Below are 57,671 nucleotides of genomic sequence, written 5' to 3' on the forward strand. Positions count from 1 at the left end.
GAGATAAAAATATCTCTTGTTTGATTTTGCGAACAAAATCGTTTTACTCACTCGTTGTTCAGTTTTCAAAGATCAAACATTTCTCTTTCGCCGCGTTTTTCAGCAGCTATAAGATCATATCATGTTCGTTTCAAAAATGCAAGGGTTATTTTTTTCTTTTTTTCGAAGATCGTTTCACCCAAGCTTTTCGCTTTTGAAACTGCTGTTTTGTTGTCAGCTCAAATAATATATCATAAAGCCAAGCAACTTAGCAAGCACTTTTTTTGTTTTTTTATTTTAGAATAAATCCGTTCATCTTTCAGCTCATTTAAATCAGTCGAGGGGCTAGTTGCCCCTTCATTAGCTGATGACTCCCTCTGGCTCGAATACCTCTGCAGGCCAGTGCAGTTCCACACCTTGGCGAAGAAGAACATTTTGAAAACATCCAAGATGCTCTGCTGATCGGCTCACTTCAATGGGATATACTTCGTTGGAGACACAGTAAGCCGCCAGGCTTCCCGCTGATTCTCCTATATTCCATTCTGTAGGATGCAATCGATAGCAGCCATTGGCTATTTGGGTCATCCCTATATTTTTGCAGGCAGGAAGTAAATTGCGCACTCTCACCGGAATAAGTGAGCCCAATGGAATTTCATAGGGATAGTTAGGGATGTAGAATGTTCGCTGAGATACCGTAGTTGGATGAAGATCCAAATGATAGCTACCTACACCTACACTGTCTGTATATCGCTTTGGCCCCTCTTCCCCCCGAAGCTCACGACTTACATCAAACTCAGATATCATATACTTGGCCTGAATTCGGCGTGACTCGCGAATATAAGCCGTTTTAGCCAGACCGTCAGATGTGCCGAGAATATCACCCCGTGGTCGAATTCCCGGATAGCCGAACCCTCCATCTAATCGGGGCGCTTCGGTTTGAAGCCAATATATTAATGAACGAGTCAACTCACGCGCTCCTTCTCGATGTTTTGCCTGCTCCTGAGCGGTGACACCGATCAATGGCCCTAGGTAATAATCATTTTGCGCCCAGTTTAAAAGAGTTACCTCACCATCATTTAGCGGTTCGCTCCATATCGAGGAATCTACAATACGACGATAATCCCATAAGGATACAATGCCCTGATCGTTAGGAAACAATGTGAACTGTTTTAGTTTACTGGTATCATCCGCGTCAGTAGCAAACCAGCTCAAAATCGGAAAACGGGAAAAGGAAGGAATATAATTTCTCCAGAAATCATATTGTTGCGGGCGCTCTATAATGAAGCTTTCCTGGGGAATATAGTCTACGGCAGCCACATGTGTGATAGATTGCATATCAAAAGGGTTAGCACACTCCAGTGCATGAGGTTCACCCGTAGCAGCCCGCGACTCCGCTCCACTCGTATGCTCCACGCCCGCCATTGGAAGGAGATCACCACACTCTGTCGCATCCAGATAAAACGTTCCGTGCAGCACTCTAAATCCACACTTATGATCAGAGCTATTCGAGGTACGGACAGTTACAGAAGTAATACAGTCCCCATCCGTCTGAACCGCAATAGGCACGGTGTGATAGTATACATGAACGCGCCCCGTATTCAAATAGGGAGCGAGCATATCTTCAAGCACCCGCAGAGCTACCCGTGGTTCATGGGCCAGACGGCTTACCCAACCATTCCCAGGGTTGAGAATGGGATTATTCCGTGCTTCTTCGGTTAACGGATAGTTCTGACGGTAATAGTCACGCACACGATTACGGAACTCACGGTATGTTGCTGTGCATCCAAATTGTTCGATCCATCGATGCTCATCTGGGGGAACCGCCTGTGAAGTTAACTGCCCCCCTAACCAGTCCGTCTCCTCTGTCACGATGACTCTCATGCCAGCCTTCGCCGCCGCGAGAGCTGCCGATGTCCCCCCCAGACCCCCGCCAATCACAACAATGTCGGTATCAAGCCGTTTTTGCGTCATGGTTCGTTCCCCTTTCATTCTTGTACTAGGACCCGGTCATTTCGAATGCAAGCCGTGCAGCGCCGATGATTCCAGCGCGATTGCCCAACAATGCCCGACTTACTTCCGTTTGAACTCCAAGTTGGTGCAGATGCTTTTCCAGCATGGGCCACCAGACCTCTCCCGCGTCCGCTACTCCTCCGCCTACAATGATCGCCTCAGGATCAAGAGGCACCGAGATATTAGATAGAAGCACAGCTAAATCTGCGGTGTAATCATCCAGCACCTGGATTGCTTCCTGGTTACCGTGAGCGGCCTCTTTCACAATCTCGTTCCCTGAGCGGTACAATTTACCGACGTGTTCCCTACCTCGACGTAACAAGGCGCTCCCCGATACATATTGCTCGGCGCACCCTTTTTTTCCACAATTGCAGGGGTGTCCCCCCGGGAATAGAATACTGTGCCCCCAATCACCGCCACTCCAATGAGTCCCTCTGCACAAGTGGCCATTTTCCATATATGCACCTCCGACACCTGTTCCCAACGTGAGCATCACCAAGCGTCGCTTGCCCTTCCCCGCTCCCTGCCACGCTTCTCCAAGTAAAGCGGCGTTCGCATCATTATCAGCAACCGCTCGTAAAGCCAGTTTTTCTCTAGCCCACGTTACCAAGGATGTACCTTGCCAGCCAGGTAGGTTATCTGTGGCATACACAACTTCGCCGCTCTCCACATTTACTCGGCCAGCAGTAGCAATGCCTAGAGCGCCTACATCTATATGGGCACCGATGCTGGTATCTCCAAAAGAACGCAACAATCCGAGCACAGATTCTGACACCCGCGACAACACCCATTCACGTCCACGGGAAGCGTCCGTATCCAGCCGGATTTCATCAAGCACCGATCCGTCCGGTGCCACTATGGCGGCCTTCACCGATGTGCCCCCAATGTCGATTCCAATGACTCTGTTCACAGCAGCTGCCACCACACCAACCTCCTTGTTGCCCCACATAAAAGCTTACTAGCTCTTTGTACAAACCTTCTATTAGTAGCAATACATGAATAGCCATTCATATGCACCACAAACACAAGTCATTGAACTGTCAGAGCGCACAGTTTTCAATTCACAACTGAAAAATCTCAATAGCTTCGTTCAATAACGGCCCTCGCTGTTTTTTCCTTCATCTGTTTGGTGTGACTCGTGTGCTTGCGAGCAAGCCCTTCGCAGATGAGGTCAATCACGAATAGCTGTGAAATTTTAGCGCCGATTGAACCACCTTCTATCGGCGCTTCCTTGCCTGCGGTCAGCAATACGATATCAGCAATGGAGGTAATGGGTGATTTCGCATAATTCGTAATTGCGATAACAGTTGCACCGTTTTGCTTGGCTTTGTGCAGCATATCGTTCGTATCCAGCGTACTTCCTGATACACTGATGCCGATAGCGACATCACCCGGGTTCATGGATACCGCCATCATCGACTGAATATGTCCGTCTGCCACAGCCTCGGCGCGGCGCCCAATCCGTAAGAAACGATTTTTAGCATCCTGCGCGGAAATTCCCGAAGCGCCTACGCCGAAAAATTGAACATAGCCCGCTTGATCGAGACACGCAATCGCACGACCAAGCTCTGAATGGTCCAGCAGTCCCATACTGGAGTGCAAAATATCGAGCATGTTGTGATACACCGTACGCGTAATATCTTGTTCGTCATCTGGGTCGATGTTCTCCTCGCCCATATCGGTTTTACGATAAGTCTGGTTTTGTGCCAGGGACAGTCGGAAATCCTGATAACCTTTGAAACCAATTTTCCGACAAAAGCGCATCACCGTCGTTTCGCCTGTACCTGCAAAATCCGCCAGCTCCGTCACGGAGAAATATATGATATCTGCGGGATGCTCCAGTACGCATAAGGCGACTTTCTGCTCCGATTTCGTTAATGAAGGATAATACGTGTTAATTCGGTCGTTCATCTCCATAGATGCATTTCACTGCCTTCCTTGCGGCATCGGCAAACCGCTGCGTAATCAATTGGGGTCTGGTAATCGCCGAGCCTACAACCACTGCATGTGCTCCCATTCGGAATGCTTCCTCAACCTGCGCTGGATCATAGATTTTGCCCTCTGCAATTAAAGGAACAGGAACCAGTTCCGACGCTCTCCGAACCAGCTCCAGATCAGGACCCTCAATCTGAGTAGAGTACGGCGTATACCCGGATAACGTGGTGGATACGCAGTCTGCGCCAAGGGAGGCCGCATGAAGCGCCTCCTCCAGTGTCGATATGTCTGCCATGGAAGTGACTCCCTGCTCATGGGCATAATCTAGGAGCCTCTTCAGCTTACATCCCGCTGGGCGCGGTCGTAATGTGGCATCCAGCGCAATGATATCCGCCCCTGCCTCCACCAGTTCCTCCATTTCACGAAGGGTGGGCGTAATGTAAATATCAGAATCATCATAATCCCGCTTAATCAAGCCAATCACTGGTAGAGAAATCGCCTGTTTAATCGCACGTACATCCGATGCGCCATTGGCGCGAATCGCTACAGCTCCACCTTGCTGTGCGGCATGCGCCATTTTGACCATAGAATCTGCTCCATGTAACGGTTCTCCTGGTAGCGCCTGACAGGATACGATCAGTCCGTGCTGAACTTTGGATAATACACCTTCCATTCCCATAGGAATCACCCTCTCTTCTCGGCATGATGCCGTACGGTTAATCCGACTTCAAAGGTGCGGTTCCACGGCATGTAGCAATCTATAATTTCCACGCGGCCTTCCGGCCCGTTCACATATTCATTGAGTGCCTGCTCCAGCCGTCCGCGAATAACCGCAGCTACCGAGCCTCTCGGTCCATCGAGCATAAACTTGGTAAAACCCATCTGCTCCACAATCCCGTTATTCATAGCCGTACGTACCACAGCGCAATAACAGGCATCCTCCGCGTAGCGCAGCGACAGAAAATCCAAATGTTCCTCCGTAGAGCCATAGTGGGTATACAGCATGGACTGAGCAATGACGGTGCCCAGCGTGTTAGAACTGGTATTCCAGCCTGCATAACCTGCCAGCTTAAAAAGCAGTCCTTTTTGCTTTAATAGTCTAAGTAGCTTGAGATCTGCGCCGTTGGCGTAGCCCACATCAGCAACTGCAACATTTTGACCTGCATATTGCAGCATATAAGAACCGTACTCAACCAGCTCTACTACATTCCGATGTACATCATATCCGGTCATTGCACGCTGCTGGGATGAAGCCTCTGCCATCGTGTCACCGGGTGTGTTAGCCAACAAAATCAAATCAGCCTCTGTTGCTGAGGAAGCTATCAGCCCACCTGCCGCCATAATCTGATATTTTAAGGTTTCGTAAAAATAGCGATCTTCAAAAAGCGGAACTACGAATGCCCCCTGCAAAGCAGACAATCGGGGATACACCAGTGGGACTACATTATTCATCTTGTTAACCCAACGAGCCAGCAACGTACAACCCACTTCATCTGCCCCCGGGTACATGTATACATTCAAATCCAGGCCAAGCTCAGAAATACGACTTCTTAGCCGCTGCTGATCCTTGGCGGTATAGCCGTAGGGAGCCGAATCATCCTGTGGGATGATCATAAAATCAATGATACCTTCTGCTACGAGATCCAGTGCAACTTCATTAGCCTCCAAATTCACATGGCGACGCCCCAGGTAATCATCCAGTATTTCCATTGGCAAACGCTCGTTTATATCAGCTAATTCGAGCAACTCTTCTGCGGTAGCGATCCCCAGCTCCTGACGATGCTCAATGAAGCCCTTTCGGAATATCTCACGACCCCAATCGGCATAGTAATCCGGTTCTTCATCAGCCAAAGAGTATTGCGGACAACGCATAATTAGTTGAAATGCATACAGAGTCAGTTGCGGATATAGTTGCTTTAGCCTGCGAAGCCGATTCACTCTATCTCTGACCTGCTCGCTCGACATACCGTGTAGTCGAGAAGGTACGATTCCTCCGTACAGCAACGTATCCATCGCAACAATAGCTCCATCAGCAGTAGCCGCGCGTTCTTCAAGCCATGCCCATAGTCTGGTCGTATCGCCAGGGGTTTTCTTTTGTCCCATCCATTCTAATGGGGGTAGCTCCATTTCCAAGTCTGTACCCTGTGCCAGTAAATAAGGAAATTGATAATTACAGGGCCGCTCATCCAGCGGTATAAAAAGTAATCGGGTGCTTGACTTCACCGTACGTTCCACCTCTCCTGAAAATTACCGTTATCCTAACGGCAAATGATTATTTTCAGGGCAGCTATGCTGCCTTGGTTTCATAATCCATCGCAACACTCACAAGATCAGTCGATATTTGCCTTGTTCGTCCTGATCGACATAACCCCACTGCGCGGCAGCACGGATCGCCGGATTGCTACCCAGCCGAGCCTCCGCTTCTAAGCAAGCAGTGATACCGCGTCGCAGTTCTCCTGCGATTTCGTCCGTCTGAGGCGACGGATCTTGCCCGTCAACTACTTCGCTCGGCGTGCTGCTCTCCCCGGACTGTGCATCGTCCTGTCGCTCGCTGCTGAGCGCGGCTTGACGCAACACCTGCCATAGGCCCGCGTCCAGCTCGGCACGTTCCAGCCACGGTGCGGCCTGGGACACGAACCCTGCCGCCGGATCATCAGCAGGCACGTTCCGTAGGACGCTCACGGTCTGAAGCAGCCGCTCAAAGTACATATCCAGCGCAGGGATATCGCGCATTTGCAAAGCAAGATCCACGTCCTCATACGCGCTGCCGCCCAGTCGGCTGTTCCTGTTTTGACGACAGAAAAACATCAGTTCATCCGCACGCTCTCCCGCTAACTCCCGCGCAGCCCATTGCCAAGATAGCTCAGGCATATACCGTTCACTGTTCCACATATAGTGGGACATCGTAATGAGCGTCACTTTGGAGCATTCCCACTGATTCATCGGGTTGGCCACCATACCGGTATGTCCACAGTCTGGTAGCCCGGAATACCGTCCGCGCAGCGGATCAAGGAATAACCGATCATGGTCACAATCATTCACCGGGATGTTATCCCACAGCCACAGCTCATGTCCGAAGAACGCATGATTATCGGCGGCGTGCTCGCGACTAATCTGTGGGGCAAAAACAAAGTACCCCGTCCAGAACACCTTAATCTCCGGATGCAGCCGCTCGCGGAAGTCCTTTTTGTATTCGGTATCCCAATACGACCAATATTCCGAAGGACAGACTGTCAGTGTAAACTCAGGCAGCCGTTCAGCCAGCCATGTGTGAACCTTGTTCGTCAAAAAGACATGAGCGTGACCCGAGCGGCCCAGCAAATGTCGATTTTCCCCTTTGAGTACATAATCAATATCATCCATTAATACAGAAAAATGACGTACGCCAATCGCAATCACGTCCGCTAGCTTTTCCGTCAATTTAAGGAAATCTTCATCGCTGCCAAAGCTTAGGTCGTTCCCTGGACTGATACAGTAATGAAAATCAATCTCATGCCGTTCGCAGGCTTCCTTTAATTCGCGGATCTGGTCAAACGTATCCTCAGGGTACGACTCTCTCCATAGCTCACGATGATATGGATCATCCTTGGGGGCATACATGAACGTGTTCATCCGATGCGCAGCCATAAAACGGACAGCATCCATCCGATCCACGAAACTCCACGGTTTCCCATAGAAGCCCTCAATAATTCCTCTGACCGGGAATGAAGGCTCATCCCGAATAGACATCACCGGCAGAGTACATCGCTCCTGTTCCACTTGAAGCAGGAGATGCAGGGCATCCATGCCGTATTTGAGCCCTCTTTTATTGGAAGCATGGATTTCAATCCGCCCGTCCTTCTGAATGTCCAACCGATATCCGTCTGCAGCAAGCGTTCCGTCATATTCGAGCACCAACTGCACGCTTCCCCGTGTTTCAGTCGGTACACCCGGTCCTGGAGGCACAATAAGCTTGATCGGTCCCTCGGGGTCCAGCACACCTTCATACTCCTGATTCATTGCAAAGCGAGAGGACAGTTCACAGATCAGACGCGGTTCGGAGATAACCAGCCTTTCCCCGCTGTCATACACATCACGAAAATAATATTGTATCTCCTGCGGTGATAACCCTACACCCGAATGAGGCCCCATTCCTTTGGACAATTTCATCGCAATCATCTCCTTCCATTCACAGGCTCTTCGTAGCCATGACTACTGGCTTATCCTTTTACCGCTCCCGCCAAACCTTCCATATAGTAGCGCTGTGTAAACAGGAACAATATAATGATCGGCAGTACCGAAATCATTGTGCCTGCAGCAATCCAACCGAAGTTATAGGCAAATTGACCGTTGAGATACGTGAGCGCAGCTGCCAGCGGATATAGCTCCGTATCGTTTAAAATAACGATAGGCCACAGAAAGCTGTTCCAGAACGACATCGCCTCCAACAGAGAAATTACAGCGAGCGCCGGCTTGACCAGCGGAAGCACCAGCTGCCACCAAATTCGAAACTCCGAAGCGCCGTCCATTTTACCGGAATCACGCACATCGGTGGGAATATGAATAAACGTCTGTCGCATTAGAAAAATGTTGAACACGGAGACTGCCCCGGGCAACACCACACCCAAATATGTATTGCCCAGATGGAGCCCTTGAATGGTCAGATAATGCACAATAAATGCGGTGTAGGAAGGAATAATCATCGTGGCAATCAGCAGCGTAAACACCAGATTTTTACCCTTAAAACGAAATACAGCCAAGGGATATCCCGTCAGACTGGCGAGTACCACATTGAGCACAACGCCCAACACCGTAATGATGACCGTATTCAGCATATACTTTGGAAAATTCATGAACTGCCACACCTGAACATAGTTGTCGAAATCGATAAAGGTCGGAAAAATAGCGGGCGGCGTTGAAAAAATGTTACGACCTGGCATGAGGGATACGCTGAGCAGCCATAGGAACGGTCCCATTAAAAAGAGGGCGAGTAGCACTAGAAGCACGTAGATGACCGTCATTCTCAGCATTCGAGCAAGACTGCGCATGATGCGGCTGCTTTCCTTTTTAGGAAGAGATGAGCGTAGCATTTTGTCATCCTTTAGATTCATCAATAGGGATTGACACCGCCTTTCCTATTGAATCGGAATACGATAATACTAAGTACGGCAATCATTGCACCGACAATTAAGCCAAGCGCAGAAGCATATCCAAAATTGAACTGCTCCATGCCCTTTTGAAAAATATACAAGCTGGATGTCAACGTGGCCGTTCCCGGTCCACCCTTGGTTAGTACGTATACTTCATCAAATACACGAATAGCTGACATGAGTGATATAAGGGTACAGAACAGAACGTAAGGTCTTAGCAGTGGAAGAGTAATATGAACAATCAGACGCCATCGGCTTGCTCCGTCGACTCTAGCGGCTTCGTACAGATCTTGAGGAATATTTTGTAATCCAGCCAGATAGAGCATCATATAATACCCGAGTCCCTTCCACATTGTGATGAACATCAGTACATACAAGGCCAAGTTGCTGTCCGATAACCAGTGTATGTCTTTGCTAATCAAGCCGACCTGCATGAGCAAGTAGTTCACTACGCTGTTATTGCCCAATAGCCAGCTCCAAATTAAGGCTACAGCTACCATCGAAGTCACAACAGGGATGTAGTAGGACGTACGAAATATTTTAATTCCCGGGATACGGCTGTTCACAAGCACGGCCATCAGGATGGAGAAAATTTGGAGAAAGGGGACAATGAGCACGTACAACAATGAGTTCCAAATTGAAATAAGAAAGTTACGGTCCTTAAACGCCGCTTCAAAATTATCCAAGCCGACAAAATGGGTATCTGATATGACAGAGTAGTCTGTCAATGCCAGCGGGATGCTGTAAATAATAGGCCAAAATACAAAGACGGCAAGCAATAACAGTCCTGGCGTCATAAAGGCCCAGGCCGTAAAGGACTCCGACCTTAACCATTTGATCATGCTGCATCACCACCTGATTTTGATAAATGAACAGGGGAGTATTCATTTACTCCCCTGTCAAGCCTATTGCTTTAAAATATCGTTCACTTCCTGCTCCAGGGCAGTAAGCGTCTGCTTCGTATCCGTGCCGTTCAATACAATATTTTGCAAAGCTCGCGCGATGGCACTGTTCACATCTTTGGCATTAGGCACACCGACCATATAATCTGTCGCCTTATCCAAGCTTTGCGCGGATACTACCTTGGCTTGTGCTTCTAATGATTTGTCAGACTGAGTAAAATATGGATCTTTAATGGAGTCTTTCGTGGAAGGTAGTGTATTCGCCGCTTTAGAAAAAGCTGTTTGACTCTCTGCGTTTGTCAAGAAAACAGCAAATTTCACTGCTTCGTCCACATGTGCAGACTTAGCAGGTACGACCAGGTCCATGGAGTTGGAGAGCCGCACATCAGCTTTACCGGTTGGGACAGGAACAGCAATTGTGTTCTTATAAACATCCGGCGCTGCCGTTTTGATAAAATTGATGAACGTTGGGCCTGCCAGCTCGAAGGCAACCTGCTCGCCGGCATAATATTTCACTTGTTGTGAGAAGTCAGCGTCTTCCTTGAGCACAACGCCATCTTCCATCTGTTTTTTTAGATTATTAATCATGGTGACTGCTTCTGGTGTATTGAACGCCGCTGCTGTCTTTTCTTTATTTAGAATGGGAATGCCGTCCACAGCGAAAAGTTTGGATACAAGCTGCTGCGCATAGCCTGCTTTGCCAATTTTTCTATTGATCTGACGGCCCCACTCAGACAATTCCTCCCGGGTTTTGGGCGGATGAGCAGGGTCCAATCCGGCGGCTTTGACCAGCTTTGTATTCATGTAAAGCACTTCTGTACCGGTATACCAGGGTAGCGCATAAGCTTTACCGTTAATGACTGTGGAATTATAAATACCCTCGAAATAAGCAGCTTTTTCCTCGGGCGACAAATGCTCATTCATATCAACAACAGCACCCTTGGAGCCCATTTGGCTAGCAAATTCTGTATTGAGATTGACTACATCCGGACTGCTGTTACTAGCGATACTTGTCAACAGCTTGTTGGTTACCGCATCATAAGGGTAATCCTTCCAGTCAATTTTGACATTGGGGTTCTTCTGCTCATAATCGGCAATCACCCGATTGAAATACGGGGTAAATGTAGGTTGTAGTGCAATGGTCCAAAATTGCAGTGTTACTTTCCCTCCGTCAACCTTTTCCGACTTTGATCCTCCACCACCGCAGCTGCTCAGCAGTACAACCAGCGCCAGCATAGATACAAGCAACCGTAACCTGCCTTTCGCTTTCTTTGTCACATGGTGACCCCCTTGTTCTTAGTTGATTAAGGCAAATTATAGCAGAAATACCGCTAAAGAAGGAACGTTTTTTCAATAAAATAAATTTAGAAGGAATAATTTTTCTTTTATTGGATACAAAAAAGACGCCTCTTCAGCAGAGACGCCATTTTCCTAAATCAACCCGCAAAGGGTTCACATCTATTAATAGTATGGGGCCATGAAAACGTACACCAGTACCCCAGTCAAGCTCACATATAGCCAAATTGGCATCGTCCAGCGCGCAATCTTACGATGTTTTGCTACCTGCATCGTCCATCCCCATACAACTGTGAACAGTGCTAGCGGTACAATAATCGCAGCCAGTATGCTATGCGAAATCAACAGCGTAAAGTAGATCGGCCGAAGGATACCCACCCCACCATATTTTGCAGTTTCCGGCGAAATGTAGTGAAAGGTCAGGTAGGAAAATAAAAATAAAACGGTACTGGCGAAGGCCAGCAAAACAAAGGTTTTATGAAGCTTAATGTTCTTTTTGAAAATAGCAACCAGTGCAGCCACCAGAAAAATAAACGTGAAGCTGTTAAAAATCGCATTCAGCCTTGGGAAAATAGTGAGATCAAAACTCACACTACCCTGGTATCCGATCGGCGAAAAGAACAGCAGCAAAATAATCACGTTGGCTATAATGGAAACGGTGATAATCAAGGCTGTAAAATTACGATTGCTCGTTGGAACGTACTGCTTGTCCTCACTCGCTTTATTCATCATGAGCGTCTCCTTCGTTAAATTCAGGTTTTCGTTACTGTTGTAGTCATAACCATAATATATTATATAGAACTCATGGACAGCCTGTGAAGTGACAACAGTATGAACAATTTCACAGCCATCTGTCAGAAAATATGCTTCAACATTTGAAAATAGCCCTTTACTTCCCTATATCAACGGTAGAATGCATTGATTTTACAAGCTTTATGCACACATAAAAAACACCGGGAAGGTCTGATTACCCGCTCCGGTGTTGTGTCGGTTATGCAATTAAGCAGCCTTGATGATCCATATTCATTGCTGCCATACGTCACTGTATTCCTGATGGCGCTTGAACAGAGCAAGCGCGTACGAGCAAGCAGGGATAACCTTTTTATGCTGATTCCTTGCCATATCAACCACTCGGTCGATGAGCTCCTTGCCGATTTTTTGACCCCGTAACTGCTCGGATACAAATGTATGGTCAATGACCAATGAGTGGTCATCTATGGATTTATAGCCTACTTCTGCAACTACCTGTCCATCATCCACCATGACTACTGCATGGTCCTCCTCGCGAATTTGTCTCATGAAACCAATCTCCTTTCTGACTGAAGAAAATCCCGTTACAACTCCATGCTAACGTATTACTGCAATCACTTCATGCCGACGCTAGATATCCTTATCATTCCCCTATTTAAGAATCAGCGAAACATCACATACGAGGATTTTGCAAAAATCCCATAAGCGACTTCCAATGAACAAGATATAGATCGAAATGGTTTAGTTCGTCTATATCTTGCCTTCGGAGCGACTGGAATCGAATTTTTCAAAATCCTGACACATAAAATAGGATCTATCGTCGACACTATATTTATTCCAATTAAGGCAAGGGAGGTGCTGCGTTGCGTACGGAATTAAAACCTGTCATCCCGTTTGAGCCAGAACTGAGCGAAAAAGTACCTGTAGATACGGGCCTTTGGCGTTATGAAATAAAATGGGACGGTACGAGAATTTTGACGTATCACGACCAGGGCAGCACACGCCTGTTTAACCGCAAGCAGCATGAACGAACGCTTTTATACCCGGAGCTTGCTTTCTTCCCCTCCTACTGTAAGGCTGATTCGGTCATATTGGACGGGGAAATGATCGCACTCGGTGCCGACGGTAAGCCATCGTTCCATGAAATTATGCGACGGGATCTGATTCGTCGGACGGATCGAGTTCAGTCAGCCTATGAAGCTGTACCCGCTACTTACATGTTGTTTGATATTGTTTATCTGAACGGGGAGTGGGTTCATCTTAAACCGTTACAGGAAAGGCTTGAACTGCTGCATCAGATCATCATACCGAATGAACGGATTCAACTGGCTCCCGCTCATCCTGATGGACAAGCTCTATTTCAGGTCATGTGCAGCCAAGGAATGGAAGGCATTGTGTGTAAAAAGCTAGATAGTCCGTACACATTGGGCGGAAAGGACGGACGATGGCTCAAGGTCAAAAATTATGGCGATATCATTGCCGTTATCGGTGGCTATACCCTAAACGGAGGCATTATCAATGCTGTGTTGCTGGGCCAATATGATAAACAAGGAATGCTGCGCTATATCGGGCATGTGGGGACGGGTAAGCTGACTCGGGAAGATTGGCGTCAGCTTACCGAGCGCCTGCTACCACATACCATATCGGAGCGACCTTTTAGCAATAAACCGGATCGGCATCAAGACGCATTTTGGGTGAAACCCATGTATACCGCCAAGGTTCAATATAGTGAATGGCGGTGGCAAGAAGGACGTACCCTGCGTCAGCCCTCCATACAAGCCTTTGTGAATCAGGGCCCCGATCAGTGTATCGGCCCCTGGATGTGACGTTTTACAGATATATTTTCAAAAAAATGCGGAACAAAGTTTGTATAAATCATTGCAACCAGTGGTTAATTAAATTACAGTTAACTAATTAACTACATCGAGGTGGATCGCATGTTCTTTTTTTTGGACTCCGAAATTCGTCAACTGGCCTATAATCTCTTTCCAGGTGGCAATAAACCGATTGGTGTTTTGGTAGATTTATTTTCCATAACGTATGAAATACGTAAAAACATGGAAAAACGTTCGCGTGAATTTGGTCTGTCCTACGGGCAATATATCGCGCTTTGTGTACTTTCAGCGCAAAGAGATGAAATGTCATCTCCTTCTGCTTTGGCTGAAAAGATGGGGGTAAGCCGGGCAGCAATCAGTTCTATGGTTATTTCTCTCGAACAAGAGGGATTCATTAATAAATATGACGATCCCAATGACAAGCGGGGAGTGTTCGTGTCCCTGAACGATAAAGGAAGAAGTAAAATTCAACAGATGGACCCCTTTTTCGTAGGGCTGGCTTCACGTCTGATGTCAGACTTTAGTGAGTCGGAAATCTGTCAGTTCCAAACCTATTTGTCACGCGTACGTTCTGCGTTTGAAGATGTCAAAGGTTCGCGTCTAACCGACTCCAGAGAGGAGAGAGAAAAATGGTGCGAAGACTGAGACAAAAACTGTTCGTCAAACTTGCCCGCATATCGGCTGGCAGAATGGTAGCTGCGTCCGATTTCAAACCTTCGCATTCTCCCAAAGTACATCGGAAAGAAAGGATCATTCCCACCTCTGTTGGTGACTCCAGGGTGATTGTATATGAACCTTCTCACCGGTCTGCTGATCCACTCCCTGTATTTGTAAATTTCCATGGCAGCGGCTTTGTAATGGGCAGCGCCGAAATGGATGATCCCTGGTGTCCGGTCATTACTGAACGTGCGAATTGCGTTGTCGTTAATGTCGATTATCGCTTGGCCCCGGAGTATAAATTCCCTATCCCGCTACAGGAAAGCTATGATGTAACCCAATGGTTGTACGAGCATCCTGATGTGCTCAACGTAGATCCTCAACGCATTGCGGTCGGGGGACACAGTGCAGGTGGTAATCTAGCGGCAGCGCTGTGTCTTATGGCCCGGGATCGCAAGGAATTTCCGATTATATATCAGGTACTGGATTACCCACCATTAGATATTGCTACAGATCCCAAATTGAAGCCCCAATTCGAGAAAGCCATTCCGCCACGAGTAGCAAAGATCTTTAATGAAAGCTACCTGCACTCACCAGAGGAGGCGCGGAATCCGTTAGTTTCCCCCATTTTTGCAGAATCACTACATAATCTCCCTCCTGCTCTGATCATAACCGCGGAGTTGGACTCCTTGGCTGACGAAGCCGAGTTGTACGCCAAACGGCTGATTGAAGCAGATGTGTCCGTGACGTATAAAAAATACATGGGTGCCGCACATGCATTTACCCATAGCGGCGATCTCGCTGTAGCTGAAAACGCCTGGCACCTGATGAGCGATCAGTTGAAATTGGCATTTGAATTCCGCATCGGAGACGTCCTGGCAGAACTGAAGAAATAAAAATAAGCCTCCTGCTTCCACTGCCATTATGCAGGGGTTCAGGAGGCTTATTATTTATCCTTACAAACTGTTAAAAGCGTCAGTCAATACAGGCACAATTTGCGATTTTCGCGATACAACGCCTTTTAGAACAGCCTTGTTGTCATCCAACTGTACATTATAGGCTTTCTCAACCGCTTGTGCTTGGCTTCCCAGGGCAATACCAATGGAATCACTGTTCACAATGTCTGTTACAACGAACAGGAACAGATCGAGATTTTTGGCCTCAATGGTTTGGGATAATGCAACTTCTAGGTCAGCTTGACGCGATAGCACATCGTTGACGTCTACCGCGTTCACTTGAGCAATTTCCACTTTGCGACCATTCATCTGAAATTCTTTGGCATCCAGACTCACTAACTGTTCAATGGTGTGACCACTCAAATCAGCCCCCGCTTTAAGCAAGTCAAATCCGTAACGATCTGCATCCACACCAGCAATTTCAGCCAGTTCACGAGCAGCAGCTACGTCTTGATCCGTGCAGGTTGGGGATTTGAACAACAGGGAATCGGAAATAATCGCGGACAACATTAGACCTGCGATTTCTTTCGGAATCGCTACACCATTTTCCTTGTAGAGCTTGTTCAAAATGGTGGCTGTGCAACCCACTGGCTCAGCGCGGAAGTATAACGGCTGGCTTGTTTCAAAGTTAGCGATCCGGTGATGGTCGATGACTTCAGTTACACGTACTTTGTCAATATCAGCGGCGCTTTGCTGGCGCTCATTATGATCGACCAGAATGACGTTGTCCGTTTCAGCAGCAACCTGCTCAACTAGACGTGGCGCGCTCACTTTGAAATAATCCAGTGCATACTGCGTTTCCCCGTTCACCTCGCCCAGACGAACCGGCTCTACGTCCGCACCCAGTTTGGTTTTTAAGTCTGCATAAGCAATAGCTGAGCAAATGGTATCCGTATCCGGATTTTTATGCCCAAAAATCAATGTTTTTGCCAACATAATCGACTCCTTTGCCTTAGGCATTTTACATGATTGTGAAACCTCAACAATTCCAATGCAGATTATATCATTAAATCTCGCATTCTCCCATTCCCCTTCGATTGTTTTCAAAAATAATCTAGTAAATTCATAACATTTCCATGGAATCTATATGTGATGTTACCCTTATTTTTTCTAAAAATATAAAAAACATATAGTAATATATCCCACCAATATGGTAAGATATGCCTCAAAACTGGCAAGTTAGTCACCAGTGGTCAATTCTATTATTTTAGATATTAAGGGAGGCGTGAGAACAACGGCAGTGGCTTCAAATCCTAGTATGTAGACATATCATATTTTGATTGAAAAGAGGGAAATCTTTGAAAAAGCCGATCATTTTGCAAAAAATACCTGTCGTATCACTCGCTCTTGCCTTGACGGTAAGCTTGTCTCTGCCGTCTGTCAGTTCTGCTGCTACCGCAGATCTGCAAATCAACTCATTTTTGGAAGCTCAGCAAGCATTGACTATTGAGGCGGCTCCGGCCTTCATTTCGCCAGAGCTAAGCACAGATTCTTCCCGCCAGGTCAGAGTTATCGTACAGCTTGATGGTGAGCCCCTAGCCGTGGACAAATATGCGGCACGTTCAGGCGTCCAAGCTTTCACAGCTCAATCTGAGCAAAAAGCGGAATCCGCGATTGCCACCGAGCAAACTACGTTCGTAGACCAAGCCGCTGAGCATGGTATTTCTCTTCAGGTGAATTACCAGTACAACACAGTGCTTAACGGCTTGGAGATCACACTACCAGCCAATAAGATTCCAGAACTGGCTAAACTGCCAGGTGTAAAATCCATTCATGAAAACAAAACGTATTATTCCATCCCCGTACAGGACCCGCCAACACTTACAGCCAGTGAAGCCACTTATGATAACGCACCGCTGGACCAGATTGGTGTTCCTGAAGCCTGGGCCAAAGGACTGAATGGCGAGGGAATCAAGGTCGGGGTTATTGATACCGGTATCGATTATGAGCATCCGGATTTGAAAGAAGCCTATAAAGGCGGATATGACTCTTTTGAACAAGACAACGACCCTTACGAGGAACCGTTCCTTGAAAAAGAAAATGACCCATACGGCACAGGTTTTAGCGGAACGACACATGGTACTCACGTCTCCGGCACAATTGCCGGTAAAGCCGCAAATAAATCCTCGGATATTGTGCAAAAGGGTATTGCCTATAAATCGGACTTATACGTGTATAAAGTGCTTGGACGCAATACCAAGACGGGACGCTCCTCCGGTTCCTCCGCACAGGTCATTGATGGCATTGAACGCGCTGTCAAAGATGGTATGAACGTCATTAACCTGTCGCTGGGCTCGGATTCCGAAAAGGATCCGAACTCCCCCGACTCCATTGCTATTAATAATGCTGTACTTTCCGGCGTAGTCGCGGTCATAGCGAATGGTAATGCGGCACAGGAAGGCCCCTATTTTTATTCCATGGGTTCTCCCGCAACATCACAGTTGGCGATTTCCGTCGGTGCAGCCACTTCGCCGAGCAAAAGCTTCTCGGGTACAGCTTCGGTCACCCGTGACTCCTATTGGGAGACTAACGGTGAATTGAAAAAGACCGTAACTGATGATGCTTATGTACATTATGATTTTAATTTGATGGGCTGGGAGACAGGCAGAGAAGACTTTGCCTCCATTTTGGGAACTGCCCCTTATGAGCTCGTATATGCGAATCTGGGACAACCTGATGATTTTGAAGGGAAAGACGTAGCAGGAAAAATAGTCCTCGTTTCACGCGGCAACTTGGCATTCGTGGATAAAATCGCAAATGCGAAAGAAAACGGTGCGAAGGCTGTAATCGTTTTTAATGGGAATACGAAAGCGGGCGACATCACCAAAGCTGATTTAGGGGAAAGTATTTCAGGTCGCGATGACTACGTAAATTCTAATTTGGGTGACAGCTTTGACTTTATTCCGACCTTTGACATGAAAGGTAAGGAAGGGCGCGCGCTGGCTAAACAACTTGTGGACAATGCTGGAGAGAAGTTCTCCGTCTCCTTTGGGGCAGATTATATTCGTACAGATAATGCAGGCGATACGATGGCCGGTTTCAGCTCCCGTGGACCGAACGGAGATGAACTACTCAGCATCAAGCCGGATGTGAGCGCACCGGGTGTGGGCATTTTATCAACCTACCCTGCCTTCGCCAAGTTCTATCCGGATGCATCTTATGAGCAAGCCTACAAACGCAGCAACGGTACAAGTATGGCGTCTCCGCATGTGGCTGGACTTGCTGTGCTGCTGAAGCAACAGCATCCAAACTGGACACCGTTTGATATCCGCGCTGCTCTGGCAAACACTTCGGTTACACTCTTTGATGAGGATAAAATCCAATATGATGTGTATTCCCAAGGTGCAGGCCTTGTAAACATCGCTAATGCGATTCAGACGCCAGCCCTGCTGGAAACCGTCGAAAAGATTACGATTCTCGACAAAAACTTTAATCGGCAGGAGGTTGTGAATTACAATCCTTCCGCCAGCTTCGGGGTGTTACGACCTGGTAGTGATGCGAAGCAGATTCAGCTTCAACTCAAAAACTTGTCGGCTAACACTGTGCAATATGAAGCCAGCACCGTTTTACATGATAATGTAACCTCTGATCCAACTAAGCCGATTGCTACACCTGACGTGAGCAACATTGCCGTTCAGTTGCAAGGTGTGGGCGCGAATGGAGCAATCTCGGCAGAACCGGGTAAATCGCAACCGTTCTTCCTGTCTGTACAACCAAATTCAGGTGCAGCCACAGGTGTATATGAAGGGGAAGTTATTCTGAAAAGCGCCGGACTGCCAACACTTCATCTGCCGTTCGTCGTTCATGTAGGCAAAGAAAATCCAACAACTGGCTTCGGCTTGCAGGACTTGAGTGTCACCAACCCGATTATTTATCCGAGTCGTACAGGTGCTCAACGCTCAACAGATTTGGCATTCCGCCTGACCACAGATAAAACCAACCAGATCGCGCTTTATGTATACGGCGTTGATGATAAATTAATTGGTCTTATTGACGGCATTACGACTTCAAAAGAACAAGGAGTCAACGCTCGCCTCAAACAAGGCGCATATTCCTTCAAGGATATTGACGGAAGTTACGTCGAATTAGATGACAATGGAAAACCTGTTCTGGATGCTAACGGTCAGCCCGTTATTCAGCATTTGAAGGACGGCGTATACAAGCTGGAAGTCAGTTCTCCAGAACTGAATAAAGACGGCGAAGTCGTACGCAATACCGACGGTCCTAAACTCTTCACCGCCACTAAAGCTATCCGTGTGGATAATAGCGCCGCATCCAGCGGTAGTGTTGGAGGCAGCGGTGGTGGAGGTGGCGGCAGAAGCAATACTACACCTTCTGCTGCAACGAACACATCCACTCCTGTCTCTACATCTGCACCTTCACTTCAAAGCGTTGTGAAACAAGGGCAGGCTGTTAAAACTGTCACTACAGCCGTTGCATTGAACAATAATGTACAGTCGCTGACAGTAACCGAGGCAGATTTACAGGCTGCCGTGACAGCGGCAGGTTCCAGCCCGACAGCTATTGTACTGTCGGCTACTAGCCAAGCAGGCCAAACGACAAAAGCATCGCTCACTTCCACACAACTGGTAACGTTAGGCAAGGCTGCAGCAGGAAGCAGCTTGATTGTAAGCAATACAGGTTCTTCTTTGGCTTTGCCAGTATCCGCTCTGAAAAATGTTCCTGCTGGTGCAGGCATTGAAGTGATAATCAGCAGCCAGACAGAGGCGAGTGGCACTTTTACAAGTAAGCTAAAAGGCTCCAATGTGATCGGCATCCCGGTAGGGTTTGAAGCTAACGTTGTCACTGGTGGCAAGAGTCAATCGCTCAAAGTTGCTCCAGGACAGTTCATTAGCAGATCCTTTACCGTACCTGGTCAAATTGATTCCAATACAGCCGGTGTACTTTATACGGCAAACGGAAATGTCTATCCCGTTCCATCCGTCTTCGCCAAGCAGGCTGATGGATCTACTGTCGTCAAGGTAAGCCGTCCGGGCTTCTCGACGTATGCAGCGGCGACACGTCCCGTTAGCTTTGAAGATATTTCATCGTCGTATGCCCAATCGGAAATTCAATCGCTGGCGAACAAGTTGCTGATTAACGGCACGACCGACACGACTTTCTCACCGAAGAAGAACGTGACACGTGCAGAATTTGCAGCCCTGGTAACTCGGGCACTCGGCCTGACACCGGGTACTGCTGCACCATTCAGTGACATCCCGGCAGGTAGTTGGTACTCCGGCGATGTAGCAGCCGCTTATGAAGCTGGTTTGATTACGGGTCGCAACAGCGACAAGTTTGATCCGAACGCTAATATCAGTCGTCAAGAAATTGCTGTCGTGCTGGGTAAAGCTGTAGATCTGCTTCAAATCAAAGCAGCAGTCGATGGCCCTGCACGTACACCGTACCATGATGCTTCATCCTTTGCAGGCTATGCCAAGGACAGTATTGAAAAAGTAAGTACAGCAGGTATCATCAACGGAGAAGCGATTAAAGGCTCCTCCTACTTCCAGCCGAATGCACCTACAACCCGTGAGGCATCTGCCAAGGTGCTGCATGTGCTTTTACAGAAAGCTTCGCTGATTAACTAACAATAGAAAAACCTCCCGAGCCGTGTTATAACCAAAGCTGCGGTTCGGGGGCTATTTTTATGTTACGCCATAATCTTAAATACTATACTGTTCCCGCTAAAGGTAACGTTACTTTGAATACACTTCCCGTTCCCGGTGTGCTTTCGGCCGTAATGTTCCCGCCGTGTGCTTCTACGATAGACTGTGTAATGGCCAGACCAAGGCCCGCCCCGCCTGAGCTACGTGTACGCGATTCATCTCCACGATAAAAACGCTCAAATATCCGCTCCAGCTGTTCTTTACTCATGCCTGGTCCGTTATCACGAATTTGGATATCCACCAACTTCTTCCCTGCAGACAGGTTTACCTGGATCACACCTCTTTCCATATCGGTATGCTGAACAGCATTGTGAAACAGGTTGAGCACTACCTGCTTGATTTTATCCCCCTCTGCCAATACCCGTATACCTGCCGTCATATCAAAAACCACTTTACGTGTACCTGCCAGCATAAGGAGCTGCGGTTTCATTTCCAGCAGCAACGCATCTAGTGATATGTCTTCCAGCTTCAACTCCGGTGTTCGATCCAGCTTAGCCAACAATAGTAAATCAGAGACAAGTTTATTCATCCGCTTGGATTCACCATACATACTTTCTAGTGCCGACTGAAGCTGCTTCGGATTAGATGCTGCCCCACGAAGCAGCACTTCCAAGAAGCCGTGAATAGACGTGAGCGGGGTGCGCAGTTCATGGGAAGCATCCGCAATAAATCGTCTCATCTGCATCTGCAATTCCCGTTCGGCAGCAAAAGAATGCTCCAGCCGTTCCAGCATCCCGTTAAATGAAACCGCCAAACGATCCACCTCATACTGCCCCTGCTCTGCGTCAAAGCGCTCGGCCAGATTGCCCGCATCAATACGTTTGACTGCCTCGACCATCCTGGAAAGGGGCACCAACGTGCGGCGCAGCACAGGAAGCATAAGCGCCAACCCAATCGCAAGCGCAATCAGAGACAATAAAATAAAGGTGCGGAGCTGGTTAATCAATTGCTCTTGCATAGAAGTCGTGGATACGCCCATTTGAAGTAAACCGGACGAACGGTCAGGTGGACCGAGCGGACGGAATACAACCAGTTGCTCTTTCCCCTGAGCATCCGTGATTAATTGATAGCCGTGGCGCATGCGTTTGCTCTGCTGCATTGCATGATATTGCTCAGTGGTGAGACGTGGCGGCTTAAGTCCGTTTTCGTTGGACAAGCTCTGGAAAGTGCCGTCTGTATCTATAGAAGCGAGCGACATATCCGGCCAAAACAAAAACGGCCCCGGTCGATTATTCCTCCGATTGGTTTGTTCTTGGGGAGCGGTTACCCCACTCTGCTCCTGCGAATCCTTAATCAATAAATCGGCAGGAATTGAATTCAACTGCGTATCCATAGCTTCTGCCCGACTGCGATACAGAAAATCTTTCATCAGAAAATATTGTAGAAAACCAATCAATACGAGCAGCAAAGCCAAAATGAGTAACGTTCTAGCCAAAAGCTGGGACCGGAGAGAACGAAGCGCATATTTTCTCCGACTTTTCCCGCCCGCCTTCATAGCAGATCCACCCGGTATCCCACACCGCGTAGCGTACGAATGACCCGGTGCTCCTTGTCTTTGAGTTTTTCACGTAAGGAGCGAATGTACACCTCAACAATATTATCCTCGCCCCCAAAATCGTACCCCCATACCCGGTCCAGAATACGACTTTTACTCAGCACAATCCCGTGATTAAGCACCAGAAACTTCAATAGTTCATATTCGGTAGGCGACAGCTCCAGCACCTGACTCTGATAACGAATTTCCTTGCGTCGATCATCCACTTGAAAGGGGCCGTGAACAACCTCCCCCAGCAGATCGGGGAACTGATTGCGCAAGCGTGCTTCAATGCGAGCCAGCAGCTCATTAAAACTGAAGGGCTTTACGACATAATCATCCGCGCCGAGTTTTAATCCCTTTACCCGATCGTCTACATCATCCTTGGCGGTCAGCATAATGACCGCGATGTTATCCTCCGTCTCCTTGAGACTTTGGCACACCTCAAAACCGTTCATTTCCGGCATCATCACATCCAGCACCGCTACATGCGGACGAAACTCTCTTGCCAAATCGAGCGCTTTACTCCCGTTCTCGGCGGTTCTGACTTCATATCCTTCATTAATCAGTCCAAGCTCTAAAAATTGCAAAATATGAGGCTCATCATCTGCCAGCATAATTTTAACTCCGTGTATTGGATTCATTATTAATCTTCCCTTTCATGTTGCCGCATTTTTCTCATAAAAAAGTCAGTTCATTTTTACCTGTATCTAATATACCTGAATCCTGTCGCAAAAAAAGTACCTCTGCTCAGCTTTCAGCTAACGTTCAGGGAGCGCTCAGAACCCATTAAGGTACGTATGGCATGATAATAGCAAGCCGGTAGTTCACCGGGCCAAGATCAGAAGCGACTGGTCATTCCGCAGTCCTGAAGATAGCGGCTAGAACAACGGAATAAATACAAAGAATTTTCACAGGGAGTGGAATGAACATGATTAAGAAATGGTTTAAGACCAGGGCGGACATCCCCCTGATCATCATTATGCTGATATCCGCATTTTTGAACGGATACAACATCTGGCAAGACAAATATGTAAACACCTACTATACGACAGCCGTAGCAAGCATGCTACAGAGCTTCCACAACTTCTTTTTCGCCTCACTTGATTCTGCCGGATCGGTAACGGTAGACAAACCGCCTGTGGTTTTCTGGATTCAGACACTGAGCGCCTATATATTCGGGCTTCACGGATGGAGCGTTATCTTGCCACAGGCGCTGGCTCAGGTCGGATCAGTCTTGCTCGTTTACTTACTCGTCAAACCGAGCTTTGGTACGATGGCCGCACGATTGGCCGCCTTCGCTATGGCAACGACACCGATAGCCGTAGCGGTTAGCCGCACGAATAACATCGACGCTATGTTGGTTTTCACACTGTTGCTCGCAACATGGCTATTGTTCAGAGGCATTAGAAATAGCAAAACCGGGCTGATCCTTGCTGCTTTCGCAGTCGTAGGCATCGCCTTTAACGAAAAAATGTTGCAAGCCTATATGATCGTTCCGGCATTGGGTCTGTTCTATCTGCTGGCCTCCAAGTTTAACTGGAAGCGAAAAGCAGTAACACTGGTAGGATCAGCAGTTGTCCTCCTGATCGTATCGCTCTCCTGGGCAGTCGTAGTGGACTCCACTCCGGCAGATGAACGCCCTTATATGGGAAGTAGCGGTACGAACTCTGTGCTGAATTTGGCCTTTGGTTATAACGGCCTGTCCCGTCTGACAGGAGATCAGGGTACAGGTGGCAATCGTGGCGGTGAACGCACGGATCGGAACAATAACGCTACAACGAATAGCAGCGATACGAACACAGATCAAGCTCAGACGACTACAACATCGGACAGCACTACCACTACGGATGACTCTGGTGCCAACAACATGGCAGCAGGCGGATTCGGTGCAGGTGGTCAAATGCCACCGGGTGGATTTGGCAGCAACGGACAAGGTGGTCCTGGAGACGGGCAAAATGGCCAGGGTGGTCCAGGCGGTGGACCGGGAGGAAATTCCGGTGGCGGCATGTTCGGCACTGGCGAAAAAGGACCTTTGCGGTTGTTCCAATCTTCCCTGTCAGGTCAAGCCAGCTGGCTGCTTCCATTCGCATTGATTGCTTCCATCGGTCTGCTTGCAAGCATTCGACGTCGTAATATCACACAAAAACACAAAGAGGTCATCTTCTGGCTGGCCTGGTTGATTCCCGTAGCTGCGTTTTTTAGCGTAGCAGGATTCTTTCATCATTATTACCTGATTATGCTCGCGCCACCAATTGCAGCGCTCTTTGGAGCAGGATTCGTAGAATTGTGGAAGCAGTATCGTGAGCGTTCCAACTGGCTCTCCTGGCTGTTACCCGCAGCAGTATTGGCAACCTCGGTATTTAGCTGGTTTGTTTTGCAAAATTACAACGATACCATTGGCAGCGGCTGGTCCATCGCGGTATTGATCCTAGGGATCATCGGCACGGTGCTGCTGATAGTAGCACGAATGAAATCTGAGAAGTTCACAAGATTCGCCATCATTGCAAGTGTACTCGCTATGTTTATCGGTCCTGCATACTGGGCATTGACACCGATCATCTACGGGGGGAACAGCATGATTCCACAAGCCGGACCCACTCAATTTGGCGGTGGTGGTGGCGGAATGCCGGGCGGCAATGATCGCAATAGAGGTCAGAGCGCCAATGGACAACAAGCCGAAGGAACTCAAACGAATAACCAGACCAATAATGCAGAGAATTCCAGTCCTGATGGAAATACTTCAAGCACACAAACAAGTACAGACACGGAACAAAAATCTTCTACCCGTTCCAGAGGAATGGGGGGACCCAACGGTAGCCAAAGTTTAGATCAAAAAACGTTGAGCTACTTGCAAAAAAATAACACAGGTGAAACCTACCTTTTCGCAGCAAGTAATTATTCAACGGCTGCTCCTTACCTGGTCGAGGCCGGACAAAAAGTAATTATTATGAACGGTTTTGTATCTTCCGATCCAGTCTATACCGTCGATAAAATCAAGGCGCTGGTCGAAAGCGGCCAAGTGAAGTACTTCATGATTTCTGGTGGAGGTGGCGGACCAGACGGCGGTAACTCTGAAGTCACTGCATGGATCAAAGAACACGGCAAAGTGATTCCTTCAGATGAATGGAAAACAACAACAGGCGAAACAAGTACAGACGTTAAAGCAACCGAGAGCGGAAGCGACACCACGAACAGCAATGCGAACGCCCAGGATGGTCAAGGTGGCCCTGGCGGAGACGAACGTGGCGGAAGCGGTACTTTATACGAAATCACATTATAAATGAGGAGGAACTACGAATGAGTGAACCCATCCGTTATTCCATTGTTATTCCGATGTACAACGAGGAAGCCGTTATTACGGAAACCTACCGGAGGCTGAAACAAGTTATGGGCTCGATGGGTGAGCCCTACGAGCTGATCTTCGTAAATGATGGAAGTTCGGACCGCAGCGTCCAATTGATCAAGGAATTCAGTCTCAGAGATGACACCATTGTATTGATTGATTTCTCTCGCAATTTTGGTCATCAGCTAGCGATTACTGCCGGGATGGATTATGCGGTGGGGGAGGCGGTCGTCGTCATTGACGCCGACCTCCAGGACCCGCCGGAACTGATTGTTGAGATGGCTAACAAGTGGAAGGAAGGCTATGAAGTGGTCTACGCCAAACGACTCAAACGCAATGGCGAGACTCGCTTCAAGAAATGGTCTGCCAGCCTCTTCTACCGTGTACTTAAAGCATCAACGGATATTAATATCCCGGTCGACACCGGGGACTTCCGCCTAATGGATCGCAAGGTCATAGAAGAATTGAAACGGCTACCGGAAAATAACCGATTCGTTCGTGGACTGGTCAGCTGGATCGGTTTCAAACAAACTGCTGTAGAATATGAGCGCGACGAGCGGCTCGCAGGCGAAACCAAATATCCGTTGAAACGAATGATCAAGCTCAGTCTGGACGGGATCACATCCTTTTCGATTAAACCGCTCAAGCTGGCAGGGTATATCGGTGCACTTCTATCCATGTCCGGCTTCCTGTATCTGATGTACGTACTGTTTCTCAACTTTTTCACCGACTCCTATGTGATGAAGGGCTGGTCGTCTATGATTAGCATCAGCCTGATCTTCGACGGGGTGATCCTGATCATTCTCGGTATTATGGGTGAATATGTTGGACGCATTTATGACGAAACCAAAGCACGTCCGCTTTACATTGTCCGTGAGCATCTGGGTGGACAATACGAAAACGGTCCGACGCATGCTATGAAAGTCCCTGAACCCCGTGACTCCCTGTACATGCAAGGAGCCCGTGAGAGCCTGATTTCGACAGGACGCACAGTGCGCGGCAACAGTGCGGTATATACCGGACCCAAATCCGGTCATGGAGCCTAACCCATGAAAAGTCGCATGGCCCAGCTGCTTCCTATGATCCGATTTGGCATCGTAGGTCTGGTGAATACGGGTGTAGATTATATCATTTTTATGCTGCTGGCTTGGGGCGGAGTGCCGGTCATTGTAGCGCAGGTCATTTCGTACAGCTGCGGCACAGCTAACAGTTATATTTTGAACAGCAAATGGACATTCAACAAACAACTATCAAACAACACTAATAAGGGTCAATTACCTAAATTCATCATCATTAACCTCATCGTATTGGGGATAACCTCCTTATTACTGCAAGTGCTTCACACTGGAACCGAGTTGCCGCTTGCTTTAGGCAAGCTGATCGCGACCGCAGCCGGAATGATCATCAATTATATCGGGAGCCGATACTGGGTATTCGGTTCCCCATCCCGAAAGGAAAGTGAGTTTCTATGAGAAAAATTACAAAAGCTGTTATTCCAGCCGCCGGATTAGGAACCCGTTTTCTACCAGCTACGAAAGCTTTACCGAAAGAGATGCTTCCCATCGTAGACAAGCCGGCTATTCAATATATCGTAGAAGAAGCCATCAAGTCCGGAATTGAGAGCATCATTATCGTAACGGGGCGTAATAAAAAAGCCATCGAGGATCATTTTGACAAGTCTGTGGAATTGGAGCAGGTACTGGAGAGCAAAGGTAAATATGATCTCCTACGTGAAGTTCAAAGCATCGGGGGTAAAGCAGTCATTCACTATATCCGTCAAAAAGAACCCCTCGGCTTGGGACACGCGGTAAGCTGCGCTCGTCAGTTCATTGGCGATGAGCCCTTTGCCGTGTTGCTGGGCGATGATATTATGAATTCCTCCACCCCGGCGATTCGTCAAATGATGGATGTTTACGAAGCGACTGGCAAGCAAGTGGTCGGCGTGCGCACAGTGGAAGAACAAGATGTGAGTAAATACGGCATTATTGACTCCACTCACCAGAACGGTCTCATTCACGAAGTCGGCGGACTTGTTGAAAAACCATCTCCGGCAGATGCCCCTTCGCGGCAGGCAGTCATTGGTCGGTATGTATTAGAGCCTTCCATTTTCTCTATATTGGAAAACCTGTCCACTGGAGCGGGCGGTGAATACCAATTGACGGATGCTCTTCATCAAGTAGCGTTGCAGAACCAACTGCTCGCATTAGAACTGGAAGGCACACGTTATGATATTGGAGATAAAGCTGGATATCTGGAAGCCGTGCTCCACATGGGTATGCAACGCGAAGATTTGCGTCCAATGCTTGACTCCATGATGCGCGAGTGGGCGCTTGCTTCAATGATAAAATAGGGGGATTTCCTCCCTCCGAAATCCGACGGGTGCTGTGAAATCACGAGAGTAGATGGATGAACATGTAAAATTGTACACTATAGGAGTACAGCAGCATTTGAGTCTACACGGCCGCCCGGTCGATACTAAGGAGGAAAAGAACCCATGATCCCTGAAGGAAATCTGCAAAGTAATGTGGATCGTTTCAACGGTTTTGCCGACAACTACGATCAGCACCGCCCGGAAGCACCGTCACTCGTCGTGGAAATCATCAGCCGCTATCTGGAGCGAAACGTAGAGCTAGTTGCCGATATTGGCTGCGGTACAGGACTTTCAACTTTCATATGGGAAAACGCCGCTCGGCAAATCGTCGGTATCGAGCCTAACCCGGACATGAGAGGAAAAGCGCAGCACAAGCTGGAGACGGCAGGAACCATTTCCTTCAAAAGCGGGTTCTCCAACAACCTGCCCTTTGAGGACGGAACTGTAGACGTCATCACCTGCTCTCAATCCTTTCACTGGATGGACCCCGAGAGCACGCTTCAGGAAGCGGGCAGGGTCTTGGCTCAGGGCGGCGTGTTCGCGGCCTTTGACTGTGACTGGCCTCCGGTGCTGCAATGGCAGATAGAGCAAGCTTATACAGAGCTTATCACCAAAGCGGATACCCTTTTGGAACAGGAAGCCCCAGTAGAGCAACAAGCTCATAAATGGAGCAAGGATCAGCATTTAGCTAATCTGCACCGCAGCGGACAATTCCGATATACCCGGGAGATTGTCTTCCATAACCGTGAGCAGTGTGACGCAGCTCGTTATACAGGGCTCGCTCTAAGCCAAGGGGGTATTCAAAGTCTCTTCAAACTTGGCAATCGAGCGCTTGACGTCGATATAGCCCGCTTCGTGAAGCTGGTAGAGAATCATTTTCAGGGCAGAACACTAGACATCCTGTTCAGCTATCGTATGCGGCTCGGCATCAAGTAGAAAGGAATCAAGGTCATCGTGGATGATACGCTCTTCGGCTTAGGGCAAAAAAGACTCTCCCTCGCCTCGTAAAAACGAGTGCGTACAGGAGAGTCTATTTTGCTTCAATAAATAGCCACAGTCATATCCTTGCAAACCCTTAGTCACAGTTCCAATGTGTCTTCGACTTAGGAAGAGCGAACAGCCAATAAGTGCGCCAACCGGTCAGGATAGTCCGTGATGATGCCGTTCACCCCGGCCTCCAGCAGACGCTTCATTTCTTCTGGCTCATTCACCGTCCATGGGTGGTATACGACGCCTAATGCCAAAGCCTCTGATACAGCTTCTGGCGTAACAACTTGTTTGTAGGCATGGAGTGCTGTTACCCCGAATTGGGTTGCATACTCGGATGGACGAACCATAATTTCGATATACAGCGCCCCCGTCTTGATTTCAGGAGCAAGCTGCGCACAGAGCGCCAGCGATTCGTGATTGAAGCTGGATATGATTACACGCTGTTCCAACCCAAAACGCTTCACGGCAGCAATGACCTCTTCCTCCATACCCGGATAGAGATAAATGCTGTTTTTCAACTCCAAATTAATAATTGTATTCGAGGACTGGGCTAGTTCCAGTAGCTCATCCAACATCGGGACCCGCTCACCTCGGAATTTCTCATCAAACCAACCGCCCGCATCCAGTTTATTTAATTCTTCCAGCGTAATATCCCTTACATCCAGTGAGCAACCTGTCGTACGCTCCAGCGACTCATCGTGAATCAGCACCAGATGCCCATCTTGGGTACGCTGCACATCCGTTTCTATACCTGTTGCTCCCAGTTCCAAGGCGTGGCGGAATGCCGCCATCGTATTCTCAGGACATACACCTGAAGCTCCGCGGTGTGCGAAATTAATCACCTTTTCGGTTACAGTCACAACATAACCCCTCCTGTCATTTCACAGGAACATTATACCTGCTCATTGTTTGGGCTGTATAAAATATTCGTCACAGCTAACACTTCTTCTATGCCGTTTGAACAATTTTCCCGATCCAATCGGAATAAAACGTATTCCCGTTCCGTCGATCAAAATCAGCCGCCGCTGACTCTGCCAGTGGCCTAAAATACGCAATGATTTCTGTCAATGTGCGATCCTCTTTACCCCATTCCAAGGAAGCCGGCAACCGGATCAATCGTTTTTCTCCCGAAGTATCCAACTTTTGTAGCAGACTCACCATCGTCGCGTAAAAATACATCTGCTCCAGCCCGCTCTCATAGTCTAGCGCCATATGTAGATGACGCTCTACCACTTCGATTCCTTGAATCGGATCAGCAACCGCCAGATATTCGATATGCTCCGCTATCGTTTTCAGGAAGTCGCGGTCATCCCGAATTAGGCGATAGCCTTTGCGATGATTGTCCTTTGCCTGATCAACCTCGCCTTGACGATAAAGCGGCAACAGCACCTGCGAGAGCGTCACATGTGGTACTTCTGCACATTTCATCCGTCCCGACAAAATCGGTTTTGCCACGGCAAGCGCCTGCTCGTTTTCTCCAGTCAAGTAATAGAACCGTACCATCTGGCTCTGCTCACAGGCCTCACAATCACTCATACTGTCCGACTCAATCAAGCGGAAGGTATCCAGATACCGCCGTGCTTCATCCAGTTCACCCATGTCCATCGCGATGCGGAACTTATAATAGTAATATGGACGCTCATTATACCCGTATTCGGCATAACGTCTGCGCATATCCTCCGCCAGATCTTCTATTTGAGTCTTCGATATATTGGAAAAGCTGCACACCTTCCCGAGTATCCATTTGTAATTCCACAACAGCTCATCTGCGTCGTATTCCTCTGGATTTTGATCAAATTGGCCCAACTGCCACGAAAAAGCAATCAGCGACTTCAATGGATATCCGTTAAAAATAGCGCAGTCTACAATCTCTCCCCGGATTTCATAAGCGAGTTCCTTCAATCCGGAAGTATCTGCCAAGCGAACTGCTTCTTCCAGAAGCGCCAGCTTTGCCGCCCCTCCGGGCAGATCCTGCGCCTGCTCCATCAAATCATATATCGTATCTTCCATTTGGCTCCCCCTATAATTACGCAATTACGAATTTTGTCCGTTCCCTAATCCCCAATTGATAAAATGTAGTACACTCCGATTCATCAGTCCCAACTCACTGCGGTTCATCGGGTAGTGCCCCATCATAAGCGCATTCACATACATCATTTCTGTAGCAGCCGTGACCATCTGCGTATCGGTAGCTTCAAGAATCCGCGCCACCACTGGGTTGTTCAGATTAAAGTATAAGGTGGAATAACCCGAATTCTGCTGGACTCCTGCTTTCAGACTATCAAGCACATTGGAAAAAAGTGAGGTTGTCTCCTCAACCGTGTTTTCCATGGAGCGCAAGGTCAGTGCATCCTGAGAAATGGTATACAACACTGGCAAACTCGCAGGCTCAAAACGCTTCAACTCAGCGCGGCAACGCATCGGCTGCAAAGCAGCATCCATGACACGTAGCACACCGTAATAATTCTCGCGTTCTTCCTGTGTTAGCCCGGTAAATGAAAGAGATACTTCCTCAGGGCTAAGACGCTCTGTTTGTAGGTTAGAGTCAATCCAATGCAGCTTTTCCAAAATGTCTGAATCATAAATATAGCCGCCATTGATCACCAACATGGATTGCGCCGCCGCCACATGCGTAATCTGACGATACTCATCTACTGTCGATGTGTAATGCAGTGGACGTCCGTCCGCCTCTCGGATCAGTTCACTCAGCTCACGCCGCCCAAATGTACTTTCGAAGGAAAACCAACGGTACATTATCCGCAAAAATTCATCATCCTCCACGGCGAGCGCCTTCATAGACAGCTCATGCAAACGAATCCAGTGCTGCAAGCGGTCTGGCTCATACTGCGCCATGCGTAGCAGTTCTTCCCGAATACAGGTCCCCAGTTCAGAACGAACATCGTCAAGCTGTTCATTTTCATAAAAATACTCACGTGATGCCGTTGGTTGCAACTCATCTGTCCAAATTAGGCTTTTAATGAAGAATGCCCATTCCGGCAAAACATTTTCCGCCTTGTCCGACACCAGCATATGCTTCAGGTACACCCGATGCAGCCGCTTGCTGTTCAGATTAACACTGCGAGGCAAAATGAATGCAATCCCGCCTGTTCTGCCCGATGCCGTCCGCAACGGTATAAAATCACTGAAGCGCTCGCCCATCAGGCGATAGCCTAAATCCAGCACCTCACTACGGCGACTCCGCAATTGTTCGGGATCCTGCATCCAGCTCGTCGATGGAAGATTGACGCGCTTGGTGTCCCCGTCTACAGACAGCATGACCGGATACGGCAGCAACGCACCATAATAGATTAAAGACTCCTCTACATGCGCTGGCTCATAATAAAACTCACTTCCCGGCTTGCAGCGCAAATAAATTTGCGTCCCTACAGGCAGCTCGGTTTCCAATCGACGAATCGTATACGTCCCATCCGGCTTCCCTCTCCATTCCATGGAGATGCCTTCCTTCACCGAGCGGGTCAGCACTACAATTTCATCGCTCACCATAAAGCAGGATAGTAACCCAATCCCAAAGCGTCCGATAAACGAAGTCTCAGAAGCCAGCAAATCGGCTCCCTTCTTGGAAGACTGACCGATAATCGACAAAAAACGGTGAATGTCTTCTTCTGACAATCCAATGCCGTTATCCTGAATCATCAATACCTGATGCTCCCCAGAACCAGATAACTCCACGATGACTTTACCTTCATAGTCGTTACTCTCAGAAGCTGTATCTCCAAGAGCCTTGTCTTCTTTCAGTACTTTACTTTCAGCAACAACCTTCCGCAGCTCCTTGCGAGCCGTGATCGCATCTGTTGCATTTTGCAGAACCTCACGTATAAACACTCGTGGACTGCTATATAAATGATTGGCCAAAATATCAATCATACCGCCCAAGTTCACTTGAAAACGATATTGGTCTGTCTGACTCATACAGATCATTCCTTTCTCGAAATGCTACAACCACCATTTGGATTTAAATAGACTATCTTTTAAAGTATAACGTGGATTTAAGTCGGATTACACACCCTGCATTTCAGATATCAATACGTTGACAACGATATAACAGGGTCTTTTTTCACCTAGGAAGTCTGGAACTGGGTCTAATTAACTTCATAAAAATGTACGGAGTACGAGCACTTAGTGAATAAAGGTCATCTTTGTCTAGTTAAATTTAGTAATAAACATAATATTTATTTAAAATCTACCCTTCTCTTAGAAACCTATATCTATGGAGGGACAAATGGCTCATTTTACGCAAAAAGCTCGCATTGCCGCTCTTGTAATACTCTTACAAGAGAGAATGCGAGCTTATTTAGATACAGTCGAAGCTCTACCTTTTACAGAAGAGAATTAATGGGACTTAGCAAGACGGATAACGTTCCACGATGCTTTGCCCAAATGAGCTTTTACAATTCCGTCTTCAAGCTTGGCGTTGCCGCCGTTGTGAGGCGTAACTTTTTCACCGGCTGGACTGTTGGTCGCTTTAAGATCATCATGCTCCAATACAGTATGCTCGACAATGCGGTAGCCTTCAAAACTGCGTACATCTACTGTCAACTCCAGCGATTCAGACAAATGACGGTTCACTGCAAAGACAGTCAGTGCGTCTCCCTCTTCATCATAAACTACAGCGCTGTCCAGATAAGGAATGTCTGTGAAGTCCTTGGAATCGTATTTTTCCGAATCTACGACAGGCATCAGCGATACCCCACGACCATAACGGGAGGCATGCAGATACGGATAGAAAATCGTTTGTTTCCACGCCTTTCCGTTATTCTCGGTCATGATTGGCGCAATAACATTGACCAGTTGGGCGAGGCAAGCCATTTTCACACGATCCGCGTGGCGCAGGAACGTAATCAACATGCTGCCCACCAACAATGCATCCTCAAAGTTATAGATATCCTCAAGCTGCGGTGGTGCCACAGACCACGGATCAATTTTTTTGTCCGCATCATTGGAGTGATACCACACGTTCCATTCGTCAAAGCTGAGCATCATTTTTTTCTTGCTGCGTTTCTTTGCTTTGATATAGTCACAAGTCGAAATGACCGTATGAATAAAATGATCCATATCCATAGAGCGTGCCAGATAATTAGCCGTATCATTGTCATGATTTCCGTAGTATTGGTGCAAGGAAATATAGTCGGCTACCTCATAGGTATGATCCAGCGTGGTTGCTTCCCATTCCGGGAACGTTGGCATCGTAGAACTGGAGCTGCCACAGGATACAAGCTCAATGTCAGGATCGATCAGCTTCATGGCTTTTGCAGATTCTACAGCCAGACGACCATATTCTTCTGCTGTCTTGTGGCCAATTTGCCATGGGCCATCCATCTCGTTACCAAGACACCAGGTTTTAATCTTATGTGGTTGCTCTACACTGTGACTACGACGTAGATCACTCCAATAGGAGCCACCTGTGTGGTTGCAATATTCCACCAGATTACGCGCAGCATCAATTCCGCGCGTACCCAGATTAACCGCCATCATGACTTCGGAACCTACATCCTTGGCCCACTTGAAAAATTCATTCGTACCCACTTCATTCGGCTCGACCGTTCTCCAAGCCAGCTCCAACTGTCTAGGTCTGGACGCGACAGGGCCGACACCGTCCTCCCAATTGTAACCGGATACAAAGTTGCCTCCCGGATAGCGTATAATAGGAACATCAAGCTGTTTTACCAACTCTTTAACATCATTTCGGAAACCGCTTTCATCACTAGTTGAATGAGTAGGCTCGTAAATGCCGCCATATACGGCACGCCCGAGATGCTCTACAAAAGAGCCATAAATGCGTTTATCGACTTCAGCAATACGAAAAGATTTGTCTACAATCATCTTTGCTTTTACAGCTGCTGCCACCTAAACCATCCTCTCTGAATGCGAAAATAAAATCCGTTGTACCACCAAGACTAAGAAGCCGTTTTATTTACGGTTTTAATATAACACACCATATTTATTATAGTCAATATTATTATTAAATACTTAATATATTTATTAACATTAATGATAAACGATAAGCAATTGGTTACGTACTTCAAAATATTTCGTTTTATAAACAAACTTATTGAGTGAATAACCACTTTGCTAAATAGTAATAACGGATTACTGATGCGTTCAAAGTAGTGCCTACTGCCATATCTTGCAGTCTGTTTTAAATAGTGAATATCAGTCTACCAACAGTTGTTCTAAATATGTATAAATACCACCTATATCACCCACGTTTAAATTCGAGAGGACCCCTTCTTTCAAATATCCCTGCTCTGTCCGTATAGATATATAAATGCGTTCAGTTTCCGCTTTCACCAGGATAGAAAGCTCAATATCAACGTCTAATAAAACTCGTTCTTTGGTGCAATGCGTAATATTCGTAGCCTCTACACACAAAATAGCAATATCCGTATAAGCGTTATATGCCATTGTACCCGCATTATATAACAGTTCCTGTAATCCATTGCTTGCATCCGAAGGGAGCGTATACTCCATATCATGCAACACTGCCGCGGACTGGTCCACCGCGATCCAGCTTTGATATCCATCCCGGGCAAATTCCCCTCTCAACTCATGCAAAAAATAAATAATGTCAATGCCCTTGTCATAATAAATACAAATAAGCGGAATGCGAGAATCCTCTATTGCGATTGCCTTCTCCCGCGTCATAAAGAGCCCCCCCTCTTGCTGCCACCAGCGCAAATAGCAAGACGAAAAATTCAGTGCGGGGATATGTCGTTGATTTTTAGAAATATAGACGACATTTTTTCCATAACGTGAAGCCAATTGCTCCACTTCCTGCAAACTCACTGGCTCCATTTCCCCTAGCAAGACAATCGTATCTGTAAGGCCGTATACCCGTTGTCCACCTTCGAGCGCTGTGTCCTGTTGTTCTCGCTCCCGCAGGATGGCTTGTTCGAAGATCGCAGCAATTTTGTCGCCAGGGAGTTGAGCTTCACATTGGGTCTGAAAATAATAGGGTGCTTTCGAACTAATTGCACAATCCTCTATAAACACATAGGCGCGCCGTATCCAATCCGGATGTCCGTAACGCATTACGGGGATTATGGTATCCTGTAGCGGATGATAACTATACTTATGTAAAATATGTTTTAGCTTTTCTATGGAAGGAACACGCTTGGGCTTCTGCAAAACTTTACATACCTGTGCTGTAACGAATGGAGTGGCATAGCTATTGCTGTTGGGACATTGTACAGCCTCTCCAGCTGCACCTATCAGCTCATGCTTGGCAAAAGCGGTAAAATCGATACCACTTGAGAATGCTTTCTCAGCATCATATGTATATTGTCCTGCTGTGAGTATACCGCTATGATCGCAGCGCACACCAATCACATTGGCAAAGGAAGCCGGATAAGTAAGAAGTCCTCCATTTTGTGCTGCACATACCATAATTAATCCCGCCATAGCTGCATTATTTACAGCTTCCCGTAGCATGCCTCGATCTCGATAATTTATACTTCCCAGGCTGATATTGGCTACCTGTACACCATGCTTTACACACCAATCCAGCGCAGCACAAAGCTGAGCTGCATTTCCTTTTCTATGGTTCATTATTTTTACACTACTGATGATCGCATCTGGAAAATACGTTTGTACAATAGCTGCACATATCGTACCGTGATTTAAGGTGCGTCCATCTTCTACGTCTCCATGAGCTATTTCGACGTTATATAATAATTGGGTGTTTAAAAAGCCAGCATTAACCCCGTCGTCAATAATGGCTACATGGATCTTGCCATTCATTTTTTCTCCCCCTGTCTCTTCGGATTGTGAAATGAATCTCACGGCTCTGTTCCGTTCCATTAGAGTAAGCGGAGGGTGCCTCTGCGAACGATAGCGTTCGTCTGAAAGCACCCTCCTAATTTAGCGAACCATGTACATGATAGCCGGATCAGACTGCAATATTTACCTTCGTGCCTGCAGTCTTCGCCCCGTCTTTAGCCGAGTCTAGATAGGCATTGAGCTCTTGTTCAGTCCACACCCTGCCAGCCTCTGCATTCGCCTCCTGCTCATCCTTAGGTTCAACCCGATCTGTAATCATCGGTTCGTTATTCACTGCTTCGCTGATACGCTCATTAATATTCGCAGCGATTTCCATGATTTCTCCATTAAGTCCTTCTGCCTTTTCACGCAAAGCCGCTGATTTTGCAGGGTTAGCGTTTTCCCACCCCTTAGCCTCGCTTCCCAATGTAATTTGTGCCGTTTTGGCTATTTTGGCACTCTTCAACTCATTGTTTGCAGATACAATACTATGCATTGTATAGGTGATCAATCTTTGCTGCTGCTCCTCAGCAGTCTTAGGCGTATATTCTTCCTTTTTGCCTTTCTGAGCTTCTTTTTTACTTTCCTCATCCATGCCTAAAGCCTTTTTTTGCTCTTCCAGTGACTGCTTTTGAATGTTCTCGTCAATTTGCTGAATCTGCTTATCTATCTCTTCCATTTCAGCTTTTACAGCTTCCGGACCGAGACCACGCTTGAGAGCATTACTTAAATAGTCCGAACGCCTCTCCATCAAACTTTGCTTTTGCTCTGTCAATTGTTGAATAACCTTGTTTTGTGGCTTGCCTATACCCTTCCTTTCAGCCTGAGCGGAAAGGGAATGCCGTAGTTCAAGTCGGTTGTTATCTGCGGTGCGGAACGGCGATTGGTGAGATGATGTAAATGATACATTCATCCTAAAACCTCCAATTCTCTTCTAAATGAGGATTTTTCAAAAATCCTGAAATAAGTGATTCTAGAGGTATATCGGATTTTTTTGTATGTTTTTGTATGTTTTATCATCATTTTCACAAATCCTTCATTCCTTTTCCACTGTTAAGCAGTCCTTTATCGTCTCATACAAGCTGTTATATGTAAGCAACCCCCCTCCCACTATACGCTCTTCCGGAATTAGGATAGCAAAGCTTTTTTCCACTTCAAATAATAGATATACCAGATCTCTGGGGAACAACCCCATATCAGGACCCAGTAATGTAGCCTCTTTATTTATCTCACCCGCTTTTATTTTAAAAAGCTTCCAAAATATATTTTCCAGTTTCATTCCTGTTCCCGTTACATCCTGAGTAAAGTTCATGTTCTTCCCTCCATTACAACTGAACTACGTGATGATCAACCGAAAAATAATGTAAAATATCCTGCGTCAGCCTATTCATATCTTCATCGTTGGACAGATGGAGTACAGGCACGGAATAATTGGAAAACTCCTGCTTTTTCTCTTCCACGAAACGATGATCAACAGATGCATATTGCATATTGACTGTGGAAGAAGAGTAACTGTCGAATACATTGTTACATATGGCATATCCTAATAATGAAGAGGAAAAACGGTTTTCCATGTACTGTTTCACATGCTCCAAATATTTTATATTGTATTCATCATAGTGAAGACAACAGATTAGGCCATCCGCTCTAACAGCGCGGGATACCAAAAATGAGGTTACTCCAAAATAATTCGTGAACGTATTGTTAAAGGGAACAATCCCACCTGGAATGCCCACGAGTATTAGATCAGGCTTTTCGCTCTGCTCTATTTTTTTCAAATACCGATTAAACATGATAATCTTCTGGGTTTCCGTCATACCGCTCTCAAACATAAACTGTGGAAAAGAATGTGCACCAATCAGCTCCCCGCATCCATTAGATGTGATTTGCGACACCCGATATCCTTGTGCTTCAAGCTTCTGCCGAAGGTTAAGCTGCAAATTAAGCTTATGCGTTCGCTCGTTCAGCCCTAATACAAACAGAACCGGTGTAAAAAAATCATGAATAACAGAGCCCGGGTCAGGCGGTAAAATATCTTTCGTACGTACATCAAATGTATTTTTTAAAATCAGCTTGTCATCTTGCTCCTCACAGGGTTCGATGAATTCCATACATGAGTCTGGCAAAGTGAAATTACACATGACTTTTTTGCCAAGTTGTCCAGCCTTCTGGATCACGGGAAGATACACCTCAGCTACATCCAGCTTGAAATTGGATTTCACCAGTAATATGGCATCACAACGCTCCATTTCTTGCTCCAAACAAGACTCTGGCTTCACTATGAAGCCTGTCACTTCCCCCTTGTCCGTTACACAGGCATCTTTCCCGATCATACCCGACCCTTGAAAAGAAATAAGTACAACTTCCTCATAACTTCCTAATAGATTCAAGTTCCTAACCAGGGCTATCGTTTCATAATCAAACGGAAAAATGATTAATTTATTGGTCATGGAGACACCCCTCATGCTTTTTCAAAATCGAGAATCGTATCCTCGGAGAAATCATAGCCCAGCTCATTCATCATGCAATAATCAAGTAAGGTGTGCCTAATATCATTTTTGACTACCGAACAATGACTTAGCTTCTTTTCTTTGGACAAGGTATGCAAATCATCTGCTACAGCAACACACAGCGTACAAAAACGGAAATTCCAACAGTTTTTACATGCATCCTCCGTGATTGTCCCTACATTCAAAATCTGGCTGATTTTATCCACTTCAAAGCCTGTGTCCACCTTTCCAATCTGCACCACCTCCGACTGCTCACTGACCCGTTCACATGGATAGAGATTTCCATGCACATCCGCAAACAATCGCTGTACACCAGGCACACAGGGTCCACCATGATGCGCTTCTATCGGCATTCCCGCAGAAGGCTTTCTATAATGAAACATACGGAAATACATCTGAATATAATAGTCCTTAATCAGCTTGGAGACATGATTTTCATCTACTCTTCCAAACTTGGAAAGCATCATTTTAACTACCTCATAGCCTCTCTGCTCAATAAATTCATTTCTGTACAAAATTTCATCCTTCACATAAGCATCGTTAATGTAGGACGACCTTACACTGTACAGGCTTTCGAAGGTTTCATAATTCGTATAAAAATCATTGATACAACCAAAATCATTACGGGTATCCAGCACCACATTAAAATTAATCCATTCAAAGAGGTCCGGGTAATTTCTCTTAATTTTATCCACATTGGCAATAATCGTATCGAAGGTGCCCCGCCCGTTAACAGCAAATCGTCTGTTTCTGTCATGATTCTCTTGATCTCCGTCCAGACTGATCGTAAGCACAAAACGATGTTCATCCAGAAAGGCCAAAATATCGTCATTAAGCAGCGTACCATTGGTCGTCAAATGAAAGCCTACATCTCTATACGCTACCTGCTCCTTGATATATTCCACACACTTCTTGACCAACGGAAAATTAATAAGCGGCTCTCCCCCATAAAAACCAAAATCCAAACGGTCACTGTCTACTGACCTATCAATGACAAAATCAATACACTTGCGCGCTGTCTCAAAATCCATCATCAGACTGGTATGACCTCGATTGTCATATCCTCCTGAATAAACGCAGTAAGAGCATCTAAGATTGCAATTTTGAGTTACCTGTAAGGTGAGGGTCTTCAGCTGATGCTGAAGCATATGCTCCAGGTGCTTTGTCTTGGGATGATTCATAATCTGCGGACGCTGTGAAGATAAAAATCCGTTATCCAACAAGTCACGGATATAGTGCTGCAATTCCGGTGTAGCCTCCATCTGATCCAGGTCGAAGCTGGAATGCGAATTCAGGAAATGGTAAGCCTCCTCTTTAATCCTCAAAATTAAATTGGTATTTACATCATATACATAATGGTGGAGTCTCGTCTGAAATGTGTATATAAAGGGTTGGCACATGTTCATGATTCACACCTACTCTGTTTTGATGTGGACAGAAGCCTGGAATGCCCAGGCTCCTCCATACAGATACAAGCTTAATAATTACCAATTCCAGTTCCGTTATCTCTGCGATAAGAACCGTCACTTTCACGCTGAGTATTGGAGCTTCGAGTCAAACTGCCTGCGCAATAACAGGAGCAAGGACAATAACAGGAACAACCACAGCCAAATGCCTCAATCGTGTCGCCTACATTCGTGCTTCTTTTCACAAGCTTACGCATGTTAAACTACTCCTCCCATTCATGATATGATTTAAAAAGGTGTTCACCTATACTAATTCCGTACATGGTGTTAAATCACACTATGAAAGCGTTTGTTTTTTTCATCATTTTATGGGGACCTCTTCTTCCCCTAATACCCATCCTCTGTATTCTGCATGACAGGTCATAAAATGGGAGTGTGATCCTATTTGGGCTGGTTCGCCGTTCTCCAACAAAATAACTCTATCAACATGCGCTAGTATCTCGCTGCGATGTGTAACGATGATTACGGTCTTTTCACGCAACCGGGTCTTCAACAATTGCTGAACATTTAGCCTAGCTGCTGTGTCTAGATTGGAGGTCACCTCGTCGAGAATAAACAATGGCGCTTCCCTGATCAATGCCCGGGCCATAGCAATTTTCTGTCTTTGCCCACCCGACAATCTGGAGCCATTCGAGCCTATAGGGAAGTCATCTGCCGAGTTCTGAACCAATTCTTCCAGACCAACCTCCGCGATAATGGCCTCTATTGCATCATTAGTGACTTCTGTGCCTATGCGGATATTGCCAAAAATAGTAGTATCAAATAAATACACCTGCTGACTGACCAAAGCTATTTGACTTCGATACTCATCTATCTCATAGCTTTGGATGTCAATGCCGTCATAAGTGATTATCCCTTGATCAGGCTGGCTGAATCTCATAATCAGATCCAGCAACGTAGACTTCCCTGCCCCATTTGCTCCAATGATAGCTACTTTTTCCCCTCGGGCAATCCTAAAGCTCACGTGGGGCAGTACGGGTTCGTCCTTGGTATAGGAAAAAGAAACATTATGAAATGCAATGTGATCTTCGAATGGCGGCTCAGTTAGTAAAGACGCTGGAGTGACTGAATTAGATGTTTCTTCCTCTGCCCAATCCAAGAACTGATAATATCGAATGGCGGAGGGAACGACTTCAGCCAGCATGTAGCCAATGTTTAAAATAGCGAAAACAGGAGTGGTAACATAAGCACTGTAAGAAACAAAGGCAAAAATCCCACCTACAGTAAGCTGTAAACGAAAAATAAGATTAGCACCCACAACGTACAAAAACATCATTAGAAGCTGAATTAAAATAGATTCCGAAGCGATATTCCAGGCGTCCAGAAGTGATAATTTTCGTTCTGATTCTACAATTCGACGCTGCTTGGATGAGAACTGCTGATGCTTATGTGGAATAAGACCAAACATTCGCTGCTCCTTCATGCCCCCGACAGATTCCCCAAACCACTGAGCAAAATCACTACTGCCTTCAATTAAATCCCCCACCAGTTTTTTTCTACGCTTCACAAAATACTTCACCACAACATATTTGATGGGTAAAAAGCACAGCACGATTACAGTCATTTTCCAGTTAATGAGCAGCAAACCACATAAACCACCAATCATGCTGAACGCCTGCATAATGACAAAAAATACTCCACTATCTGTGATCCTCGATACATTGCCTACATCCGTGCCAATTTGGTTCAGCAGCTCCGCTTCATTGGTTCGGTTAAAATAACTCATTCGTACTCTTGTCAGATGCAGATACGCCTTTTCAAATAATGAAAAGGTAACCTGTGCGCTTAAGCCTGCCCGAAAGGTTTCTTTACACACATTCAGCAGCTTATCCAAGCAAACGATTAAAAACGCAGCAGAAGTGTACAGGATTACAGCCTGCATATTCCCTTTCAGGAGACCTTGATCCACAATAATCTTGCTTGTTAAAGGCAATAATATATTCAAGCCCGCTGATAGGATGAGACATATCAAAATGATAGTGACCGTCTTCAGATAAGGTCTAAATGTTGCTGCCAAACGTTTATATACTATGGATTCTTTCATCCTTCCCCCCCTTTCACCAGGTGCACCCTCTCCCCCTATTAACTAATTCCGTATCAGAATCAAAATCACTTTAAAATATCTTTTAACTGTTCTAGTAATTCCACATTTACGAGATTAAATATGATTTATGTCATTCTTGAAAATTGGAATTAATGTATATGATTGGCACATACAAAAATCATTTATTTTTTATCCGTCCAAAGGGGGCTTGAACAATGCCGACTACGATGGTTATCGACTGTTGCAAAGAGGATCAGTGCAGAGGTAGTTCCAGATGCTTTTACAGAAAAATTTGTGAACTTTATCTGAGTGAGGTATATCGTTTCTGTATGCATTTAATCAAGAATCAGTCTTGCTTTACATTTATGGCAGAAGAATGTACACAAGATACTTTTGTAGCGGCAAGACAGCAATTGCTCAAGCTCAAACATCACCCCAATGTAAAGGGTTGGCTGTACCTTACGGCTAAAAATCTTATATATAAATCATTTAGGTGCTACTATACACAAAAAAAGCATGAAACTACGCTTGAATGTGAGAAAATCTGTAGTTTTTCAAATTCGGTAGAGGAGGAGTGGGAAAATCGTAGATTGGGAGATGTGGATACGGTTATCGTTAATATTCTAATGCAGCTTTCCAACAATGAATATACACTCTATGAAGACTACTTTTGTCGACAACTGTCTGTGCCCTTGCTCGCTACCAAATATAATATTTCGGTTACGGCTACAACGACTCGAATCTATAGACTGAAAAGAAAACTTCGTACATTGTCCCATCAATATTGTCTAACTCATATATAAATATATCTATGTACAGCAAAAACAGCGGAGCCCCTCTCCCAAAGAGAAGCTCCGCTGTTCGTTCTTGTGACTATGACTTGTATTCATACTACACTATTACTTAATCCCCGAAATCGTGTAGTTCTCAATAATATACTTTTGGAAAACAATGAAGATAATCATGATCGGAACGACCATGAAGGTCGAGCCTGCCATTTGAAGAGCAAATTGACTTTCGTTCTGCCCCTTGAGCAGTGACAGCCCGACGGACAAGGTGTACAGCTTCTCATCGTTCGCAATAATGAGCGGCCACAGGAAGCTATTCCATCCACCAATAAAGGTTAAAATGGCCTGTACTGCCAGAATTGGTGTCGAGATAGGCAATACGATTTGCAGAAAAGTACGGAACTCCCCTGCTCCATCGAGACGTGTCGCCTCCAGCAATTCTTCCGGGATATCGGACATAAACTGCCGGAACAGGAAGATCGCGAACGCGCCTACCAATCCAGGAAGGACAATCCCCAGCATGGAATTGGTCAATCCCATCTGGTTCAGGATCAAGTAGACGGGAATCATCGTCACTTGACCTGGAATCATCATCGTTGCCAGTACCAGGTAGAATAGAAACCCTTTGCCTTTAAATTGGAATTTGGCAAAGCCATAACCTGCCATGGCATTCAGGAATAATCCGAAGAAGGAAGCTAAAACAATGATCAGCGTATTCGTCAGATAGGTTCCAAAAGCCATGCTATCGAATAGTAATTTAAAATTATCCAGTGTAAAATGCTGCGGCCAGATGGTCGGAGGAATTTTGGTTACCTCACCCTCTGTCTTAAAGGAGGATAATATCATCCACGCAAAAGGCAGCACCATCAACAGACCTCCCACGGTCAGGAGAATCGCCACGAACCATTGAAATGTTTTTTCACCACTGCGCGTATTGGCGCGGGCTTGCTGAACAGCTGTTTTCACGTTCATCACCTCTCTCTATCAGGACTCCGCTTTATTTTGCAAACGGAACTGAATCAGCGTCACCGCGATGATCGCGAAGAACAGAATGAACGATCCCGCCGCGGCATACCCGAATTTACTAAATTGGAAGCCGTTATTGTAAATGAACAGGGATGCTGTCAGCGTGCCATCGAGCGGTTTCCCTTTAGTCATGACAAACGGTTCCTCGAAAAATTGCAGCCAGCCAATCATCGTCGTGATGGACACGAAGAAAATAGCGTAACGAAGCTGCGGAAGCGTAATATAACGAATTTGCTGCCATGTATTGGCACCGTCAAGCTGAGCCGCTTCATAATAAGAACCCGGAATCCCTTTAATAGCCGCAATAAAAATAATCATGTTTAAGCCGATGCCCCGCCAAACTGCCAACACAATCAACGAAACCTTCGCTACTGTTGGATCGGTCAGCCATGGGACGGGACCTAAATTCATTAAACCAAGTACATAGTTGAATAATCCAAGCGTCGGATTATATAGATAGCTCCAAACGACTGCGACCGCAACCACATTCGTTACGGACGGTAGATAGAACACAACGCGGAATACTTTGAAAGCACGTGATTTACCCATGTTAATCAGAATCGCGATGCTAAGCGAAAATATCAGCACCAACGGAACACCGATGATGACGAAGAACAGGGTATTACCAAGGGACTTTATAAAGGAAGGGTCCAAAAGCACGTTCGTGTAATTTTCCAATCCTATAAAGCGAATACTTTCATAATTAACGAGTCCTGACAGATCCATATCCGTGAAGCTGATTACGAGCGCCAGTAGAATCGGCAACAGCGAAAACAGCGTCAACAGGATGATGGAGGGACCGATAAACAAGTATGGCGCAAGCTTCTGCGAGCTTCCTTTCATGCCTTCACTCCCTTTGACAATGGCGGATATGGATCATTATTTTTTCATAATACTTGCAGCCTGCTGATTAAAGTCATCCATTTCCTTCTGTACGTCGGCTTGACCACGGTAAACACGCTCAAAGCTCTTGATGAATTGTTGAGAAACCTCTTCCCATGCTGCCAGTTGCGGTAATGCTGCGGAATGATCCAGCTGTTTACGAATCGTTTGAAGCATCGGATCACTCTTAAGCTTGGCGTCTTCCCACGATTTAGTAGCCGCAGGCAAGTTACTGGACAGTTCCATCCATTTCAGCTGCGTTTCTGGTTTACTCATGTAAGCCATGAATTTGGCCGACTCCTCTGGGTGCTTGCTGAATTGCATAATTGAAAGGTTCGCTCCACCCAAAACGGACAGGTTGTTTACTTTGCCAGGAAGCTCCGCTATATTCCATTTACCTTCCAGTTCTGGTGCCTTGCTCTTGATTTCTTTAATCATAAAAGGACCGCTGATAAACATTGGAACGATACCATCACCTTGTAAACCTTGAACAGAGTCAATTCCAATATCCACTGCGTTAGAGCCGTTTTGGAAAAAAGTATTCAAATACTTCACAGCATCTACAAACGGTGGTTGGTTGAACAACGGATTGCCCTGCTCGTCAACCAGTTTGGAACCGTTCTGGAGAGCAAACATAAAGCCCATAGACTGCTCCTTTGCACTAAAGGAGATACCATATTTGCCTTTGCCCCGAGCCGCCAGCTTTTGGGCAGCATCGGAAAGCTCTTCCCACGTTTTAGGTGCTTCATTATATCCGACTTGTTTCAGTAGGTCGGAACGATAGAACAAAACTCTCGTTTCAGTGTACCAAGGCACACCGACCGGTTTCCCTTCAAATTTTGTCGTACCTACAGCACCCTCGAAGAAATTCTTCGATTCCAGTTCAGGATACTTGCTGATATAAGGGGTAATATCCGTCAATGCACCCGCAGACGCAAGCTCCGGTACCCATGACGTGCCCAATTGGACCACATCCGGACCAGACTTCGAGGCAACAGCCGTTAGCAATTTATCGTGAGCGTTATCCCAAGGTAACGCCTGTACATCGACGTGAATATCTGGATTTTCTTTCTCAAAATCTTTTACAATTTCAGGCAGCAGCTTTCCTTCCGCTCCCATGCCCCACATGGTGATGGTCGTCTTGCCGTTCGCATCTTTACCGGACGAATCATCCTTGGACGAACAACCTACCAGCGCGCCCCCCAGTAATAAGGTGCTTGCCAAAATGATCCCCAACGTTCTTTTCATCATACGAATTCCTCCCGAGATGATCGGTTTACCGATCATGCAATATGATAACGGATTCAAATACGAGGATTTTGCGAAAATACAATTAGCGACTTCCAATGAACAATATATAGAACGAAATGGTCTCGTTCATCTATATATTGCATTTTGGAGCGACTGGAATCGAATCTTGCAAAATCCTGATGCATGTAAATACATAGCGATTAAAGCATACCGCTATAACACTTATGTTCAAAGCACAAGGACCATACCCGTCAATAGAAACGTTTCGATAGTCATTATAGAACAAATTGAAACCGTATTCAATAGGAATATTATATTTTATTCGCTCAGAATCCCGACTTTTTTTTCGTTTATATCATCTTTATTACGTTATTTAGCCTATGAAAACCCCCTGAATTGGATTTGACTCTCCATTTGAAAGCGTATATAATCCAACTGAGTTCAACAATAGAAACGTTTCGATTAATAATACGACAGAATATTATGCTTCTATACTAGCTATTAGCCTGTTCAGCACTTTTTTGAATCAATTTTATCCAAAAAATCTCATGAATCTGAAAAAAAAGAGCTGTCCACCAACAATACAGCTTATGGAGGATTATGATGGAACAACAACTGAATTCCTATTTAGAAAACATGACGCTTGAAGAAAAAGTCGATCAACTGCTACAGCTTGTGGGTGCCTTCTTTGAAGAAGCGGGAACGGATAGTCAAATTACTGGCCCCATGGCTTCTCTCGGCATCACAGAGGAAAATGTCCATAACGTCGGTTCCGTGCTTGGTATCGCAGGGGCCAAGGAAGCGATTCGTGTTCAGCAGGCTCATTTGAGTAAAAATCGTCTGGGTATTCCGCTTTTAATTATGGCAGATATTGTACACGGCTTCAAAACGATTTTCCCTATCCCGCTGGCCATTGGTTGCTCATGGGATATGCAACTTGCAGAAGAGAGCGCTACCATTGCAGCCCGCGAGGCGGCTGTATCCGGTGTTCACGTCACATTCGCTCCTATGGTCGATCTGGTGCGTGACCCGCGCTGGGGCCGTGTGATGGAATCTACAGGGGAAGACCCTTACCTCAACAGCGAATTTGCTCGTGCGTTTGTGCGCGGGTTTCAGGGTAAAGATCTGACGAACGATACCGACCGGGTGGCCGCATGCGTGAAGCATTTTGCCGCATATGGAGCTGGCGAAGGCGGACGGGATTACAACACTGTAGATGTATCCGCCTGGCAGCTGCGAGAGTATTATCTCCCCTCCTACAAAGCTGCTTTAGATGAAGGCTGCGAAATGGTGATGACGTCCTTCAATACCGTAGAAGGCGTAGCCGCAACGGGCAATAAGCGCCTGATGCGTGATTTGCTTCGTGATGAATGGGGCTTTGATGGTGTGCTCATCTCGGATTGGGCCGCCATCAAGGAGCTTATCCCTCACGGCATCGCCGAGGATGAGCGCGAGGCAGCGAAGAAAGCACTGCTGGCTGGCGTAGATATTGAAATGATGACCTCCTGCTATAACGGGCATCTGCCTGAGCTGGTTCGCAGCGGACAACTGGATGAAGCGCTCATTGATGAAGCCGTGATGCGTATATTGAAGCTCAAGCAAAAGCTGGGCTTGTTCGAAAATCCGCTACGCGGCGCAGACCCTGAGCGTGAACGTGAAGTTGTGTTCTGCGAAGCTCACCGTACGGTTGCCAAAGAATTAGCTATTAAATCTTGCGTGTTGCTCAAAAATGATTCCGTTCTTCCATTGAATCGCAATCAACATATTGCGTTGATCGGACCTTTTGCAGAGAGCGGTGATATCCTGGGCTCTTGGTCGTGGAGTGGTTCACAGGAGGAAGCTATTCGCGTTGTTGACGGATTCCAATCGAAAATATCCTCCTCGCTGCTCACGGTTGCGGCAGGTTGCTCTATCGACGATATAACTGAGGAGCAATATGCGGAAGCTCTGCAAGCAGCCAGCCAAGCAGAGGTTATCGTGTTGGCGCTTGGTGAGCGCTCCGATATGAGTGGTGAAGCAGGCAGCCGTTCCAATATTCGCCTGCCACAAGCCCAGTTGGAACTAGTGAAGCGCCTGAAGACGCTGAACAAGCCTATGGTAGCCGTATTATTTAATGGTCGTCCGTTGGATCTGCACGGTGTCATTGAAGAAGCAGACGCCGTATTGGAAGCCTGGTTCCCTGGTGGTGAAGGCGGCGCGGCGATTGCCGAATTGTTGTACGGTGATGCCGAACCTACGGGTCGCCTGACCATGTCATTCCCGCAATCGGTCGGACAGGTGCCCGTGTACTACAATCATTTTAATACGGGACGCCCGCAGTTAGATCCGAATACAAAAGAACGCTACGTGTCCCAATATCTAGACGTACCAAACGAACCTTTATTCCCGTTCGGCTATGGACTGAGTTACACCGATGTAGCCTATGACAGCGTACAGCTTTCCGGCGATACCCTTATACCTGGTCAGGAACTGACCATTAAAGTGCAGGTAACGAACACAGGAACACGTCCGGTCGAGGAAACCGTCCAGTTCTATGTTCGTGATATCAGCGGTGATACGGTTCGTCCAATGAAAGAACTGAAAGATTTCTGCAAAGTCCTTCTTGCCCCAGGAGAAAGCCGGGAAGTTGAATTTGCATTGACCGAGCCTCAGCTGCGCTATCATCATGCAGATTTGAGCTTCAGTAGTGACAGCGGTGAATTTGCCGTCTTTACAGGACCTAACAGCCGAGATACTAGTGAAAGCCGTTTTCGGTTAATGAAATAAACAGGAAAGTGAGGCGTTCCCTTTGATGAATACAAGTCTGGATCAAAATATTTTGCTGCGAGCTGGCGACCTGTCTTTTACCTTCTTGAGCAGCGGTGATGTGTATAAGATCGCCCACGGCTCAACGATGATCAACCAACTGTTGACCAATTCAGTCGACGGTTCCTTGAACAATCTGTACTTGAGATTGTACCGTCCGTCCGGTGTAAGTATCACTCCCCTGCTTGGAATTCGCTCACCGGGAGTCATCCGACAAACGGATCAGCAGATTATTTGGGAGGGTTTCACCGCTGGTGTAGGCTATCAGGTGACCTTCACGCTAAGCCGCCTGGGAGTATGGTTCTGGGATGTAACCCTACAGGGCGATGACGTGGAAGCAGATGTCGTGTACGGTCAGGATATTGGCATTGCCGATACCGCCGCTGTGCGCAGTAATGAAGCTTATTTGTCTCAATATATTGACCACACCGTCTACCATGATGAACAAAGAGGCTACACCGTTTGCTCACGTCAAAACCAGCCTCAAAGTCAGGCGTTCCCATACATTCAACAAGGCTCGTTAACCCGCACTGTTGGTTACTCGACTGACGGATTTCAGTTCTTTGGACTTTCGTACAAAGAAACGAATGAGCCGGAAGCACTCCATCGTGACTCGCTCGCCAATGAAGTGTACCAATACGAATTCGCCTATACCGCGTTGCAATCTGAGCGGGTGAAACTTGCAGGGGAAGCTCGCTTTACTTTTTACGGTCTGTTCCAGCCCAATCATCCAGCCGCAGTGACAAAGCTGGAGTATCAGGAGCTGGTGACAAAGGCACGTGACGAAGTAGCTACCGTTCTAGCGGACGCTTCCGAGACCAGTATACCGGCACACGCGGCAAGTGATCTTCAGGCAGGGCGTGTGGCTCCAGCTCAAACCATCGGTGAGCCGCTGCGCACGCTGGACTTAACCGCTGCCGAAGTGAATCAACTTTTCCCGAAACGGCAGGAAGAAGAACGGGATGGCGATGAACTACTTTCCTTTTTCACGGACAGCTATGAGCATGTCGTACTCAAATCCAAAGAGCTTCGTGTAGAGCGTCCCCATGGGCACATTTTAATGGGCGGGCATTACTCAGGAGGCAAGGAAGAAACCATTACAACCACCTCCTATATGTACGGGGTGTTCAATTCCCAGCTCGTGATCGGCAATACAAACTTCAACAAAATGATCACCAACGCGCGTAATGCGCTCAATATTCCCAAGACATCCGGTCAGCGTATCTATGTCGGAATCCAAGGGAAATACCGCCTGCTCACGATGCCTTCCCTGTTCGAGATTGGCTTTAATTATGTGCGCTGGTACTACAAAACGGCTGACGATACATTCATTATTACAAACCATACGAATGCTGATAGCCCAGAAGTACGGCTTCATATGCGTGCGGCAAGCGGCAAAACCTATCCGTTCCTCATCACTCAGCAAATGTCTATGCATGTGAACGAATATGAGCTTCCGTTTCATATGGAACATGAAGGTGACGCCCTGCTCTTCCGGGCAGACTCTGCTTCCCTGAGTGCCGAAGCCTATCCAGACCTGCTGTACCGAATGCACGTCGAGGGCGCTCCATTACAGCAGGTGAGCGACGCTCACGTACTGCTACAGGGTACAGCTTCCGCTGATGCGTCCCTAGTCGTGCTGGAGCTGGGTGACAGCAGCGAATGGACCTGCACCGTGCAGGGTTGGCTGAATGGGCTTTCAGCCGGGCAAGAATCAGCGCACAAAGAGCGTCACGCTTCCTTTGAAGATGAGCGCGAGCGCTATCGGGAATATTTTGCCGAGCTTATGAACGGTTTCCATCTGTCGCTGGGTCAACATGAAACGAGTGAGCTATTCCGTGTGAACGCAGTGGCTTGGTGGTACACCCACAATATGCTCGTTCACTACTCTGTGCCTCACGGTCTGGAGCAATACGGCGGTGCAGCCTGGGGAACACGTGATGTGTGTCAGGGGCCTGTGGAATATTTCTCAGCTACGCAAAAGTTCGACGAGGTTCGTTCCATTCTGCTGACTGTTTTCAGCCATCAGTACGAGGACAGCGGAAACTGGCCGCAATGGTTTATGTTTGACAACTATACTCACGTGCAGCAAGAAGAAAGCCATGGGGATATTATCGTCTGGCCGCTCAAGGTACTGGGCGACTATTTGACCGCTACCCGTGATTACAGTATTCTGGGAGAAAATGTACCTTACACCCATCGGCATACTTTCGATTATACCAAGCAGACCGCGACTCTCATGGAACATGCCCTGAAGGAAATCGAATATATTCGGGAGAATTTCCTTCATGATACGTATTTGTCGGCCTATGGCGACGGCGATTGGGATGATACCCTCCAGCCAGCCAATGCTCAGCTGAAGCAATACATGGCGAGCAGCTGGACGGTTGCACTCACCTACCAAGTTATTAGTAACTTTGCTGCTGCTTTGGAGCAGGCCCCCGCGGGTGTAGTAAGCGAAGCCGACAAGATTGCACAAGATCTACATCAAATGGCTAATGGCATCCGTAAAGACTTTAACCGCTACATGCTGGAGAGCGGAATTATTCCGGGCTTCGTGTATATGGAAGAGCCCGGCCAACCTAAGCTGATGCTCCATCCGTCTGACACCGAGACAGGAATCCATTATCGGTTGCTGCCAATGACACGCAGCATGATCAGCCAGCTGCTCACGCCTGAACAAGCATTGGCTCATGAGCAGCTCATCCGTGAGCAGTTCCTCTGCCCGGATGGTGTGCGTTTGATGAACCGCCCTGCACAGTATGATGGCGGTGTGAGCTCGCACTTCAAGCGTGCAGAGCAAGCGGCCAACTTTGGACGTGAGGTCGGGCTGCAATATGTGCATGCCCATATCCGCTTTGCGGAAGCGATGGCCAAGTTGGGACGCAAGGATGACGCTTGGCACAGCTTGAAGCTCATCAATCCGGTCGGCATCCGTGCGTCCGTACCGAATGCCGAATGGCGCCAAAGCAACGCCTATTTCAGTAGCTCGGACGGTAAATTTAACACCCGCTATGAAGCCCAGGAACGGTTTGGTGAACTGCGTGAAGGAGCCATACCCGTCAAAGGCGGCTGGAGAATCTATTCCAGCGGTCCGGGAATCTACATGAATCAGCTCATATCGAATGTCCTTGGTATTCGTCAATCGGGCGAAGACCTGATCCTGGACCCTGTGCTGCCGGATCATCTCGACGGATTGGAATTTGAATTTTCCTTTGCAGGAAAACCAATTACCTTCGTCTACCGCATGCTGCAAGAGCGTACTGGTAGTGAGCAAGGCCGTGCAGTATTGAACGGGACACCACTGGAAAGCGTGCCAGCCGATGATAATCGCTACCGCTCTGGTGCCTTGCGCATCAAACGTGAGATTTTCGAGCAGGCCTTAGCAGAACATGACGGTGTACACCGTCTGGAGATTATTTTATAAAGAGTTTTTGATGCTAAATCTGGTATAGGCAACAAAGGGATGGCGATCTTGCGGGATCGCCCTTTGCTGCTTATGTGTAGAACTACGACATTTGGAATAGATATGTGGTTAATAATGAATATACAATAGCAATTATAAGACGGACGACAAGGAGGTGACGATGTGGTCAGCATTAAAGATATCGCCAAACAGGCGGGCGTTTCCATATCTACCGTTTCATATGCCTTGAATGGTAGCGATAAGGTAACAGAAGAAACTTGCGCACGTATTTTAGCGATTGCCAAAGAGCTTAACTATGTGCCCAATGCCGCCGCACGTAATCTCAAGAAAAGGCAGACCAAAATTATTGGCGTTTTCCTGACTGATTTTCGTGGAGACGTTTATGGAGATTTACTGTACGGCATCAAGGAAATTTTGAACCGCAAGGGTTATGATCTCATCGTATGCAGCGGTAAGCAATCTCACCGAATGCTGCCGGAACGCATGATCGACGGCGCCATTGTGCTGGATCAGACGTTTGAAAGTCAGGAGCTACTGAACTATGCCGAGCGAGGACATAAAATTGTCGTATTGGACCGTGAACTGAATCATCCTAACATTAACCAGGTGCTGCTGGATAACAAAGCGGGCGCCGCTCTCGCAATCGAACATTTATTGGAATTGGGACACCGTAAGCTATATGTGGTTACCGGACCAGAAGGTTCTTACGATTCATGGCAACGGATGCAGGCGGTCAAGCAGACCATTGAGCGTAGCGGCGTCGCTGAAATGATCGAAATTGACGGCGATTTTGAGAAATCGGGTGGCGAACAGGCGGCTGAAATCATTTTGCGGCAACAAGATGGCCCGGGTTCGGAACCTGTAGCCGTATTTTGTCTCAATGATGAAATGGCAGTGGGCTTTTACAATCGAATGGCTCAATCAGAACTGACAATTGGCAAGGATATTCATATCGTCGGCTTTGATAATATCGAGCTGGCGCAATATATTCAGCCCCGTCTGACAACGATTGACTATTCCAAACGTAAATGGGGCGCTGTAGCTGCCGAACAAGTTCTCAAAATCATTGCGGGGGAAGACGTGGAGCATGAACGTTTATACGTTACGCTTGTCCAAAGAGAATCGGCAGGCGCAGCATTCATCACCCCAGATCAACAGAATCTGTGATGAACAACGCAGAAGTAACCTGCTCGCCAGCCTCAAAAAAAGAACTTCCATAGTCCCAGAACACGGGTTGGAAGTTCTTTTAGTTATACTTTTTTAACCTAATAAATCCTCAATTAAATTCGTCAACGACCGTAAGGGATTGCCAATCATTTCCCCCGTCTCCAGCTCCACCTGTAACGCAGCATCAACCATAGACAACTGTGCTACAGCCAGACCTCTGCTTGGATCAGCCTTCCTCAGCTCATACAGCGAACGGACCAGCAATTCCTTATACTCGTCTTCACGTCCCTGCATAATCAGTTGAAAAGCGTCCTCCACCACCTTAATCTCCATCCAAGAAGAGATATCTGGTTTGCCTAACAGAGCAGCCGTATGATAAAGACGCTTCATCGTTCCCTCTACAGTAGCCGGATTCGTGAATACCAAGGTCCGTGGCAGCAAATCATCGCATATCTCATGAAAAAAGGGCTCATCCAGCGCAATTACTGGTGTAGACATGGTCAATTGAGCCTTTTCTGCCAAAACGATATAATTCGTGCACGTTATCAAAATAACGTCTATGTCGCTTTGGGCAATCCAACTTAGTTGCTCTTCTACCTTGCGACTGGCATCGTCCGCAGAAAAATGCGGGTCTGACGAGATCCGGCGCATAAGCCCAGGGTCCACAAAATGTATCAGCTCCACCTCATAAGAAGCAAAAGCTCGTTCCACATAGGCTATGTTCGAGTGATGTGCATGCAGGCAGCCCACACGCTGCTTCAAGCCTTCCATCGTTCAACCCCCTGTTATATGTTTGCATCATTTTAACAGGAACAGGACGGTTGGGAAAGCGTGCCAATCAGGCCATACCCCAAACTCACTTTTTTTAAAACTTACCGTTTGTATTTTTCCACTCTGTTTTAGCTGGAACCTCCTGAACTACGTCCCAATGTTCTGCTACCTTACCGTTCTCTACCCGGAACAGATCATAGACAGCGGCTGAAGTTCCCTTAGATGATGTCAATTCACTCACAACCAACACGAAGTTGCCTTCTCCAATAACCATGTGAACCTGACCATATCCAAAAGAAGCTCCTTGGCTTCCCGCTGCGGAAAATGCTTGCTTCAAATTGGATACACCGTCACCAAAAAGAGGGTTATGCTGAATGTAATGATCACTGTTATAGTAGCTTTCCAATGCAGCACGATTTTTGCCAACCAGGACATCATCCACAAACTTGCGGATCAGTGTTTTGTTCGTCTCAGTTTGGTTGAGATCCGTGATCTGTGTTGTTCCGTCAATCATTGTACGTCCGCTTGGATTAGCTGGAGCCGAGTCCTGAATATTGTCCCAATGCTCAACGATTTTACCATTGCTATCGAAGCGGAAAATATCAAAGACAATGCTTGATTTACCTGCAATTGTCGTTTTATAATGAACAGCTACAAAATTCCCATCCTGAAGCACACGATGGATTTCAACCTTTGTACCAGCTTGCTTCAATTGGCTAATTCCTTGCAGCAAGGCATCTCTTCCGCTGGCAAAGCTCAGATTGTGCTGAATGTACTGATCTTTGCTGATCCAGGTCTCGGCCGCTTTCGTATCTCCGGTTTCAAAGCTTTTCACGATTTCAACGACCTTATCCTTATTACTCACCCCGATTTGCACCGTTTGGCTAGCCGGGTCCCAAATCACTTGCTTGCCCCATGCTTCTTTGACGACATCAACCGGTACATAAGTTACCCCTTGCTTGGTCAATAGGGTCGAGGTGGATAGCGGTACCTTAATCCCGTTGATTTGCGCTTCCGGACTGCCTGACACCAGTACAACCGTCGCCTGATCATATCGGATAGTCGTGCTTTGTCGCGCCGTATTGAACGTAATATGCTTGGCATCCATTGGAATTCCCAAACTGGAGGCCAATTGTCTCAAGGGAATTAAGACCTGCTTATTTCTCACGATAGGCGCAATTTTGTAAGCCTCCTTCTTGCCATCTACCCAAACCTGAATACCCGTAGTAGGTTTTACCTCGGCTGCTAAAGCCGGTACAGCAGAAGACAGAACAAGCAAACCAGCGAGTGCAGCAGTAACCGTATGTTTTTTCATGAATGTGAACCCCTCTCAACCTATAAAATAAAATATGGAAGACAATTTTCTTTTATGTAACTTATATAGTTACACCTAATCGCAAAAAGCAACTTTTCCCCGCCTATCTAACTTTAAACCCCATTTAAATCTTTTGAAACCTCAATAACCCTCCTTTCAAAAATTTATAATTGTACTGCTACAATGCAAGCCACAAGCCTTAGAATAAAGGATATGGGGAGCAATAACAATGTATGATAATTTGCTAATGCCGAAACTCAAAAAAAGCGGCTCCTATCATCAAGCGAATAAACGCTTTTTGAATAGTAAGCCGCTGTTAACCCCATTGCTATTGTTATACGGATAACGTTCTCCGAAACTTGATAAAGCTTCCAATTCGCCAGATTGAGATATACACCAGCGCCATCGTAATTGCCAGCATGCTAATTTCAGTCGTACCCAGACTACTGAGGTACTGGGTCAAAACAACGCGAATCAAGATAATAGCGATAATAATATATTTAAAATATTGGTTCGGCTTGGGATAAATACGACCGTCATCCCGTCTTTCATACGCCGTATGCAGCAAAATAACATAGCCAAACAGAGCCCCTAATAGCCCGGCAACCAGCAGTTCCCAAAAGGCGGGGGGCGCATACGTTTGACCGGGAATATGCATTAATTGGTACACAGACATCATCATAAGCGGGAATGCGATAAACAAGGGGAGCAGAATCCGGATTCCGTTTCCTTTTACCGGCCCCCCTCGTCTTTTGGTTCTCAACCAGATCATCAGCCCCACCAAAACAGCCAACAATGCATATATAAATATCGTCGTCATGGTGAAACTCCTTCCTCATAGATCCTATAGATACGCTAGCCTAAATCGACAGTTTTTTCTCCAGTAGATAAGCGCTCAAGCGGATTAATACATATGCAGCAACCCAACTGATCAACACCGCAATCGGGAAATGCCAGGTAAAAGAAAACCATTGTCCTGTTTGAACATGGTCAAACTGCTCATAAAGCCCCTGATCGCCTGACCAATAAAAGACACTCCCGCCACCCATCAAAAGAATCCAGAGTATCGGGCTAATCGGCCGCA

At 46.8% G+C, this 57,671-nt stretch carries 45 protein-coding genes (1 of these 45 running past the window's edge); 13 read left to right on the plus strand and 32 right to left on the minus strand.

Annotated features, from left to right (window positions below; translation table 11 throughout):
- Window positions 1-339: 339 nt before the first annotated feature.
- The 11 genes from NLX82_RS22810 to NLX82_RS22860 form a co-directional block, all read right to left on the minus strand.
- Window positions 340-1,950 carry an FAD-dependent oxidoreductase gene (locus NLX82_RS22810; protein ID WP_254349109.1) on the minus strand — a complete coding sequence of 537 codons (1,611 nt, stop codon included), beginning with the start codon at window positions 1,948-1,950 and terminating at the stop codon, window positions 340-342.
- A gap of 25 nt (window positions 1,951-1,975) precedes the next feature.
- Window positions 1,976-2,938, minus strand: coding sequence for an ROK family protein (locus NLX82_RS22815; protein ID WP_254349110.1), 963 nt, complete (start codon window positions 2,936-2,938; stop codon window positions 1,976-1,978).
- Between the two features lie 128 nt (window positions 2,939-3,066).
- Entirely contained in the window at window positions 3,067-3,906 is an 840-nt protein-coding gene (locus NLX82_RS22820) for a MurR/RpiR family transcriptional regulator (protein WP_053324461.1), read from the minus strand.
- Window positions 3,884-4,603, minus strand: coding sequence for an N-acetylmannosamine-6-phosphate 2-epimerase (locus tag NLX82_RS22825; RefSeq protein WP_076265095.1), 720 nt, complete (start codon window positions 4,601-4,603; stop codon window positions 3,884-3,886). The genes NLX82_RS22820 and NLX82_RS22825 overlap by 23 nt, the downstream gene beginning before the upstream one ends.
- A gap of 5 nt (window positions 4,604-4,608) precedes the next feature.
- The gene (locus tag NLX82_RS22830) at window positions 4,609-6,147 is read right to left on the minus strand and encodes a DUF4127 family protein (RefSeq protein ID WP_254349111.1); all 1,539 of its coding nucleotides are present in this window, start codon (window positions 6,145-6,147) and stop codon (window positions 4,609-4,611) included.
- A 99-nt stretch (window positions 6,148-6,246) separates the two neighbouring features.
- Window positions 6,247-8,073 carry a protein O-GlcNAcase gene (locus NLX82_RS22835; RefSeq protein WP_254349112.1) on the minus strand — a complete coding sequence of 609 codons (1,827 nt, stop codon included), beginning with the start codon at window positions 8,071-8,073 and terminating at the stop codon, window positions 6,247-6,249.
- A 50-nt stretch (window positions 8,074-8,123) separates the two neighbouring features.
- A complete protein-coding gene (locus NLX82_RS22840; RefSeq protein ID WP_023986649.1) occupies window positions 8,124-9,014 on the minus strand; it encodes a carbohydrate ABC transporter permease in 891 nt (296 codons plus the stop codon).
- The gene (locus tag NLX82_RS22845) at window positions 9,014-9,895 is read right to left on the minus strand and encodes a carbohydrate ABC transporter permease (protein WP_013308405.1); all 882 of its coding nucleotides are present in this window, start codon (window positions 9,893-9,895) and stop codon (window positions 9,014-9,016) included. Before NLX82_RS22845 ends, NLX82_RS22840 begins: the two co-directional genes overlap by 1 nt.
- Before the next feature lie 63 nt (window positions 9,896-9,958).
- Window positions 9,959-11,233 (minus strand): ABC transporter substrate-binding protein, encoded by a 1,275-nt coding sequence (locus tag NLX82_RS22850; protein ID WP_254349113.1) that lies wholly within the window; start codon window positions 11,231-11,233, stop codon window positions 9,959-9,961.
- 183 nt (window positions 11,234-11,416) lie between these two features.
- Window positions 11,417-11,980: a DUF420 domain-containing protein gene (locus NLX82_RS22855; protein WP_023986646.1), complete on the minus strand. Its 564-nt coding sequence runs from the start codon at window positions 11,978-11,980 to the stop codon at window positions 11,417-11,419.
- A 294-nt stretch (window positions 11,981-12,274) separates the two neighbouring features.
- Window positions 12,275-12,550 (minus strand): GNAT family N-acetyltransferase, encoded by a 276-nt coding sequence (locus tag NLX82_RS22860; protein ID WP_013308402.1) that lies wholly within the window; start codon window positions 12,548-12,550, stop codon window positions 12,275-12,277.
- A gap of 314 nt (window positions 12,551-12,864) precedes the next feature.
- On the opposite strand from NLX82_RS22860, the gene NLX82_RS22865 reads away from it, so the two are divergent.
- The 3 genes from NLX82_RS22865 (at window position 12,865) to NLX82_RS22875 (ending at window position 15,389) form a co-directional block, all read left to right on the plus strand.
- The gene (locus NLX82_RS22865; RefSeq protein ID WP_053324456.1) at window positions 12,865-13,827 is read left to right on the plus strand and encodes an ATP-dependent DNA ligase; all 963 of its coding nucleotides are present in this window, start codon (window positions 12,865-12,867) and stop codon (window positions 13,825-13,827) included.
- A gap of 111 nt (window positions 13,828-13,938) precedes the next feature.
- Window positions 13,939-14,481 carry a MarR family winged helix-turn-helix transcriptional regulator gene (locus tag NLX82_RS22870; RefSeq protein WP_023986644.1) on the plus strand — a complete coding sequence of 181 codons (543 nt, stop codon included), beginning with the start codon at window positions 13,939-13,941 and terminating at the stop codon, window positions 14,479-14,481.
- Window positions 14,466-15,389: an alpha/beta hydrolase gene (locus tag NLX82_RS22875; RefSeq protein ID WP_023986643.1), complete on the plus strand. Its 924-nt coding sequence runs from the start codon at window positions 14,466-14,468 to the stop codon at window positions 15,387-15,389. Before NLX82_RS22870 ends, NLX82_RS22875 begins: the two co-directional genes overlap by 16 nt.
- A gap of 60 nt (window positions 15,390-15,449) precedes the next feature.
- Here NLX82_RS22875 and NLX82_RS22880 read toward each other — a convergent pair whose 3' ends face one another.
- Window positions 15,450-16,385 (minus strand): manganese-dependent inorganic pyrophosphatase, encoded by a 936-nt coding sequence (locus NLX82_RS22880; protein WP_269321404.1) that lies wholly within the window; start codon window positions 16,383-16,385, stop codon window positions 15,450-15,452.
- Between the two features lie 362 nt (window positions 16,386-16,747).
- Here NLX82_RS22880 and NLX82_RS22885 point away from each other — a divergent pair, with 362 nt between their 5' ends.
- The gene (locus NLX82_RS22885) at window positions 16,748-21,040 is read left to right on the plus strand and encodes a S8 family serine peptidase (protein WP_254349114.1); all 4,293 of its coding nucleotides are present in this window, start codon (window positions 16,748-16,750) and stop codon (window positions 21,038-21,040) included.
- Between the two features lie 82 nt (window positions 21,041-21,122).
- Here NLX82_RS22885 and NLX82_RS22890 read toward each other — a convergent pair whose 3' ends face one another.
- Both NLX82_RS22890 and NLX82_RS22895 read right to left on the minus strand, forming a co-directional pair.
- Window positions 21,123-22,613, minus strand: coding sequence for a sensor histidine kinase (locus NLX82_RS22890; protein ID WP_053324453.1), 1,491 nt, complete (start codon window positions 22,611-22,613; stop codon window positions 21,123-21,125).
- Window positions 22,610-23,296 carry a response regulator transcription factor gene (locus NLX82_RS22895; RefSeq protein ID WP_013308395.1) on the minus strand — a complete coding sequence of 229 codons (687 nt, stop codon included), beginning with the start codon at window positions 23,294-23,296 and terminating at the stop codon, window positions 22,610-22,612. The genes NLX82_RS22890 and NLX82_RS22895 overlap by 4 nt, the downstream gene beginning before the upstream one ends.
- A gap of 287 nt (window positions 23,297-23,583) precedes the next feature.
- Here NLX82_RS22895 and NLX82_RS22900 point away from each other — a divergent pair, with 287 nt between their 5' ends.
- From NLX82_RS22900 to NLX82_RS22920, 5 genes are all read left to right on the plus strand, one after another.
- On the plus strand, window positions 23,584-25,935 hold the full coding sequence (locus NLX82_RS22900) for a glycosyltransferase family 39 protein (RefSeq protein WP_254349115.1): 2,352 nt from the start codon (window positions 23,584-23,586) through the stop codon (window positions 25,933-25,935).
- Between the two features lie 17 nt (window positions 25,936-25,952).
- Window positions 25,953-27,044, plus strand: coding sequence for a glycosyltransferase family 2 protein (locus NLX82_RS22905; protein WP_028541969.1), 1,092 nt, complete (start codon window positions 25,953-25,955; stop codon window positions 27,042-27,044).
- Window positions 27,045-27,047: 3 nt separating this feature from the next.
- A complete protein-coding gene (locus tag NLX82_RS22910; RefSeq protein ID WP_023986637.1) occupies window positions 27,048-27,470 on the plus strand; it encodes a GtrA family protein in 423 nt (140 codons plus the stop codon).
- Window positions 27,467-28,348 (plus strand): UTP--glucose-1-phosphate uridylyltransferase GalU, encoded by an 882-nt coding sequence (gene galU / locus NLX82_RS22915; RefSeq protein WP_023986636.1) that lies wholly within the window; start codon window positions 27,467-27,469, stop codon window positions 28,346-28,348. Before NLX82_RS22910 ends, galU begins: the two co-directional genes overlap by 4 nt.
- Window positions 28,349-28,492: 144 nt before the next feature.
- Window positions 28,493-29,305 (plus strand): class I SAM-dependent methyltransferase, encoded by an 813-nt coding sequence (locus NLX82_RS22920; RefSeq protein ID WP_254349116.1) that lies wholly within the window; start codon window positions 28,493-28,495, stop codon window positions 29,303-29,305.
- 167 nt (window positions 29,306-29,472) lie between these two features.
- Here NLX82_RS22920 and NLX82_RS22925 read toward each other — a convergent pair whose 3' ends face one another.
- From NLX82_RS22925 to NLX82_RS22975, 11 genes are all read right to left on the minus strand, one after another.
- Window positions 29,473-30,219 carry a glycerophosphodiester phosphodiesterase gene (locus NLX82_RS22925; protein WP_069080765.1) on the minus strand — a complete coding sequence of 249 codons (747 nt, stop codon included), beginning with the start codon at window positions 30,217-30,219 and terminating at the stop codon, window positions 29,473-29,475.
- A gap of 88 nt (window positions 30,220-30,307) precedes the next feature.
- A complete protein-coding gene (locus NLX82_RS22930) occupies window positions 30,308-31,369 on the minus strand; it encodes a hypothetical protein (RefSeq protein ID WP_254349117.1) in 1,062 nt (353 codons plus the stop codon).
- Window positions 31,370-31,393: 24 nt separating this feature from the next.
- On the minus strand, window positions 31,394-33,289 hold the full coding sequence (locus tag NLX82_RS22935) for an HSP90 family protein (RefSeq protein ID WP_028541965.1): 1,896 nt from the start codon (window positions 33,287-33,289) through the stop codon (window positions 31,394-31,396).
- Window positions 33,290-33,709: 420 nt separating this feature from the next.
- Window positions 33,710-35,224, minus strand: coding sequence for an arabinosylfuranosidase ArfA (gene arfA, locus NLX82_RS22940; protein ID WP_367995895.1), 1,515 nt, complete (start codon window positions 35,222-35,224; stop codon window positions 33,710-33,712).
- A gap of 306 nt (window positions 35,225-35,530) precedes the next feature.
- On the minus strand, window positions 35,531-37,117 hold the full coding sequence (locus tag NLX82_RS22945) for a S8 family serine peptidase (RefSeq protein ID WP_254349118.1): 1,587 nt from the start codon (window positions 37,115-37,117) through the stop codon (window positions 35,531-35,533).
- Window positions 37,118-37,265: 148 nt separating this feature from the next.
- Window positions 37,266-38,048, minus strand: a complete 783-nt coding sequence (locus NLX82_RS22950) for a hypothetical protein (RefSeq protein ID WP_053324446.1) — start codon at window positions 38,046-38,048, stop codon at window positions 37,266-37,268.
- A gap of 123 nt (window positions 38,049-38,171) precedes the next feature.
- Window positions 38,172-38,447 (minus strand): peptide maturation system acyl carrier-related protein, encoded by a 276-nt coding sequence (locus NLX82_RS22955; protein ID WP_023986627.1) that lies wholly within the window; start codon window positions 38,445-38,447, stop codon window positions 38,172-38,174.
- A gap of 13 nt (window positions 38,448-38,460) precedes the next feature.
- On the minus strand, window positions 38,461-39,585 hold the full coding sequence (locus tag NLX82_RS22960) for a TIGR04066 family peptide maturation system protein (RefSeq protein WP_071559455.1): 1,125 nt from the start codon (window positions 39,583-39,585) through the stop codon (window positions 38,461-38,463).
- 11 nt (window positions 39,586-39,596) lie between these two features.
- Window positions 39,597-41,051: a Cys-rich peptide radical SAM maturase CcpM gene (ccpM, locus tag NLX82_RS22965; RefSeq protein ID WP_028541961.1), complete on the minus strand. Its 1,455-nt coding sequence runs from the start codon at window positions 41,049-41,051 to the stop codon at window positions 39,597-39,599.
- A 71-nt stretch (window positions 41,052-41,122) separates the two neighbouring features.
- The gene (locus NLX82_RS22970; RefSeq protein WP_071559456.1) at window positions 41,123-41,308 is read right to left on the minus strand and encodes a CLI_3235 family bacteriocin precursor; all 186 of its coding nucleotides are present in this window, start codon (window positions 41,306-41,308) and stop codon (window positions 41,123-41,125) included.
- Between the two features lie 104 nt (window positions 41,309-41,412).
- Complete coding sequence (locus tag NLX82_RS22975; protein ID WP_254349119.1) at window positions 41,413-43,155, minus strand: ABC transporter ATP-binding protein; 1,743 nt, start codon at window positions 43,153-43,155, stop codon at window positions 41,413-41,415.
- Window positions 43,156-43,382: 227 nt separating this feature from the next.
- Between NLX82_RS22975 and NLX82_RS22980 the strand changes: the two genes are divergently transcribed.
- Entirely contained in the window at window positions 43,383-43,958 is a 576-nt protein-coding gene (locus tag NLX82_RS22980) for an RNA polymerase sigma factor (protein ID WP_256253386.1), read from the plus strand.
- A 96-nt stretch (window positions 43,959-44,054) separates the two neighbouring features.
- On the opposite strand, the gene NLX82_RS22985 is transcribed toward NLX82_RS22980, so the two are convergent.
- From NLX82_RS22985 to NLX82_RS22995, 3 genes are read right to left on the minus strand one after another with little or no spacing between them, the layout of a single operon-like run.
- Window positions 44,055-44,909, minus strand: a complete 855-nt coding sequence (locus NLX82_RS22985; RefSeq protein ID WP_023986622.1) for a carbohydrate ABC transporter permease — start codon at window positions 44,907-44,909, stop codon at window positions 44,055-44,057.
- A gap of 18 nt (window positions 44,910-44,927) precedes the next feature.
- Window positions 44,928-45,812 (minus strand): carbohydrate ABC transporter permease, encoded by an 885-nt coding sequence (locus tag NLX82_RS22990; protein WP_023986621.1) that lies wholly within the window; start codon window positions 45,810-45,812, stop codon window positions 44,928-44,930.
- A 36-nt stretch (window positions 45,813-45,848) separates the two neighbouring features.
- Window positions 45,849-47,102, minus strand: coding sequence for a sugar ABC transporter substrate-binding protein (locus tag NLX82_RS22995; RefSeq protein ID WP_034094959.1), 1,254 nt, complete (start codon window positions 47,100-47,102; stop codon window positions 45,849-45,851).
- A gap of 603 nt (window positions 47,103-47,705) precedes the next feature.
- On the opposite strand from NLX82_RS22995, the gene bglX reads away from it, so the two are divergent.
- The 3 genes from bglX (at window position 47,706) to NLX82_RS23010 (ending at window position 54,501) form a co-directional block, all read left to right on the plus strand.
- Window positions 47,706-49,868, plus strand: coding sequence for a beta-glucosidase BglX (bglX, locus tag NLX82_RS23000; RefSeq protein ID WP_081326317.1), 2,163 nt, complete (start codon window positions 47,706-47,708; stop codon window positions 49,866-49,868).
- 25 nt (window positions 49,869-49,893) lie between these two features.
- Window positions 49,894-53,334, plus strand: coding sequence for a GH36-type glycosyl hydrolase domain-containing protein (locus NLX82_RS23005; protein WP_023986617.1), 3,441 nt, complete (start codon window positions 49,894-49,896; stop codon window positions 53,332-53,334).
- Window positions 53,335-53,496: 162 nt separating this feature from the next.
- Entirely contained in the window at window positions 53,497-54,501 is a 1,005-nt protein-coding gene (locus NLX82_RS23010) for a LacI family DNA-binding transcriptional regulator (RefSeq protein WP_023986616.1), read from the plus strand.
- 93 nt (window positions 54,502-54,594) lie between these two features.
- Here NLX82_RS23010 and NLX82_RS23015 read toward each other — a convergent pair whose 3' ends face one another.
- The 4 genes from NLX82_RS23015 to NLX82_RS23030 all read right to left on the minus strand — a co-directional run.
- Window positions 54,595-55,272, minus strand: coding sequence for a hypothetical protein (locus tag NLX82_RS23015; protein ID WP_023986615.1), 678 nt, complete (start codon window positions 55,270-55,272; stop codon window positions 54,595-54,597).
- 94 nt (window positions 55,273-55,366) lie between these two features.
- On the minus strand, window positions 55,367-56,587 hold the full coding sequence (locus tag NLX82_RS23020) for a stalk domain-containing protein (RefSeq protein ID WP_053324438.1): 1,221 nt from the start codon (window positions 56,585-56,587) through the stop codon (window positions 55,367-55,369).
- A gap of 334 nt (window positions 56,588-56,921) precedes the next feature.
- On the minus strand, window positions 56,922-57,407 hold the full coding sequence (locus NLX82_RS23025) for a CcdC protein domain-containing protein (protein WP_023986613.1): 486 nt from the start codon (window positions 57,405-57,407) through the stop codon (window positions 56,922-56,924).
- Window positions 57,408-57,447: 40 nt separating this feature from the next.
- Window positions 57,448-57,671, minus strand: partial view of an ABC transporter permease subunit gene (locus tag NLX82_RS23030; protein ID WP_023986612.1) — the 3' end only. Its footprint extends 544 nt past the window's final position; the window shows 224 of its 768 coding nt (coding positions 545-768); its start codon lies beyond the right edge, outside the window; its stop codon occupies window positions 57,448-57,450.

This window comes from Paenibacillus sp. A3M_27_13, from assembly GCF_024213315.1.
GTDB lineage: Bacteria > Bacillota > Bacilli > Paenibacillales > Paenibacillaceae > Paenibacillus > Paenibacillus polymyxa_B.

Bases quoted from the DNA above. Each gene is read 5' to 3' on its own strand.
- NLX82_RS22930 (WP_254349117.1), bottom strand. From the start codon at position 31,369: ATGGAAGATACGATATATGATTTGATGGAGCAGGCGCAGGATCTGCCC.
- NLX82_RS22900 (WP_254349115.1), top strand. From the start codon at position 23,584: ATGATTAAGAAATGGTTTAAGACCAGGGCGGACATCCCCCTGATCATC.
- NLX82_RS22980 (WP_256253386.1), top strand. From the start codon at position 43,383: ATGGTTATCGACTGTTGCAAAGAGGATCAGTGCAGAGGTAGTTCCAGA.
- NLX82_RS22920 (WP_254349116.1), top strand. From the start codon at position 28,493: ATGATCCCTGAAGGAAATCTGCAAAGTAATGTGGATCGTTTCAACGGT.
- NLX82_RS22975 (WP_254349119.1), bottom strand. From the start codon at position 43,155: ATGAAAGAATCCATAGTATATAAACGTTTGGCAGCAACATTTAGACCT.
- NLX82_RS22970 (WP_071559456.1), bottom strand. From the start codon at position 41,308: ATGCGTAAGCTTGTGAAAAGAAGCACGAATGTAGGCGACACGATTGAG.
- NLX82_RS22845 (WP_013308405.1), bottom strand. From the start codon at position 9,895: ATGATCAAATGGTTAAGGTCGGAGTCCTTTACGGCCTGGGCCTTTATG.
- NLX82_RS22955 (WP_023986627.1), bottom strand. From the start codon at position 38,447: ATGAACTTTACTCAGGATGTAACGGGAACAGGAATGAAACTGGAAAAT.
- NLX82_RS22910 (WP_023986637.1), top strand. From the start codon at position 27,048: ATGAAAAGTCGCATGGCCCAGCTGCTTCCTATGATCCGATTTGGCATC.
- NLX82_RS22815 (WP_254349110.1), bottom strand. From the start codon at position 2,938: ATGTGGGGCAACAAGGAGGTTGGTGTGGTGGCAGCTGCTGTGAACAGA.
- NLX82_RS23025 (WP_023986613.1), bottom strand. From the start codon at position 57,407: ATGACGACGATATTTATATATGCATTGTTGGCTGTTTTGGTGGGGCTG.
- NLX82_RS23020 (WP_053324438.1), bottom strand. From the start codon at position 56,587: ATGAAAAAACATACGGTTACTGCTGCACTCGCTGGTTTGCTTGTTCTG.
- NLX82_RS22995 (WP_034094959.1), bottom strand. From the start codon at position 47,102: ATGATGAAAAGAACGTTGGGGATCATTTTGGCAAGCACCTTATTACTG.
- NLX82_RS22820 (WP_053324461.1), bottom strand. From the start codon at position 3,906: ATGGAGATGAACGACCGAATTAACACGTATTATCCTTCATTAACGAAA.
- NLX82_RS22875 (WP_023986643.1), top strand. From the start codon at position 14,466: ATGGTGCGAAGACTGAGACAAAAACTGTTCGTCAAACTTGCCCGCATA.
- NLX82_RS22990 (WP_023986621.1), bottom strand. From the start codon at position 45,812: ATGAAAGGAAGCTCGCAGAAGCTTGCGCCATACTTGTTTATCGGTCCC.
- NLX82_RS22945 (WP_254349118.1), bottom strand. From the start codon at position 37,117: ATGAATGGCAAGATCCATGTAGCCATTATTGACGACGGGGTTAATGCT.
- NLX82_RS22935 (WP_028541965.1), bottom strand. From the start codon at position 33,289: ATGAGTCAGACAGACCAATATCGTTTTCAAGTGAACTTGGGCGGTATG.
- NLX82_RS23015 (WP_023986615.1), bottom strand. From the start codon at position 55,272: ATGGAAGGCTTGAAGCAGCGTGTGGGCTGCCTGCATGCACATCACTCG.
- NLX82_RS22895 (WP_013308395.1), bottom strand. From the start codon at position 23,296: ATGAATCCAATACACGGAGTTAAAATTATGCTGGCAGATGATGAGCCT.
- NLX82_RS22825 (WP_076265095.1), bottom strand. From the start codon at position 4,603: ATGGGAATGGAAGGTGTATTATCCAAAGTTCAGCACGGACTGATCGTA.
- NLX82_RS22810 (WP_254349109.1), bottom strand. From the start codon at position 1,950: ATGACGCAAAAACGGCTTGATACCGACATTGTTGTGATTGGCGGGGGT.
- NLX82_RS22840 (WP_023986649.1), bottom strand. From the start codon at position 9,014: ATGAATCTAAAGGATGACAAAATGCTACGCTCATCTCTTCCTAAAAAG.
- ccpM (WP_028541961.1), bottom strand. From the start codon at position 41,051: ATGAACATGTGCCAACCCTTTATATACACATTTCAGACGAGACTCCAC.
- galU (WP_023986636.1), top strand. From the start codon at position 27,467: ATGAGAAAAATTACAAAAGCTGTTATTCCAGCCGCCGGATTAGGAACC.
- NLX82_RS22950 (WP_053324446.1), bottom strand. From the start codon at position 38,048: ATGAATGTATCATTTACATCATCTCACCAATCGCCGTTCCGCACCGCA.
- NLX82_RS22860 (WP_013308402.1), bottom strand. From the start codon at position 12,550: ATGAGACAAATTCGCGAGGAGGACCATGCAGTAGTCATGGTGGATGAT.
- NLX82_RS22890 (WP_053324453.1), bottom strand. From the start codon at position 22,613: ATGAAGGCGGGCGGGAAAAGTCGGAGAAAATATGCGCTTCGTTCTCTC.
- NLX82_RS22880 (WP_269321404.1), bottom strand. From the start codon at position 16,385: ATGTTGGCAAAAACATTGATTTTTGGGCATAAAAATCCGGATACGGAT.
- NLX82_RS22960 (WP_071559455.1), bottom strand. From the start codon at position 39,585: ATGACCAATAAATTAATCATTTTTCCGTTTGATTATGAAACGATAGCC.
- NLX82_RS22855 (WP_023986646.1), bottom strand. From the start codon at position 11,980: ATGAATAAAGCGAGTGAGGACAAGCAGTACGTTCCAACGAGCAATCGT.
- NLX82_RS22870 (WP_023986644.1), top strand. From the start codon at position 13,939: ATGTTCTTTTTTTTGGACTCCGAAATTCGTCAACTGGCCTATAATCTC.
- bglX (WP_081326317.1), top strand. From the start codon at position 47,706: ATGGAACAACAACTGAATTCCTATTTAGAAAACATGACGCTTGAAGAA.
- NLX82_RS22835 (WP_254349112.1), bottom strand. From the start codon at position 8,073: ATGAAATTGTCCAAAGGAATGGGGCCTCATTCGGGTGTAGGGTTATCA.
- NLX82_RS22905 (WP_028541969.1), top strand. From the start codon at position 25,953: ATGAGTGAACCCATCCGTTATTCCATTGTTATTCCGATGTACAACGAG.
- NLX82_RS23005 (WP_023986617.1), top strand. From the start codon at position 49,894: ATGAATACAAGTCTGGATCAAAATATTTTGCTGCGAGCTGGCGACCTG.